Consider the following 55712-nt stretch of genomic DNA (forward strand, 5'->3'; position numbering starts at 1 on the left):
CGGTGAGCGTGCCGCCGCGGGTGACCGGCTGGGGGGTGACCGAGGCCAGGGCCAGGGCGGAGGCGCGCCGGATCAGGATGCCTCCGGCCGGCGCCGGGCCCTGGTACTGGGCGGCGCGGTCGGTGCCCTGGACGAAGACGCCCGCAGACCAGGTGCCCACCAGCTTGTTCAGGCCGAGGCCCGGGCCGCTCACGGTGAATTGGGTGGTGCAGTCGTAGTACGTCGTGGTGGATCGCCGGGTGCAGGAGGCCGGTGCGTGGAGCAGGCCGTCGGGCCGGTCGTAGCCGCCGTGGTGCAGGGTGACCGCGGCGGACTCGATGCCCGTCGCGCTGTTGACGACGAACCGGGCGGGGAAGGTCGCTGTGCCGGTCTGCGGCGCGATGAGCGCCGAGCCGTTGTTGACGGTGACTCCGCTGACCGCGAGGGCGCCGCTGCGCAGCGCGGTCGCGGGCGCCGGGCCGGCGAAGGCGCGCGTCAGGGTCTGGGTGACCCTGCCGCCGTTGTTGTCGGTGCCGGAGACCCGCAGCGAGACGAAGGCCGCGTCGGCCGGTACGTCGACGGTGGCCGTGCCGGAGGCGCCGCCGTCGCCGGAGACCGGCGCGGTGTGCCAGGTCGCCCCGTCGTCGAAGGAGTATTCGACGGAGCCCAGGGTCGCGGTCAAGGAGGCGAGGCGGTTCTTGACGTCGACGTGCACGGCGACCGGTCCGGCGGCGGCGCGGTTGTGGAGGTCGAGCGTGGGAACGCCCACGGTGACGTCGACGACCGGCAGGCCGGTCGAGTCGTACGGGTTCAGGTTGCTCGACGAGATCAGCCAGTCGGTCGTGACGCGCGGCGAGAGCCGGCTGGGGAAACTCTCGCGGGTGACGGTGTGCCGGATGCCGTAGGTGGCGTAGGAATCGACGGGGAGCTGGTAGCTGTCGAAGCTGCTCAGTACCCCGGAGCTGCCGAGGTGCCGGCCCTCGGCGGTCACCTCGAAGGTGTGCCGGGCGTTGTGGTCGGTGCCGTACACACCGCCGGTGCCGTTGATGGGCCCGTGCTCGCGGAGCCGGAAGGTGCCCCGGTTCCAGGAGGAGACGGGGTAGCGGCCGCCGTTGACACCGAAGGGGGCGTGCCCGTAGGTCTCGGCGGGAAGCTCGGTCGGCCCGGAGGTCGCCGCGAGGTCGGGGAGGTGCGCGTCCTGGCCGCCGTGGGCCAGGATGCGACCGTAGGGGAGGCCGGGCGTGATGTAGTGCGTGAAGGTACCGCCGGTGGGGATGGGCCCGGGGACGTACACTCCGGTCCATTCGCCCGTGCGCGGGGTGACGCTGAGCTGCGCCGTGAGACCGGCGCCGGGTGCCCGGACGGTGGTCCGGGTCCGGGCCAGGTCGGCGGTGCGCACCTGGGCCACCGGGTCCGCGGGGGTACCGTTGCGGAAGCGCTGCAGCACGTCGTAGCGATAGGGGCTGGGGCGGTTCTCCGTGCTGCCCTTGCGGCCGATGACCTCGTGCAGGTTCAGGGTGAGGCCGGTGAGGGACAGCGGGGTGACGTAGATCGGGTTGCCGTCGCCGCCGGCGAAGCCGACGAGGTCGCGGTTGTTCGGCAGCGAGTACCAGGCGACCGCCGACTGCCGGGTGGCGGTCGGGTCGTCGACGGCGACCCGGGCGGGCTTCGACAGCCTGGCGTCCAGCGTCACGGTCGTCGCCGTCGCGCCGACGGTGAAGGTCTTCGCCAGCATGTGACTGGGCTGCTGCCAGTTGGAGTAGAGACCGATGACCAGGTAGTCGCCCGCGGGCAGGTCGACCGTGCCGAAGTCGTCGAACTGCTCCTCGCGCACGTCGTGGTACTGCCAGGTATTGCGGTCCCAGACGTGGATGAGGCCGCCGAAGTGGTACGTATTGACCAGGTCGATCTTCACCCGCTGGACGCCCGCGGTGACCGCGCTCGGCGCCGCGCCGGTCGCCGTACCGGTCGTCGCGAGCGGCGTCGTGGACTGCGGGGTGCGGCGGCCGGTCGGGGTGACCTCGGTCCGGCCGCCGACGCGGGCGAAGGAGTACGGCCCCGAGGGCGTGCCGTCCGCTCCGGACACGCGCAGCGCGCCGCGGTCGAGCACGGCGCTCTCGCCACTGCTCAGCCGGCCGGCGCCGCCTGCGTCCCGAGCTCCGGACGCAGGGACCTCGACCGCCGGTCCGCCGGCCGCGGCCGCCGGTCCGTCGCTGTCCTCCGCGCCGGCCGGGGCCGCGAGCGTCGCGGCGGCCACTGCGGCCCCGCAGACCACTCCGGTCACCCGGGTCCACCGTCTCGTCATACGACGCATCCGCGCCCCCCACATGTCTTGTCACCGCTGTTGCACTGACAAGACTCCCCACCGCCCGAAAGGTTGTACGGGCGAAGGGTGCTCTCGACCCCCGACTCGACGGCCTCCTTGCCGGGCCGGGGACCTTCCCGCTACGCCGGGAACCTCCGCCCACCCACCGCCACGCCCCTCCAGCACTCCCGCCCCCGTCGCCGCGATGGCGCCGCCGCCCACGGCGTCGCTGCCTCGGCGAGTGGGTGGCCACGAGACTGCGCTGGGGCCTACCGGCGAACCAGGCCGCGATCGACGCCATCCGCCGGCGGGCCCGTGCGCACCCGGAAGCAGACCTGGTGACGACGCAGCCGCATCTCGCCGACCTGCCGGGCCATGACTGACCCGGCAGCCTGCCGCACGGCGGCGAGGGTGCCGTGATGGTCCGACGGAAGCACAGTCGCCTCCACGCCCGGCTCGCGATGCGAAATCAGCATCACCGCCCGACCGCCCCCCTGCCCCGGCGCCGGCGCGGCCAAGGCCCGCTCGTCGGCAAGCTGCTCGCTCACACGCTCAAGGACACGGGGTTCGGCGCTGCGGGGAAGTGATCTTGGTGCGCCCGATTCGGAGATGCCTCGGGCACGGCCATTCCGGGGCCCCTGTACCGTGGCCCGGGCTCGCTCACGTTTCGTCGGCGTCCGCCTGGTCACCCTGCCGGTCGAGTGCGGCCAGCCCGTCGCTCCAGCGGGCGCGGCGCTCGGGCTCCTGCTGGTCCCACCAGGGCGTGCCGCGTTCGCCGAGGGCGACCTTCGCGGTGTGCACGCGGTCGCGGGCGGTACGTTCGGCAGCCGTGTCCTGGGCGCGGCGGGCCGCGGCCACGGCGCGGCGAGCGGCCATGAGGTGGGACCGCAGCCGGGCGGCCACGTCCTCGGGCACGTCGGGGTCCGTGGCCCGCCAGCGCCGACCGTCGATGATCACATACCGTCCGTCGGGGGTGCGGGCGGGCTTTGGCGCATCAGCCGTCACCTCTCCACCCTGACAGACGCCCACCCTCGCGGACCGTCGGCACGCCGCTTCCACGCCGGGGGCGGGAAAGGCCAGGGAGGCGTCGGCGCGATCCCGGCGGCGCGGCGCAGCATGATGGAGGTATGCGCTCTCGGCCTGTGCTCGTTTACGACGGAGACTGCGGCTTCTGCACCACGGCGGCGAACTTCGCCGAACGGCGTGTGCGGCCGCGCTGCGAGATCGTTCCGTGGCAGTTCACAGACCTCGACGCTCTCGGCGTCACGCCCGAGCGTGCCGCGTACGAGGTGTTGTGGGTGACGCCTTCGGGAGCGGTGGACGGCGGGCCCCGGGCCGTGGCGAAGGCCCTTCTGAGCGCGGGTGGCGTCTGGACACCTCTGGGTGCGGTGCTCCTGTTGCCCGGCATGCGTTGGGCCGCCCGGGGCATCTACCGGCTCATCGCGGCCCACCGCCACCGGCTGCCAGGAGGAACCCCCACCTGCACCGCGCCCCGCCGCCCCGGATGACCGGGCCCGTCATCTCCGCGCACCGAGACGTCGACACCGGCCGGCGAACTCGCCGCCTCACCAGCCCCAGCCGCGCTCCCGCTCAGACCCGCCCGTCACCGCCCCCGACCGCCCTCCATGGCACCGGATCGGCTCCAGCATCCTGAACCGGCCCCTGGCCGAAGGCCGTCTTGCGAGCCTGGGATGGAGCGGATCACGGATGTCGTCATCTGCGCTGCCGCATCGTACGCAGAACGCTTGGGCCTTCATGGTTCTGGTGTTCATCAGGTTCGCGGCATCGTTCCCCCTGCTCCCCTGCAGGGCGGGTTCACGTGGCGGCCCAGGGCGCGGGCGTTCTCCTTGCGTTCCGCTCACGCGTGCCCGGCCGGCTCCCACGGCGGGCGGGCACGTCCCGTCCCGTCACAATGGAAACACCGACCGCCTCCCGGCGTGCTGCGGGCCCTGATGGTGCCGGCGGCGTGCCGGAAGAGCCGGGTGAGGCCGATGGTGTGCGCCGCCTGGACCGGGAGTTCCTGCCGTCTGCCAAGCGTGACCTGCAGGGCGACGCCAGGGCCGGTGAAGTGAGCGTGCGGGAGGTCACCGGCCATCGCGCGGAGCGTGTCGTTCACGTCGTACACCGTCTCCGCGCCGGACAGCTGCACCCGGGCCGCGAGCATGGTGTCGGCCGCCGCGGTGAAGGACAGCAGCCCGGTCGGGCGGGCGAGCTGTCCGACGCGGCCCACGGGGTCGGGATGGGTGTGGTGGAGCTGGGCCAGGGCGTGCCAGAGGTCGCCCGGCGGATCCCCCGCAGGAACGGGAGGGGTGCCGGCAGAACGCCTCGCAGCGTTCGCCGCCCACCGGGAGCAGCGGCGCCGGGATCGCGCCGCCACCTCGTGTCAGGCCGCCATCGTCCTGTCCTGACAGGCGCTTGCGCAAGCAGCGTGCGAGGCCGTGAACGCCGCCGCGGTCAGGTTCCCGTCACCCGACTCGCGCCGTCTGCCGCGAATCACACACGGGGCATCGCGAAGGGGACGTGACCCGTGGCTCGGCCGGTGCTGTCCAGAAGGCGGCCCATGCGTTTACGGGAGTGGAGGAGGACGGTGCGGTCGCTCACCCTCAGCTCGGGGAAGCGCTCGGCGAGCTGTGCCTCGAAGGGGTCGATCCCGTGCAGGCCACGGAGCCACAGCATCACCAGGAGGTTGTCGGAGCCGCTGACAGAGACGGCGAGGCGGACCTCCTCCATCCGAGCCAGTGCCTTGCCCGTGGCCGCGAGGTGGGTGTGAGGGACGGCGGTGCGGTAGAGCACCACCGTCGAGAGCCCCGCGAGGGGATGGGCCAGGTCGCAGCGGAAGGTGATGTCGCCGTCTCGGATCATCCGCTGGAGCCGGCGGCGTGCGGTGTGTTCGCTCATCCCGGCCTTCGCCCCGAGCTCGGTGTAGCCGAGGCGTCCGTCGACGCCGAGGGCCGCGAGCAGGGCCTGGTCCTCCGGTGCTGACGGGCGGTGCGTGCGGGCGCTGTACACGGTCGATCCCGCCGCTCGCGGAGCGGAGAGTTCCGCACGCCCGGCGGGTTCCATGGCCCGCATCCGCCAGTCCCCGCCTTCGCCGTACAGCGTGATTCCGAGGCGGGTCCGGGTAGACCGGACACCCTTCAGCCCGCCGATCAAACCGCGCACGGAGCGGCCGAGGGACGGCAGGTCGGCGGCGACGACGGACGCCAGGAGGTCGAAGTCACCGGCCGCCTCGTCGACGCTGAAGACCCAGGGCATGTCGGCCAGGGCGCGGCTGACCGCGTCGAGATACCGCGGCCGGCACCGTACCTCGACGTAGGCGACAGTGGCGGATTTCGCCGGGTCGTACGCGGTGACCCAGGCCAGACCGTTCAGGCGCAGCCGTTCCCAGCGGCGGGCCACCGTCGTCGCGTCGACCCCGAGCGCCCTGCCGATCTGCGACCACGGCGCCCGGGGGGCGGCCTGCAGGGCGTCGACGAGCGCGAGGTCCAGCTCGGAGAAGCGTACGTTCGCATGAGTGTCGCGGGAATCCGGCGTCAAGGTGTCCTCTCTGATGTTTTCCTGCAATTCTCCGGGGATTGTGGCCACAGGCCGGATCGTAGGGGCACTTCCGGCCGATGCCCAGTTTCGGCCACGGTGATGAGGGGTGCCGCGTGTCTGCTCCGTCCCCGCAGTCCGCCCGGAGAACCGTGCGGACCACGATCGTCCTGCTGTTCGCCGCCTGGCTGGTCGACTATGCCGACCGGCTCGTCATCAATCTGGCCCTGCCCTCCCTCGGCGCCGAGTTCGGCCTCAGCCGGGGTCAGCAGGGCTTGGTCGTCTCCGCGTTCTTCCTCGCCTACGCGCTCGCCCAGATACCCGGCGGGATGCTCGCCGACCGATACGGCGCGCGCCGCGTCACGCTCTGGGCCCTGCTCGCATGGTCCGCGTTCACCGCGCTGACCGGCTTCGCCTGGTCGTTCGCCGTCCTGCTCGTCCTGCGGTTCGCGTTCGGTGCCGCTGAGGGAGTCTTCCCGCCTGCCTCGCTGAAGGTCCTCGTCGAGCGGACCCCACCGGGCGAACGGATGGCCGCCAACGGTTGGATCATGAGTTCCAACGCGGTCGCGGGTGTCCTCACCCCGCTCCTCGCCGCTCCACTGATCGCGGCCTTCGGCTGGCGGTCGGCGTTCTTCTCGACGGCGGCGCTCGGCATCTTCGTCCTCGTGGCAATACGGATGCGGCTCCCCGCCCCGTTGCCCTGTACGGGGCCGACGACGGGCGCCGCCGGCCCCGCCGCGTCCGGAGTCCTGCGACTGGGTGTGGTCTGGCGCTTCAGTGCCCTGATGTTCGGTTACAGCGCGATCGTCTGGGGCTTCAACACCTGGGTGCCCTCCTACCTCGTCGAAGAGCACCACGTCTCCCTCGCCACGGCCGGGACCCTCGTGGCCGTCCCGGCACTGGCCGCGGCCGGCGCGATCGTCGTCGGCGGCCGGATCTCGGACCGGCTCGGTGGCCACCACCGCAAGGTGATCGTCCCCGGCATGACGGTGGCCGCTGGTGCACTGCTCCTGACCGCCTTTTCGTCCTCGCTCACCGGCTTCGCCGTCTTCGGCACGCTCGCCTCGGTCGCCGTGGCCCTCTGCTACATGCCCGTTCTCGCAGTCCCGTTGAGCGGGCTGGCCCCGGAACAGGTCGGTGTGGGCAGCGCGGTGGTCGTCCTCGGCGGGCAGGTGGCCGGCATGGTCGTCCCGCCCGTCGTCGGAGCGCTCGCCGACGCCTTCTCCTACCAGGTGGCCTTCGCCTCCCTGGTCCTGGGCGCCGTCATCGCCGCCGTCATGGCCCTCCTGACCCCTCAGGACGCCGCCTCGTTCCGGACCGCCATCGGCGCGTCCCCCGTTCCCGCGCTCGCTAAGGAGCACCCGTGACCGTCGCCTCCCTCCCCCGCCTCCTGGCCGCGCTCCCCGCCCGGATACCGGATCTGCGGGCCGTCTACGAGGACCTGCACGCCCACCCCGAACTGTCCTTCCAGGAGTTCCGCACCGCGCGGATCGTCGCCGAGCGGCTGCACCGGCAGGGCTGGGACGTCACCGAGGGCGTCGGCGGCACCGGTGTCGTCGGAGTCCTGGCCAACGGCGAGGGCCCCGTGGTCCTGCTCCGTGCTGACATGGACGGGCTCCCGGTCCGGGAGCGGACGGGACTGCCGTACGCCTCCCGGGTGACCGCAGTCGACGGCGACGGCGACGAGGTGCCCGTGATGCACGCCTGCGGCCACGACATGCACGTCACCTGCCTCCTCGGCGCCACCGCCCAGCTGGCCGCGGCCCGGGGGGCGTGGCGCGGCACCGTCGTCGCCGTGTTCCAGCCCGCCGAGGAGGTCGGCGGCGCGCCGGCGATGATCGAGGACGGCTTCGTGGACCGCTTCCCGCGCGCCGACGTCTGCCTCGGCCAGCACGTGGCCCCCGCGCCCGTGGGCTTCGTCGGCACCCGGCCCGGCCCGGTGATGGCCGCCTCCGACAGCCTGCGGGTCCGCCTCTTCGGCCGCGGCGGACACGGCTCGACGCCCGAGACGACCGTCGACCCGGTCGTCATGGCCGCCGCGGTCGTCATGCGGCTCCAGACGATCGTCTCCCGCGAGACCGGATCGGCGCAGACCGCGGTGGTCACCGTCGGATCGCTGCACACGGGCACCAAGGAGAACATCATCCCCGACACCGCCGAGCTGCGGATCAACATCCGCTCCACGACCCCGGTGGTACGGGACCGGGTCCTCGCGGCCGTCGAACGGATCGTCCGCGCCGAGGCCGCTGCCTCGGGCGCCCCGAAGGACCCCGAGATCACCGCCCTCAACTCCTTCCCCGTCACCGTCAACGACGAGCGGGCCACCGACACCGTCCTGACGGCGCTCGCCGGGGCCTTCGGCCGGGAACGCGTCTTCACCCTGCCCCAGACCCTCACCGGTAGCGAGGACTTCGGCGTCTTCGGCACCGCTCTCGGCGTCCCCTCCGTCTTCTGGCACTTCGGCGGCGCCGACCCTGCGCTCTTCCGGGACGCCGACCCGGAGAGACTGCTCCAGGACGGCCTCCCCGCGACCGTCCCCGCGAACCACTCGCCGTACTTCGCCCCCGTACCCGACCCCACGATCGGGATCGGCGTGACCGCCCTGCTCGCGGCGGCCGCCCCGTGGCTGTGCCCCGAGGGCTCCCGGCCCGCCACCGGCGAAGAGGCCTGACGTACCGCCCCGCGGACCGGCCGCCCCCTCCCCCTTCCCGCCCCCGGCCCTCCGGAAAGGCTTCCCCATGAGCAAGCAGAACCCCGGCTCCGATCTCGCCTACCTCAGCGCCACCGACGCCCGACGGCTCTTCGCGGCCCGCGAGCTGTCCCCCGTGGAGCTGATGCGCGCGGTGATCGACCGCGCCGAGCAGACCGAACCGGTCGTCAACGCCTTCGCCGAGCGACTCTTCGACGAGGCGCTCGAACAGGCCCGGCACGCCGAGGACCGGTTTCTCGGCAAAGGCGGCCTGACGCCGCGCCCGCTGGAGGGCATCCCGGTCGCCACCAAAGAGAAGCACGCCATCGCCGGGCGCTCCCTCACCGAGGGCTCGCTGGTCCGCGCCGGCGTCACCGCGACCGAGAACGCGCCGGTGATCGACCGCATCCTGGGGGCCGGCGGCATCATCCACGCCCGCACCACCACCCCCGAGTTCTCCATCGCCACCTTCACCCACAGCCGCCTGTGGGGCGTCACCCGCAACCCCTGGAACCCTGACCTCACCCCCGGCGGCTCATCCGGGGGCGCGGGGGCCTCGCTCGCGGCAGGCTCCACCCTCCTGGCCTCCGCCTCCGACATCGGCGGCTCCACGCGCATCCCCGCCGCCTTCACCGGCACCGTCGGCTTCAAGGCCCCCTACGGCCGGATCCCCGGTGTCGCGCCGCTCTCCGCCGACCACTACCGGGGCGACGGCCCCATGGCCCGGACCGTCGACGACTGCGTCACCTTCGCCAACGTCCTGGTCGGCCCCGACCCGCGCGACCACGTGTCCTTGCGCCCCAAGCTCGTCCTGCCGGCCGAGTACGACACGGTCGAGGGGATGCGCATCGCCCTGTGCCTCCGCCTGGGCGCGTACGACGTCCATCCGGAGATCGAGGACAACACCCAAGCGGTCGCCCGTGCCCTCGCCGACGCGGGCGCGGTCGTCGAGGAGATCGAGCTCCCCTGGACCAAGGACGACCTCCTCCTCAGCCTCGCCGCGCACTTCTCCACGATCTTCGGGGCTCTCGTCTCCGAGGTCGAGGCGAAGCACCGCGACCGGATGTCGGTCTACGCGGCGGCCTTCGCGGACACCATGGCGGAGGCCCGCGAGCGGGTCTCGTACCTCGACGGCCTGCGTGTCGAGACACGACTGCAGCGCGAACTGGCCGAGGCGATGGCACCGTTCGACGCCCTGATCTGCCCGACGACGGCCGTTCCCGGTCTGCCCGCCGGAGACGACCTCCTGGGCCGCCTGGTGGTGAACGGCGAGGACCACGGCGAGCCCCTGTGGGCGGCCATGACCGCCCCCTTCAACATCAACAACCGCTGCCCGGTCCTCAACGTGCCCAGCGGTCGATCCAGTTGGGGCCTCCCGACAGGCGTCCAGATCGTCGGTCACACCTACGACGACCCGACCGTCTTCCGGATCGGCAAGGCCCTGGAGCGGCTCCGGCCCTGGACCTACACCCCGGACCCCCTACCCCGGGTCGGGCCGAGTTCCGCGAGCAGCTCCTGAGTGTGCTCGCCGAGGGCTGGGGCGGCCCGGCGGAAGGTGCCGGGCCGCGCCGAACGTGACGGGGAAGCGTGCCTGTGTGGTGGCCGAGGGCTCGTGTGCGGCTCGTGGAAGAAACCGCGGGCCTGAGCCTGGGGTCGGTGAGGAGATCGGCGGGGCAGGTGTGGACCGGCGCCCAGGGCGAGCCGATCACGTTGAGCCGCTTGTGCCACCAGATGGGTGCCGGTCAGGGGTGGTCGGGGTCGAAGGCGGGAACGGACAGTGTGCCGTCGGGGCCGGCCTCGACGCGGGCGGCCAGGTGGGCAAGGAGCTACTCCAGGGTCAGACCGGCGCCGGCGGCGTGCTGCAGCGGTCCGGCCTGGTCCGTCGTCAGCCAGAACTGGATCATGGTGGCGGCGCGCTCCCGGCGCCGCTGCTCCCGGTGCGCAGCGAAGGCGGCAAGGAGTCCCTGCCGGTGCCCCTGCCGTTCCCGCGCCCAGTCGGTGCCGGTGGCGTGGTCGTCCGGCTCGTAGGCGGTGTGGCCGGTCGTCTGCAGCAGGGTGCGGATGCGCGGGCCGCGATGCTCTCCCCGCCGATCTCCGGCGGCGCGGCGGCCGACCGGATCGCCGACGCGCTCGGCACCCCGACCCAGACCATTCACGGCGAGAAAGCGCATGTGACGGCGTTCGTGGTGCGCCGGTTCGCCGACCGCGGCCTCCTGGTCGACCTGAGCGCGAACCCGGACGGGGCGCTGCACCACCCGGCCAGGTCCCGGAGGTCTGCCGCCGCGCAAACTGGTCGCCGCCGACACCCGCTCGGACCCGAGCAGGCCGCCGCCCGCCTCCGGGTCCGCCGCGCCGACTTCGACCACATGGTCCGGCTCAAGGCGGCGGGCACCGCGACGGTGTGCGGACGGGGACGCGAGCCCAGGCGCTCCGCTCGCCGCGCGGCGCGGACCCGGGCGGCCAGGGCGCCGGCGGCGAGGCGGGCCCGCTCGTACGGGCCGCCGTACGGCTGCGGGTCAGCGGGCGCAGCACGGCCGGCCTGGTCCTCGGTGTCCCTCGGGTACAGGGCACGCAGGTCGGCGGTCATCCTCCGGCCGCACGCCACGGGGCGGGTGTGGTCGTCGCCTGAACGATCCGTTCGTCCAGGCCGGGTTCGTGGCGGCTGCCGCGCAGGACGTAGGAGAGGTGACGCCGGGCTTCGGCAAGCAGGTGGTGGCGCGCGAAGGCGCCGCGTGTATACGTCCTCTGGCGCCGCATCGGCGGACACGACATCCTCGCCGGCCCCTGACCTCATCGGGGGCGGTGGGCACGGCCGGTCACCGGTGGCGGGCTCGGCGCCCTCCCCGAAGTCCGGGACGTCGGGGCGGCGACGTCCGGCCGGAGCCGGGCGAAGCGCACCGGGTGCCTCCACGCCCCGCGCTCCAGCGCCGTGTCCACCGTGATCTCGGCAACCAGCTCCGGTTCGACCAGCACGACGTCGAGCGGCGCCTGCGACCTCCAGGAGGTCGTGAACCGCACGCCCACCGAGGGATGTCCGGGCTCTGCTGATGTCAGCCGGCCGGCCAGGGCGCGCGCAACGTCCCGCAGCAACGGCGTACCGCGGCCGACCGGCCGCAGCGCCCCGGTCTCATCGAGGCGGCCCAGCACGAGCGTCTGCGGCCGGCGCACGGTCACGGTGATGGCGGCGACCACCGCCCCGGTGGTGTCCCGGCGGCGCACCTCGTAGAGCGCACGGGCTCCCGGCACGTACCGCTGGCCGCTCCCCCGGATCACCAGTCCTTCGACGCCGGGCACCTGTGTCCAGGACGTCAGCCTTTCCTTGGCCGTCGCCACGTCGGTCGTCTGCGGACAGAGCGTCCACGGGGCACCCAGGCCGCGATCGGCGAACAGATGCTCCAACTGGGCGCGCCGCTCGCCGTACGGGACATGCAGCAGCTCCTGGCCATCGAGCTGGAGGACCCGTCATGCCGACCTGGCAGCGGATGGAGACCACCAGCCGGGGTCCCGCACGACGCGGGGCCCGGGCCGTCAGCGTGCCTCGTTCGGGGATGGGCGATCCGGTCAGGCAGCGGCCTGGAGCGCGGTCAGGTAAGCGCCGGATTGGCCGGCCGCGTTGGGATGGAAGGACTGGCCGATGGGCCAGTTGAGGGCGTGGAGCCAGGGGCTGCTGTCGCACAGTTGGTGGCCCGTGAAGCGGGCGGCGACGTCTGCGTAGACGAAGCCGCTGTGCTGGGCGACCTCGTCGCGGATCACGCCGTTGAGGATGTCGGCTCCGTTGTTGAGCGCGGTGCGCTTGGTGGCGCTGATGCCGGGGCAGTCGGGAACGGCGAGGTGGTAGAACCTCGGGTAGCCGAGGACCACGACGCGGGCCTGTGGGGCGCGGGTGCGGATGGCGTCGTAGAGGGTGTCGAGCCTGCCGGGGAGCTCGGCGTGCGCGGTGGTCTCGGCGGTGGCGATGGCCTCGAGGCAGGCGGCGTCGCTGCCGAACAGGCAGGTGGTCATGACCGTGCCGAGACCGATGTCGTTGCCGCCGATGGTCATGCTGACCAGGGTGGTGGTGCCGTTCAGGGGGGTCAGCTGTTTGTCGAGGACGTCGGTGCTCTTCGCAGCGCCACACGCCTGGAAGGCGAAGGTGTCGGGGGCGGTGAGCTGCGCGTAGAGGTGCGGGTGGGAGTTGACACTCTGGTTGCAGTCGTTGAGGTAGGTGCTGGAGGAGCCGCCGCCGGCGGAGTACGAGTCGCCGAGAGCCACGTAGTGGACCCCCGCGGTCGGGGCGGCATGTGCGGAGTCGGTGGTGGTGCCGAGGGCCGTGGTCACCAGTGCAGCGAGGACGGCGGCGAGGGCACGGACGCGGATTCTGGGCATGCCGAAGGTACGGCTCTTGCGCATGGTGGTCTCCTGGCGGTGCGTGCGGGACGGGTTCCTCAGGCGTTGCGAGCGCAGCGGAATCCGGCGTGGCCGCTGGTGCTGTCGGGGGTGTTCGCGGTGCGGGCGGCGACGCGGTAGCGGTTGCAGTAGGAGCGGTGGCACAGGTGGGAGCCGCCCCGGATGACCTTCGCGGTACCGGTGGCGGGGCCGGTCGGATCGACCAGGGGGTGCCGGGCGGGATGATCGGTGGTCCACCAGTCGGCGCACCACTCCCACACGTTGCCCGAGGTGTTGTACAGGCCGTATCCGTTCGGTTCGAAGGCGTCGGCCGGCGCGGTGCCGCGGAAGCCGTCGGCGGCGGTGTTCTTCGTGGGGAAGGTGCCCCGCCAGATGTTGCAGCGGTGGGTGCTGTCGGGGTCGAGCTCGTCGCCCCAGGGGTAGCGCTTCTGTTCCAGGCCCCCGCGGGCGGCGTACTCCCACTCGGCCTCGGTGGGGAGGCGCTTGCCGGCCCAGGACGCGTAGGCCGCGGCGTCGTTCCACGACACGTGGACGACGGGGTGGTCTCCGCGACCGTCCAGGGTGCTGCCGGGCCCTTCGGGCCGGTTCCAGGCGGCCCCGGACACCCCGCACCACCACGGCGTGCGCTCAGGGCGGGGGGCGGCGCGGCGTAGGGCCGCGGGCAGGAATCCGGCGAACACGTACGACCAGCCGAAGCGTTCGGCTTCGGTGACGTAGCCGGTGTCGGCGACGTACTGGGCGAAGGCGTCGTTGGTGACGGCGCAGGTGTCGATCAGGAACGGCTTCAGCCGCACTGTCCTGACGGGTCCCTCGCCGTCGCCGGGAAAGCCCTCCGCGTCGTCGGTCCCCATGAGGAACTCCCCGCCGGGCAGCCGCACCATCCCGGCGGCCGACGCGTGGTGGCCGGGCGGTGGTGACGAGAGCAGCCGAAGCGGTGCGGCGGGCCGATGGGGAGAACGGCCGGGCGTGCAGCAGGCGGCGGGCGTGCTGGGGGCGTGTCGCGCCGCCTCGTCGCCCTGTTCCGGCGCGCGGGGCTCCGGTGTCATGAGAGGGCCTGCTCGCGTCGCTTGTCGAGTTCGGTCTGCATGCGGGCGGCGTCACGGGCGTAGGTGCGGTGCAGCAGGGTCAGGAACGCTCCGTTGACGAGCATCAGGATGACCAGGATCCACAGGAAGACGGGGCGCAGGCCGATCGCGTCGCCGAGGAAGCCGGCGCCGAGGCCGAACAGGGCCCAGGCGATGGCCTCGAAGACGGAGATGTAGAGGGTGAAGGCGGCGGGCCGCAGCTCGGGCGGGACGATCGCCATGATCATCGGGCGGTTGATGCCGGGGTTGACGCCTTGCGCGATGCCCATGAGGCCGAAGAACAGCGCGTACAGGCCGATGCCTCCGTAGACGAACTGGGTGCCGAAGAAGGCGAGGACGGCGAAGAGGATCTGGGCCGTCTGCAGGACGGCGGGCAGGCCGTGGCGGGGGCTGATCCGGGCGGCCCAGTCGGCGGTGAGGCCGCCGAGAAGTGTCCCGGCGAAGTAGCCGAGGCCGATGGGCATCAGCACGACCGACGCGACCTGGGTGGTGAAGCCGTACGCCTCGACGAGGAAGACAACGGCGAAGGAGAACACCAGCAGGTGGCCCGAGAGCAGCCGGGAGACCAGCAGGACCACAAAGGTGGGGATCTTCACCAGCGAGACGACCTGGTGGCGGGTGACGAAGGCGCTGACGGCGGCCTCGCGAGCGGCGGGGTCGAGGTCGGCGAGCTGGGTCTCGGCGGCCCCGCTGCCCGGGTCGCGCAGGAACCGCCACATCGCCAGGCCGAAGAGGATGCTGAACGCGCCGATCGCCCAGAGCCCCCACCGCCAGCCGTCCTCGACCCCTGCCAGCTGTCCCTTGAGTGCGGCGAACACGGAGGACGCCAGTGCGGTCGCCCCGAACAGCATGCCCACCGCGCGGCCTCGCGACGAGCTGTCGAAGAGGTCGCCGACGAGCGTGGTGATGATCGGGTGGGCGCCGGCGTAGCCGGCGGCAAGGAGGGTGGAGAAGAGGAGGAGCTGGGTGAAGTTCTGGGCGAAGCCGGCGGCCACGCCCCACACACCCCACAGGCCCGCGCACACGACGAGTACGGTCTTGCGCGACCAGCGGTGGGCTGCCCACACCCACAGGGGTGTGGTGATCACGCCGACGAGTTTACCCGCGGCGGTCAGGACCCCAAGGGCGCCGAGGGAGAGTCCGAGGGCTTGGCGGATGACGGGGAACAGGCCGCCGATCATGCCGGCCTCGGTGTTGTCGACGAGCATCGCGCCGCCGAGCAGCGACAGCTGTCGCCACCGGCCAGGGACGCGCGTGGAGGGGGCCCGGGTCGGTCCGGTTCTGCCGGGTTCGTGGATAAGCTCGGGCATGACGCCTCGCTCTCTGTTCGTGTGTGGTCTCTTCGCGGGAGATGCACGGGGAAATCGGGGTTGTCTCGGCCGGTGACGGGGCGGCCACCCCGTCACCGGCCGTTCCGCTCACGCCGTCAGAGCGCGGCGAGTTCCTGGGCGACCGCCGTCAGGGCGTCGCGGGGCATGGAACCGGCGGCCACCGCGGCGACGTCGATCAGCGGCATCGGTCCGAGCAGCTGCAGGAGTTCGGAGTCGAAGAGAGCGGGCAGGTGTCGGCGCAGGACGACGGCGGTGACCGGGTCGGCCATCAGCGTCCGCATCGGCGTCCGCAGCGACACCCGTCCGACCGGGAACTCCTCCGGGCGCGGCAGCGGCTCCGCTGCCCGCTCGGCCTGCTCCCGCTGCGCGCGCACGAGCAGGTGCTTGTCGGTGACCGGCCCGTCGGCCGGCAGCCCGAGCCGCCCGTACTGGCTCGGCGGCGCCGCGTTCGCTCGCATCGCCTCCACCAGCAGGCTCGCCATCCTCAGCTCGAGCTCGTCGTCGACCAGCGGCGTCAGCTGTTCGGGATCGGTTGCCAGATCGAACAGAAGCGTTCCGTGCAGGTACGGGTTGAGCAGAGCCCGCCCGCGGGTCCGCAGCACGGGGGCGCCCTTGGTGAAGGGGAACGGCTCGGCGAGCTCAGCGCCGGCGAGCTCGGCCGGGCTGAACATCCCCCGCATGTGGGTGGGCATGAGCGTGTGCTCGTACAGGGGCGTGTTGTCGGACGAGACGGGCGCCCGCATGTACACGTACCGGCCGTCGGTGACGTTGACGTGTCCGCCGTGCGCCCCGAACAGCCCCGCCTCACGTACGGGTGTGTCCTCGGCGACGGGCAGCGGGGAGCCCTGCATGTCGGCCGGGCGCTCCACGCCGAAGAAGTCCAGCAGCGTCGGCGCCAGGTCGATCGTCTGCACGAGCGCCTCGCGCCGCCCGCCGGCGGCCTCCGGGTAGCGGGGGTCCCACACGAACAGCGGCAGGTGGACGAGCTCGTTGTACCAGGGTTGCACCCACTTCGCCCACCAGCCCTTCTCACCCAGCAGGAAGCCGTGGTCGGTGTTGACGATCAGGAGCGTGTCGTCCCACAGCTCCAGCTCGTCCATCATGTCCAGGACCCGGCCCAGCGACCGGTCGCACATCGACAACAGCGCCGCGTACTCGTACCGGGCGTGCGCGACCTGGTCCTCGGTCTCGGTCACCCGCTTGTAGTCGGGCCAGTCGAAGTGCGGCCCGTCGTACTCGTGCGGGTAGAGGTCCTTGTACCTCTGGTGGGAGAAGAACGGCTCGTGCGGGTCGAAGGTCTCGATCTGCACGAACCACCGGTCCGCGTCCTTGTTCGTACGGACGAACTCGAGTCCGGCGTCGAAGGTCAGCGTCTGGGGATGCCGGTCCTCCGTCGGTATGTACGAGCGGTTGATCCAGTCCTGCCGGTAGGCGGGCGTACGCATTCGCTTGAGCCCCTCCGGCATCTCCGGGTCCGCGACGTGGCCCTTCCAGGGGTCGCCCTCCTGCCCGCGGAAGAACTCCCACGTGCTGTAGCGGCCGTGGTACGTCGCTCCGCCGTCCTCCCAGTAGTGGAGGTGGTCGCTGGCCAGATGGGTGTAGACCCCGTTCTGCTTCAGCAGTTCGGGCATGGAGTCGTCGAACGGCTCCAGCGGTCCCCAGCTGCGGTGCAGGAAGTTGTACCGGCCGGTGTGCAGCTCACGGCGGGCCGGCATGCACGGCAGCGAGCCCGCGTAGGCGTTGTCGAAGGTGACGGCTCGCTGGGCGAGGCGGGCGAAGTTCGGCGCGTGCGTCCAGTCGGATCCGTACGGCGGCAGCATGCGCCGGTTGAGGCTGTCGAACATGACCATGATGGCCTTCATGCGGAGTGTCCCTCTCTGTCGCGTTCCGGCGGGCGGTCCTGGCCGAGGCGGCGCCGCATGCCCTCCAGCCAGGCCACCCAGGTGTCGACCGCGGCCGCGCCGTACGCGTGCAGCTCGTCGAAGACCTCCTGGGCCAGCTCCTGGTCCATCTCGGGCAGCGGGTCCTCGAAACGCAGCGTGCGGTCGCGATCTCGGTTGCGGGCGATCTGGGCGCGCCGGTAGTCGAGTTCGGTGTCGACCAGCCGGAGCGCGGCCTGCCGGTCGAGCGGCGCGGTGAAGGCGAACCGGGCCAGGAAGTCAGGATCCTGGAACCGGCTGGTCGGCTCGTAGGGCGAGTGCACCCACTCCCACAGCACGTCCCGGCCGATCGGGGTGAGCCGGTAGACCTTCGCGTCGGGACGCCCCTCGCGCGGATCCACCTCGAACGTCACCCAGCCGTCGGTCGTCATCCGCCCCAGCAGCCGGTAGATCTGGCTGTGATGGGCCCGCGACCGCAGGAACTGGCCCTCGGTCTCCACCCAACGGCCCAGGTCGAAGCCGCTCCGGGGACGCCCGGCGAGCAACGCGAGCAGCACGTAATCGAACTTCACCCCACCACACCCCTATGTGCATTCTCATCTATGTGAAGAGTGTTGTAGGGCCTGCGGAGGGGCGGGGTCAATGGATCCGACAGGCACTTATCAAGGCCGTATTACGCCGTTCATGGACGACACGGGACACCTGTGGGACCTGCGGCTGCGCAAGCGTTCTCTTCCCGTGGTGTACGCCCCGCAAGGCCAGGGAACGGTGCAGGACCGGATCAGGCAGTTCCTGATGAGTGACCATGAACCGGAGGTGGACGAACTTGCCGAAGTGGGCACACTGATCCGCGACAGGGGTGCCGATCAGTGGCTCCTTCGCACGGCCTCGGAGTTTGTCGAGGAGGCGAGAGCTGCCTCGATCGGGGCTGCCTCGACTCGCGGGGTGCGTGCGAGCTGGAAACTTTGGCACGTTACGTCGTCAACGGGGCGGTGCCTGGCTTTCCCCGCTCGGACGGACGCGGGCTTGAGTGAACTGGTCGAGTGTGTCGACACCCATGACCGTGAGCTGGGGGTGGTGGACCGGGCCGAGGCGACCCGCGCCACCGCCGCTGGCAGTACCCGGTCCCCGTCCGGCGGCGGCCGGCTCCAGGGCGGCGAGCGAAAACGACGGCTCCCTGGCCCAGTGCGAGCCGCTGGGGCAGTTCACGGCCGAACACCAGCTGGCCCTGGTCTCCATCGGCCCGCTCCCCACCCACCTAGGAGCTGCGCAATCTCCTCCTCCATGACTGTGCTGTAGGTGGCCATCCGGTCGGTTGCGAAGCCCGGCTGCATGAGCCGGCGAGTGCGCCTGTGCTCGCTGTGCGGGCACAGAGGCAGACCGTGGCCGAACAGCCGCCGGGCTCGAGTGAAGAACAGGCCGCCTTTGTCGTACGTGCGGTCATCGGTCAGGACCTGCCAGAGCAACTCGGGATGCCAGGGCACGAAGGCCCGCAGCGGTCCCAGCCGAATCTCCACCAGGTCGCCATGAGTCCCCAGGGACGCGGCGAAATCGAGCGGGCTGAGCAACAACTGCCCCAGGTGGCCGATGACAGGAACCGCACCGGGCGCCCGGCCCGAACGCATGGCGGTGTGAGCGTGCACCAAAGCCCTTCCTTGCATCGTGACACTCGGCAACACGCGGCCCCGCCGCTGCCGGATCAGCCGCGTATCAGTCTTGCTGAGCAGGTCCTGCTGCGCCCGGGTCGCCGACCGCAGCAGCTGCAGAGGCTCGACCTCGCACCAGCCACTCCAGGGCCCGGAGAACCAGCCCTGGCATCCCCACACTCATCTCTGCCGCAACGCCCGGGTCAACGAACGCGGGGCGTCCGAGTCACATACTCAGTGACCGCCGTCGAGGACTGCGCACGAGCGACAGGCGCGCCGGGAGGATCCTGGCCGCGTGGCTCTCCGGGGAGGTTCGTCGTGGCACCTCGCACGCGCCCGCGCGTCAGCATCACCGTCCCCAGTGGCGCCGGCGCTGTTCTGGAGGAAGCCCAAGGGGTGCTGGGGAGCATGAAGGCGTTCTTCAGGGCGAGCGTTCGGACCGGTGGAGCTTCACCCCGGTACTCCGGGGCCGGAGTCCACCACCACGGTCTCGGTCACCCTGCCCGGCGACGTCCGCGACGCGGTCGCAGAGCGGCTCTGGGAGTTGACCGATCTGCACTGTGGGACCGCAGTCTTCGACGACGGCCTCCAGCAGCGCTAGCAGGCTGGGAGAGGGGTGGCGCCGACCCCGCACGGCTCGGTCCCGTACGCGTCGCCCGCGGCCTCCGGGTGCGCCTCGGCGAGGTGGGCACGTGCGGCCTCATGCAGCGGTTCCAGCGGGCCGTCGAGAGCGGCGGCCGGACCGACGCGCAGGCAGGCGTGGCAGCAGGCGATGAGACAGGCCGCGTCGTTCAGGGCGACCAGGAACGGCGTCGACGCCACGCTGCTGCAGGGAGTCATGCCGGGTCCCACGACCCTGCTCCTCCGGGTACGTCACAGGCCCTCGCGGTGGGCCCGGGTTGGGCCGTTGCTGCCGAGGAGGATCAAGCCGGGCCATCCGCAGGTGGCGCGCCGGCCTGCTGAGTGCGTCGGGCGGGGCGGTCGAAACGCCGCGGCTGCCGCCGGGTAACGTACATTTCTTCGGGCGCCGTCGGGGCCTGGAGTCCAAAAGGTGAATGCCCATGACTCTTGGCGAACTGCCTGTCGTGTGGAGCTTGCCCCCTGAGGATGCCCGAGCTGGATGGCGGGCCTTGTGGTGGAGCGTCGGACCGAGCAACGAACTCGCGGTGATGCTGATCCAGGAACGGGACCTGCGCCGTTCCCCGCACATCAAGGGGTGGGTCGGATGGAGCGTGGCGGCTGAGTGTGACGGTGTACTGGTCGTGGTCTCGGGCGGAGTGGAACACCGCACCTCCGTAACCGGCATCACCGCGAGGACCAGCCACCTGGCCCTGCTCTCGTGGTCACGCTTCCTGCTGGCGTCAGGCCGTATACGCCGGGACCGGAACGGGATCTGGGAGAGGAACGCGGTTGTGTACTCCCCCGGGGGATATCCGGTAAGTCACTTCTGTATCGGCGACGACATCGACTTCCTCGTCAGCGACCGCGAGGGCGGGATCTGGGCCTCGTACGGTGACGAGGGCATCTACGGAGACCACCCGCAGACCAGTGCCGGCCTGGCCCGCTGGGACACCGACGGTACCCACACCTGGGGCCCTCGGGGACGGCTCCCCGTATGGCCCCTCGGCGGAAGCGCCGGCGCCACCGAGGACGCCATGGTCTGGCTCGCCTGGTACAGCCACGAGGGTCCTTTCCTGTCCCGAGTCGATCCCGCCACCGGCGACATCACCAGCTACCGCAACCCCGTGAGAGACACCGACGGCATCGCCGTCCGCGGCACCCGGATGCTCCTCACCCACCGCTTCCACAACCGTCCCGGCGTCGAGCTGAACCGCGCGGAGCTCGTCGACGATGCCTGGGTGACCACCAGCCAGGAGAAGCTGCGACTGCCCGGGCCGGTCGTCATGCGCTGCGCCCAGGGCCGCGACGGGGTCCTCTGGCTCCGCGCCGGCGACACCTGGACACAGGTCGAAGCCTGAGCCACCAAGGCTCGACCGCCCCCCTCCCCCCGCTCCCCCGTCCGAGAAGCCGGCTTCGTTTCCAGCCGTTCCTGACTGCACGACAGAAGGCATGGCGGGGACGGGACTGCCTCGTGCTCCCGCCAGGCCCTCCTGGCCTGCCCGACCGGCTGGCCGCCGACATCGCTCGCTACACCACGGTCTCCGTTCGACACGGTCGTCCCCGCCCACCCCGAGGTCGACTGGGAGCAGCTGCGCACCGTGGAGAAGGGCCGACGCTCTCCCCTCGCGGCGCTGAGCCCGGAGCCGACCCCCGTTCCCGGTGCGCCTCGGCGGTCTCGCGCCGCACGCGGGCTACGCGCCGCAGAGGGACCGGTCGTACAGCGTCTTCAGGGCCGTGTCGATGGGGTGGGGCTGCGGGGTTGTCTCCGCGCTGCGGGGGTTCCAGCGCTGGAGGTTGACCGCCATCGACATCTGGCGGCCACCGTCCGCCCGGGTCAGGGAGATCGTGCCGGCTCCCCACACAGTGCCGTCGTGGCCCCAGAAGGTGCCGCAGTCGGGGATGACGACCTTGTGCAGCCCGAGGCCGTACTCGATCATCGTCCCGTCGAGTGCGCGGACCGGGACCGTGCGCTGCATCTGGGCCAGGGACGACCGGCTGACGATCCTGCCGTCGAGCAGCAGCGCGTAGAAGCGGTTGAGGTCGTCCATCGTGGAGATGAGGGCGGCCCCCGTGCCCGTCCACGACATGTTGTAGACGCTGTAGTCGCGTGGCGGTTCGAGCAGGCCCCACAGGGACTCGTACATGCGCGCGTGCGGCCCGTCGATCGACGGTCCGTCCGGGAACCGGGTGTGCCGCAGCCCCGCGCGGTCGATGACGTGTCGGGTGATGTAGCGCTCGGCGGTGGTACCGGTGACCCGTTCCAGGAGTTGGCCGAGCAGCAGCCAGTTGGTGTTGGAGTAGACGCCTGTGGGGCCGCCGGGCTCGCCCGCGGGCGGCGCCGCGAGTCCCAGCGCGATCAGCTCGGCCGGCCGGAACTCGCGGAAGCGGTTGTCGTCCAGGCTGGTGGGTGAGTTCTGCTGGAGGGAGGGGAACGCGTACGGGATGTAGTCGGGGATGCCGCTCGTGTTGTTGAGGAGCATCCGGACGGTGATCCTCCTGCCCCGCTCCCCCGGCATGAGGTCGGGCAGGTAGTTGCCGACGGGCGCGTCGAGCCGGATCCGGCCCCGCTCGACCTGCTGCATGATGGCCGCGGCGGTGAAGGTCTTGGTGATGCTGCCGACGCGTTGGCGCATGTCGGGGCTCACGGGCCGTCCGGTGGCGAGGTCGGCGACCCCGGAGGCCCCGCGCCAGGTCCGGCCGGCGTCCCGCACCTCGCCGAAGACTCCGGGGACGCCCGCCCGGTGGACGGCGTCCAGGGCGGTGCGCAGCCGTGCGGGCTCGACGCGGTTCGGCGTCGCCGCCGCCCCGGACGCCGCCCCGGACGCCGTCCCGGCCGTCGCCGGTTGCGGGGCGGGGGCGGCCGCGACCGTGCCCACGCAGGCGGTGAGCGCGGCCACGCCGGCGATCAGGGAGAGGCGGATCTTCGATCGGAGTTTCACGGCGTACGCCTTCCTTCGGTGGGGTGTGACGGGAGGGTGCGGGTGGCGCGACGGCACGCGAGAGGGTGCGTGCTCGGAGCTCGTCGGGCCGGCCTCATCCGGCAAGGGCCCGGCGCAGGACGGCGCCGAGTTCGGCGTTCTGCCGCTGCGAGACCTCGGCGGAGAGGATCGCCTGCGAACCGTGGAAGGTGCCGGGCCACTGGTGGATCTCGACCGACACCCCTGCCTGGAGCAGGCGCAGCGCGTACGCGATGCCCTCGTCGCGGTTCGGGTCGAACTCGGCGGTGGCAAGGTAGGCCGGAGGCAGGCCGGTCAGGTCCTCGGCGCGGGCCGGGGCGCTGTACGCCGTCGCCGGGCCGCCGCCCAGGTAGTACCGCCATGAGGCGGTGAGCTTCTCCCGGTAGAACCACGGCGTGTCCGTGAAGTTCACCGCCGACCACGAGTCCTGCCGATCGTCGAGACCCGGCTGGTTGAGCAGCTGGAAACGGATCGGCGGCCCCTGCCGGTCGCGGGCCCGCAGGGCCACCGCGGCGGCGAGGTTGGCGCCCGCGCTGTGGCCGCCGATCGCGATGCGGTCGGGCTCGACGCCCAGTTCGGCCGCGTGCGCGACGGCCCACTCCAGCACGGCGTACGCGTCGTGCAGGGCGGCCGGGTAGGGGTGTTCGGGGGCGAGCCGGTAGCCCACCGAGATCACCACAGCGCCGGAGGAGGCCGCGATGCGGGCGGCCCACGGGTGCTCGGTGTCCAGGTCGCCCATGAGGAATCCGCCGCCGTGCAGCCAGACGACGGCGCCTTGGGCCTGGTGCGGGCGGTAGACCCGTACCGGCACAGGCGGATCGGCGGGAACCGTGTGGTCCTCGATCTCCATGTCCGTGGTGTCGGGGACCGGTACGGCGGCGGCCAGTTGGCCGAAGTTCTTCCGCGCGGTGACCGGGTCGGTGAGGTCGGTACGGGGGAAGAACGGTACGAAGGCTTCGAGTTCGGGGTCCATGACGATCATCCTCGGGCAACCGCCCGCCGCGGGTCGTTCGCCGTCCGTCGGGCATCCGAGGCCGATCGCGCGCCGATCGGCGCCCGCACTCCGCCCGCCCGTCCTCCTATCCTGCTGCCATGGAGGCTTTGGCCGTACGGCTGTCCGGACTCGATCCGCACGTCGAAGGCGCGCTCCGCATCGTCGCGTTCTACGACACCCTGATGCGCAGGCGCGTGGACCTTTCCGCGCTCGCCCGGGCCTCGGCCGGTCTCGCCGAGTGCGTCACCGGCGTGGGTCTCCACGGCACCGGGCGGACGATCCGCGTCGCGCCGGACGGCCGCGAGGCCGCCGGCCCGACCGGGCCCGCGTCCGGCACTGCCCCGGTGGTCCTCGACGAGGAGGAGATCGGCAGGGTGTGGCTGGAGCGCTCCGGCCCGGCCGGACCGCTCGACGAGGTGCTGCTCGACCGGCTGGCCCTCGCCGTGGCGGGGGCCGTCGAACGGTACGGTCCGGCCCGTACGACCATGGCGGACCCCGCGCTCGTCGAGCTGGTTGTCAGCGCCGAGACCGACGAGCCAGCCCGTGCGCGGGCGCTGCGGCTCCTCGGGTTCGCCGCCGGGCCGCCGGTCCGGGTGGCCGCCGTACGGTCGCCGCGACTGCCGCTCGACCAGGTGGGCGGAGTCGTCTGCCCCGGCCGGTCCGTGAAGGCGGCGCGGATCGGCGAAGTCGGCGTGATCCTGGCCTCGGCCGTGGACCGGACCCTGTTCCCCGCGGGCGTGCGCGCGGGCATCGGCGCGGCGGACAAGCCGGATCTGGCGTGGCGGGAGGCCCGCACCGCCCTGCGTCTGACCACCGCGCGCGAACCAGTGCTCCTCCACGCGGAGTTGGGCGCGCTGGCGCTGCTCGCGGAGGTGCCGAGGGAGGTACTGCGCGGCAACCCCGACGTCGCGGCGCTCGTCCGGGTGGCCGGAGACCCGGGAAACTCCGAGGAAGAGCCCCTAGACAGCCGGGAGAGCCGGGAGGCCCTGGACACGCTGGAGGCGTACTGCGCGGCGGGGTCGCTACGCCGGGCCGCCGACGTCCTGCACCTGCACCACAGCAGCGTGGCCCGCCGCATCGCCCTGATCGGCAGAGCCCTGTCCGTGGACCTCACCACCCCGACGGGCCTGACCCGAGCGCGTGTGGCCCTGACAGCATGGCGGCTGCTCGGCGACTAGGGCCGTGGCCGGGAAGGTTTGCCGGGTTGGTCGGTCCAGGCGCCGTTCGCTTAGCATCTGCGTCCATGTCCGAATCCGAGCATGTCCTTGACTGGTTGCAGAGCTGGTACACCTCACAGTGCGACGGCGACTGGGAACACGAATGGGGCGTGAAGATCGAGACGCTCGACAACCCGGGCTGGGCCGTCAGAATTGATCTTGAGGAGACGGACTTGGCGGACCGGGAATATCCGCGACAGCGGATCACTCGGGGCGAGCACGACTGGGTGATGGCCTGGACGGCCGAAAGGGAGTTTCGTATCGCGTGTGGACCCGGCAACCTGGCCGAGGCCCTCACGCTGTTCCGGACCTGGGCGACGGTGAGCGTCCCGTAAGTGACGTGGCTGGCGAGGCCGTCACACTGCGAGCGCGGGTCGGCCGCCCCATCGGACGCTCTTCTCGCTGCGCATGCGGGCGCGTGCGCGTCGGTGGGCGGCGAGGACGTCGGGGTGGCGGGCGTTGTCGTTCCGCCGGCGCAGGTAGGCGTGCAGGGCCCCGGGTCTGGGCGGTGAGGTGCGGGTGGGTCGAGTTGGCGAGGGTGAACTGTCGCAGCGGTCCGAAGTGGGCCTCGATGAGGTTCGCCCAGGAGGCGCAGGGCGCTTCCTTCGGATCATCTGATCGCTGGTTGATGCGTGTCGCTGACTGACGCCCAGTGGGGGGCGCGGATCAAGCCGTTGCTGCCGGACCGGACACCCCGGCGGGGTGGGCGGTGACGTGATCACCGGGAGGTGATCGACGCGATCGCGTACAAGTACCGCACCGCCACGCCATGGATTGACCTACCCAGGCGCGTCACTTCGGATCATGGAAAGGCGCCCACAACCGGCTGCGGAAGCGGGCCGCCGACGGAACCTGGGAGCGCGTCTTCACCCCCCTGCTCGCCCAGGCCGACACCGAAGGCGACCTCGACTGGATCGTCGCGGTCGACTCCACCATCGTCCGGGCCCACCAATACGCCGGCCGGGGCCCGTCAACAGGGACCCGGCCGGCCAACCGGACGACCACGCCCTCGGACGGTCCCGCGGCGGACTGACCACCACGATCCACCTCGCCGCGGACAGCCACTGCCGGCCCCCAGCGTTCGTCCTCACCCCAGGACATGACGCACCCGTGTTCCCCGAAGCCATGGCCCGCTCACGGGTGCCGCGGCCGATCGGCCGCCCCAGGACCACCCCGGACGTGGTCCTGGCCGACAAGGCCTCCTCGTCCCGCGCCATCCGAACCAGCCTGCGCCGGCGCGGGATCCGGGCGGTGATCCGGGAGGTTGTGGACGGGTGAGCCAGGTCTCGGCTGAGGGATCTTGAAGGGTGCGACCCAGAGACGCAAGAAACCCGCCAGAACTTGATCTTGGCCTTTGGGCGCCTAACTCTCCTCGCGGCGTCCCATAGCGGCCGCATCGGGTATGAGGAGCAGCTTGCCGGTGGTACGCCGAGCCTCCAGATCGCTGTGGGCCCGGGCGGCCTCGGACAACGCGTAGCGGCCCGTCACGGTGACCTCAAGCGCCTTGGAGCGCACCCACTCGAACACATCGGCGGCCCGTCGGAGCAGTTCGGACCGATCGGCGATGAAGTCCCCGAGGCTGGGCCGGATCAGGGTCAGCGAACCGCCGTGGGCGAGCCGAATCGGATCAAACGGCGGCACGGCACCACTTGCCGCGCCGAAGAGCACGAGATGGCCGCGGCTTCGCAGGCTGGCGAGGCTCGCGTCGAAGGTGTGCGCGCCGACGCCGTCGAAGACAACCGGCAGTCCCCGGCCGCCGTTGAGCCGCCTCACCTCGGCTGCGAGATCGTCGACCGCGGAGGAGAGGATCACCTCGGCGGCCCCGGCACGCTTCGCCAGCTCGGCCTTCGCCGTGGTCGACGTCGTGCCGATCACCCTGCCGCCGAGATGGGTGATGAGCTGGGTCAGAAGCAGCCCCATGCCACCGGCAGCCGCATGCACGAGCACCGTGTCGCCCTCCTGAACCGGGTAGGCGTCCTTGACGAGATAGTGCGCGGTCATGCCTTGGAGGAGCACGGCGGCGGCTGTCTCGAAGCCGATGTCGTCGGGCAGCGGCACCAGCCGGGAGGAGTCCACGACGGCCCGCTCGGCATACGTGCCGGGAATCTCCACCCAACCGACCCGGTCCCCGACCGCGACGTCAGCGACGCCGGGCCCCACTTCGACGACCGTGCCGGCACCCTCAGCACCCGGGATGAAGGGCAGCGGAAGGCTGTACCGGCCTTCGCGGTAGTAGACGTCGAGGAAGTTGATCCCGGATGCGGCAACCTCCACGACCGCCTCGCCCGGACCCGGCCGCGGCTGGTCCACCTCGGCCACCTGCAGCACCTCGGGACCGCCCACTTCGTACACCTGAATCGCTCGCATGACCCTCCCATGATCGGCTTGTCCTCCAGCCAACCCCGTTGATGGCGATCCGATTCCCGGCGAGCAGAATCGCCCGCCGCCCCCGCCGAGAGCTGAGGCGCCTGCTATGCGCCCAGGTCTGGGACAGGAGACCGAGGCGGTGTGTATGGCGGGTGCCTGACCCCGCGGTCCGTCAGGTTGGATGGCACCGTGGCGAGACGACCCAAGACGAAGAAGAAGCGGCCCCCCTTCGGCATACCGAAGGAAATCATCCTGCTGACTGGGCAAGACGTGTGGCCCTACACGTGCATCGCCGACGACTCAAGTGGCGGATGCGGCAAGGTCCCGATGCCCGCCGACACGGCCCCCGAGGAGGTACAGACGGCGATCTTCACACACCTTGCGGACCTCACCCGCATATTCCATGGCGTTGAGATCGACGTTGAATGGTCCTCCCTTACACCGGACTCGTGGGTAGGCCACATCCGGCGTGTCACCGCGGAGGAGCCCTCTCCACCTGGCGCGGTACCTGAAGCCGGCTGACCACGGATCGGCTCAACGGGCACCGAAAGCGTCATGCACCTCGACACCGAATCAGTCGGAACCGAGCCGTACACAGCCGAGGATCGCTGCTCTCGCGCTTCCTGGGCGAACCGAACAGCAGGGACGCTTGATTCGGGGTGGGCTACCCCGCGGTGGCGGCTTGCTCCTTGGCCGAGGGCGCGGCGCGTACCCGGCGGCGATGCCCGGCGCGAAGGTCGCCGGGGGCGCCGGGGAGGGCCGCGGTTGCGGGGCTCTTCGAGGCCGGTCGGGCGCACACCGCGGGGGCACGGTGGCCGCCGCTGCCTGTCAGGAGGCCGGTGGCGGGGATGGGGGGTCCTTGCGGTCGCGGTCGTCGTGCGTCTGCTGTGCGGGGGTCTCGTCGTGTGAGGGGCCGATGCGGATCTCGAAGTCGCCCGCGTACTTCTCGTGGCCCGCGATCACGGCTTCCTCCACGGCCTCTTCGGCGATCTCGTGGCGGACGATCAGCGGGTCCTGGCGCAGGTCGCGCAGCAGGGCCCAGCACATGCCGATCATCACCAGGACGAAGGGGGCGGCGACGAGGATCGTCAGGTGTTGCAGGCCGGCGAGGGCGTCGCCCTTGCCTTCGCCGACGAGGAGCATCACGGCCGCCACGCCGCCGGTCACCACGCCCCAGAAGACGACGATGAACCGGGCGGGCTCGAACGTGCCTTTCTGGGAGAGGGTGCCCATCACGATCGACGCCGCGTCGGCGCCGGAGATGAAGAAGATGCCGACCAGGATCATCACGAGCAGGCTCATCACGCCGGCGGCCGGGAATTCCTGGAGTACGCCGAACAGTTGCGCCTCGGGCGTGGTCGCCCGGCCGAGGCTTCCCTGTTCCTTCAGGCGCATGGCCGTCCCCCCGAAGACGGCGAACCAGACCAGGCTGACGGTGCTGGGCACCAGGATGACGCCGCCGACGAACTGACGGATCGTGCGTCCTCGGCTGATGCGGGCGATGAACATGCCGACGAACGGCGTCCAGGAGATCCACCAGGCCCAGTAGAAGACCGTCCAGCTGCTCAGCCAGTCGGCGACGTCACCGCCGCCGGTGGACGCCTCGGTGCGGCCGATCAGCTGCGGCAGATCGCCGAAGTACGCGGCCAGGGAGGTGGGGATCAGGTCGAGGACCAAAATGGTGGGACCGACGACGAACACGAAGACCGCGAGGATCACGGCCAGCACCATGTTGGTGTTGGAGAGCCACTGAATGCCCCTCTCCACCCCGGAAACGGCCGAGAAGACGAAGCAGACCGTCAGCACGCCGATGATGGCGACGAGCAGCCCCGTCCCGGCCCTGCCCAGCCAGCCCACCTCGTGCATGCCGCTGCCGATCTGCAGCGCGCCGAGCCCCAGCGACGTCGCGGAACCGAAAAGCGTGGCGAAGATCGCCAGGATGTCGATCACCCGGCCGGGTGCCCCCTCGGCACGCTCCTTGCCGATGAGCGGGACGAACACGGCACTGATCGTCTGCCGCCTGCGCCGCCGGAAGGTGCTGTAGGCGATGGCCAGGCCGACCACCGCGTAGATGGCCCACGGATGCAGCGTCCAGTGGAAGAGCGTGGTGGCGAGCGCCGTCTGCATGGCGTCCGCCGAGTCCGCGGGGTCGGTACCCGGCGGTGCGGTGGTGTAGTGCGCGAGGGGTTCACTGACGCCGTAGAACATCAGACCGATGCCCATGCCGGCGCTGAACATCATGGCGACCCAGGAGACCGTGCTGAACTCGGGCTTCTCGTGTTCCTGGCCCAGCTCGATCCGTCCGTACCGGCTGATGGCGAGCCAGAGCGCGAAGACGACGAAACCGGAGGCGGCCAGGACGAACGCCCAGCCGCCGTTGTGCATCAAAGCGTCCAGCAGCGTGTCGGAGACGCTTTCCAGAGTCCCGGTGGCCGTGGCCCCCCAGATCACGAAGCCCAAGGTCAGCACGGCCGTCACCCCGAAGACCAACCGGTCGGTGACGGGCGCTTGGTCCTCGTGCGGGTGACGGCCCGGCAGGGCCGCCTTCACGGGCAGCCGCAGCTTCTGGCCCCGTTTGCGTTGCTCCTCAGACACCGGCGGCACCCTTCGCGATCATGGCCCGAAATCGGCTTCCTGCTATCCCGTACCACGGCGCACACACCTGTCCCGACATCAACAGGCACCTGGGCGCCTTTTTTGCGCAGTGATGGACCGCACGCCTGCCGAGGGAGGGGTCGGCCCGAGCACCCGCAGCCACTCCCCCGCCCCCGCCTTCGCGCAGGAAGATCCCACCGAAACCGCCCGCCCGAGGCCGAGAGCACCCCTCTTGCGGGAGGACACCAAAGAAGGGGGCCGCAACCCATCGGTGAGGGCGGCGTCGTCCCCGGGGCCGGGGGCGACGGCCAGGCTCGCCGGGCTGCGGGGAGGTCATGTGAGGCGGCTGAAGGCCCAGCGCAGCAGATCAGGAGCCGGGCTACCGGGTTCAGCGAGCCAGGAGCGGATCAGCCGGGTTGCGCGGCCGAACGCGGGTCTGAGGTGTTGATACGTTCGGCGAATCGCCGGACCTGGTCCTCGACGGGTTCGTTCCCGGTGACGGCCATGGTGTAACAGCGAAAGGCCATCGCGAGGAGCGAATCCTCGACGCGGAACCGCATCGTGAGGTGGGCCTTCTCGCCACGGTCGCCGACCCAGACGCCGCCCCCAGGACGGGGGCAGGCAGTTCCACCGCCGGTACCAGTCGAGGGCGACCAGTTCCCGGGCCAAGAGACGTGCGGCGGTGTCGACCGGCTCCTCCCAGCTGTGGTCGGCGACGAAGCGGTCCAGCTCGGCGTCGTACTGGTCGGCGTCGAAATGAGAGTCTGGGGGCAGCGGCACCCGGATGTCGTCCGTGTTCTCCCAAGCCCACGCCACCAGACCACCACACCGCTCGATGGTCACGAAGACGCCTCCGCAGCAACCGGTGTCGCAGTAGTTGTTCGACAGCTCAACCCGCCGCGGTCCGCCGTCGGCCCTCAGCGGCCACGTTTCGGGCGGGCCGATCAACATCTCGTGAAAGAGACTCGAATCGCTGTCGGGGTGGATCGTCTCCACGACATCCACCCCGTCGACCATCAAGCGGATCCGCGCCGACGATCGCCATGACCTCGGACCCGCGGGGACATGGCGAAGGGAAAGGACGTTGAACGGCCCGCGTATCTCCACCCTCTCATGATCACACCTTCGGACCGGCAGGCCGGTCAGACGCCATCACGGATGAGCAATCGGACCACCCCTCACACGGCGGACGGGGTCCGTGTCCCCGGCAACCTGGCGCCGCGCGAGCACCTTGACGAGCAGCGTGATCGGTCGGCCTGGACCGAGGTGACGCGCTGAGGTCCCGGACGCCCATGGGCGGGGCAGGAGTCGAGTCAGCGGTCGGCCAGCCGTGGGTGCGGGGCCTGGCCCGTGGATTGCGCGTCGGTGCCGTCGGTGTCGTCGGTGCCGGCGGTGTCGTCGGTGTCGACCGGGCCGCGGGGAAGCATCCCTTCCAGCCACTTCGGCAGCCACCAGTTGGTCCGGCCGAGCAGTGTCATGGTCGCCGGTACCAGCACCATGCGTACGACGGTGGCGTCGATGAAGATCGCGGTGGCCAGGCCGAGCCCGAACATCTTGGTGGAGGGGTCGTCGGCGACGGCGAAGGACAGGAAGACCGCCACCATGATGAGGGCGGCCGAGGTGATGATCCGGGCGGTGCGCGAGACGCCCTCGACGATCGCCGTGCCGTTGTCGCCCGTGCGCAGGTACTCCTCGCGTACGCGGGAGAGGAGGAACACCTCGTAGTCCATCGACAGGCCGAACAGGATGGCGAAGAGGAACATCGGGATGAACGACACGATCGGAACCGTCGCTTCCAGCCCGATGAGTGCGCCTGCCCAGCCCCACTGGAAGACCGCGACCATGATGCCGTAGGCGGCGCCGATGCTCAGCAGATTCAGCAGTACCGCCTTGAGCGGTACGAGTATCGAGCGGAAGACCAGCATCAGCAGCAGGAACGACATCGCCAGCACGGCGGCGACGAACACCGGCAGCCGCTCGCTGGTGCGTTGGCCCACATCGGACAGGCTCGCGGCGGCGCCGCCGACGTGGGCCCTGGACGGGCCGTGCCCGATAGCCGTGGGCAGCACGTCGGCGCGCAGCCGGGCGATGGTGTCGGCCGTGGCCTTGTCCTGCGGGCTGGTGGTCGGGAACACCACGAGGGTCGCGATGCCGGTGGCCCGATCGAGGTGCGTCGGCGCGACGGATGCGATGCCCGGATCCGCCGCGACCGCCTCGACGAGTCGGTCCACCACTCCACGATCGCCGGAGGGGTCCGCGGCGATGACGAGGGGACCGTTGATGCCCGGGCCGAAGCCCTCGGCGACCAGGTCGTAGGCGCGGCGCTCGGTACGGCTCTGCGGCAGTGAGCCGTCGTCGGGCAGGCCGACGCGCAGGCCGAGCACGGGCAGCGTCGCGGTCAGCAGCAGCCCGGCCGCGCCGACCGCGTACGGCACCGGGTGCCGGCTGACGTGCCCGATCCAGCGACGCCACCCGGCGGCGTGGGCGGCGCCCGGCGCCGGTTGGCGCCGGCGTGCGAGTCGGCCCGACCACCCGGCCCGAAGAGCCCGGCCGATCCGGGCGGTCCGGCCGATCCGGGCGATCCGGCCGATCCGGGCGATCCGGCCCGTTCGGCCAGTCCGGGCCAGGCGCGGGCCCGCGGCGCCGAGGAAGGCCGGCAGCAGCGTCACCGACGCGAGCACCATGATCAGGACGACGATCGAGACGGCCATCCCTCCCACCGTCATGAACGGCACGTTCGCGACCGCCAGGCCGAGGATCGACACGACGACGGTGCCGCCGGCGAAGACCACCGGCCGCCCCGCGGTTGCCACCGCCCGCGCCGCCGCCGCCTGCGGATCGAGCCCGCATGAGAGGTACTCCCGGTGCCTGGCGAGCACGAACAGCGCGTAGTCGATGCCCACTCCGAGCCCGACCATGCTGCCCAGGACCGGTGCGAAGGTGGGAACCTGTGTCACCCCCGCCAGCAGCGTCATCGTGGCGACCCCGACGGTCAGCCCGAAGACCGCCATGCCGATCGGAAGCGCCGCGGCGACGAGCGAACCGAACGCCAGGAACAGGATCACGGCCGCGGCGAGCAGACCGATCAGCTCGCTCACGCCGCCGTCGGAGCCGGAGAAGGCGTAGAAGAGGTTCCCGCCCATCTCGATGCGCAGCGGCAGCTCGCCGCGCAGCCGGTCGCCCAGATCGACCAGGGCGTCCAGGTCCTCGGCCGACAGCCGGCTCTGGTCGGGGTACTGCACCCGCACGACCGCGATCCGCCCGTCGGCCGAGACGTGGCCGCCGCGCACGGCGGTGTCCCGGCCCGTGGCGAGTGCCTGCGCCGGGTCGCTCGTGCCGAGCACGTGCGGCAGCCGCAGCACCTCCGCCCGCAGCCGCGCCAGAGCGGTGCGCGCGCCGTCGTCGTCGACGAACGTCGCGCGGTCGTCGAGGGGGGTGAGGACCACGTGGGCGGTCATCCCCTCCTGGCCGGTGCCTGCCCGCTCGATCAGTTCCGCGGCCCGCTGGGAGTCCAGGCCCTGCGCGGTCATCGAGTCCGCGGTACGCCCGCCGAAGGCGACGGCGGCGAGGGCGGCGAGCGTGGCAGCGACCAGCCATGCCGCGATCACCCGCCAGGGATGGCGGGCGGCGCCTGCGCCCAGGCGCAACAGGGCTTTCGAGAGCATCGGGTCCTCCAACCACCTCGTCGGCCGTCGTTGCACGGCCGCCATGCCGAGGCTCGCCGCCACGGCGCTGCGCGGCATCGGCCCGCGGGCCGCCGATCCGTCGGCCCAGGGAAGGAGTGACGTCCCGTCCTTTCGGCCGATGCGCAACGCGCCGCGGTCCCTAGGCTGAGAACCGTGCTCCGAGACGACCTGCGAACCCTGTGGACCGAACCCCGGCCGCCCGACGCGCCCGCCCGGGTACGCAGGGACTGGGCGCTGCTCGCCGCGGGCCTTGCCGGTGTGGCGCTGGAGGCCACCTTGCGCGAGGACGTCGTGTGGCGGCCGGTGGCGGTGGTGTTGACCGTATGGCTGTGTCTGCTGCCGCTGTGGCGCCGGAGCTGCCCGCTGGCGGTGGTGACGCTGGCGTTCGGCTCGGTGAGCCTGCTTGCGGTGGCTTCGCTCGCAGCCGCATCGCGCGAGCCCGTCGGCCTGTACACCGGCGCGGTCGTGCTCGTGCTGGTGTACGCGCTGCCCCGCTGGGGATCGGGACGCGAGATCATGCTGGGCGGCGCGGTGATCGTCGCGACCGGCGCACTGTGTGTCGTCACGGACCAGAGCCCGGTCGTCGAGAAAGTCGTGGGCTTGGTCTTCCTGCTGCTGCCCGGCGTGCTCGGGGCCGCCGTGCGGTTCCGGGTGACCGCCCGCGAGCGGCAGTTGGAGCAGGTGCGCTCCCGCGAACGCGAGCAGCTCGCCCGGGAACTGCACGACACGGTGGCCCACCACGTGTCGGCCATGGTGATCATCGCCCAGGCGGGCCGGGTCCTCGCGAGCACCGACCCGTCCGCCGCCGTCGAGGCGCTGGAGGGCGTCGAGGAGGAAGGGGCGCGCACGCTGGAGGAAATGCGCGCCATGGTCGCCGCCCTGCGCGACCGCGGGGCCGGCGCCGAACTGGCGCCCCCCGCCACAGTCGCGGACCTGGAGCGCCTGGTCCGCACCCCCGCAGGTCGCCTCACAGTCGACCTGCGGCTCGACGGCGAACTCGACGCGCTGCCCGCGGCCGTGGACGCGGCCGTCTACCGGATCGTGCAGGAGTCGGTGACCAACGCGCTGCGCCACGCGGTCGACGCGACCGAACTCACCGTCCGGGTCGCCGCGCACGCGCACACGGTACGGGTCAGCGTGCGCGACAACGGCCGGCGCACCGGCCGGGGGCGCGACGGATACGGACTTACCGGACTACGCGAGCGCGCGACCCTGCTCGGCGGCACACTACGAGCCGGCCCCCGCAGTGACCGGGGCTGGCATGTCGAAGCCGAACTGCCCACAGCCAGGAGCCAGACCGGTGCCCATACGCGTCCTCGTCGCTGACGACCAGACGATCATCCGCACCGGATTGCGGATCATGCTCAACGCCCAGCCCGGCATCGAGGTCGTCGGCGAGGCCGCCGACGGACGGCAAGCGGTACGCCTGGCCCGCGAACTACAGCCCGACGTCTGTCTGTTCGACATCCGCATGCCCGTACTCGACGGGCTCGAGGCCACCCGGCTGCTCGCCGGCCCCGGCGTCGCCGACCCGCTGGCCGTCGTCATCATCACCACCTTCGACCTCGACGAATACGTCTACGGCTCACTGCGTGCCGGCGCCCGCGGATTCCTCCTCAAAGACACCGGACCGGACCTCCTCTCCCAGGCCATACGGTCGGCAGCCGACGGTGAGGCACTCATCGCACCCAGCGTCACCGTCCGTCTGCTCCAGACATTCGCGGACCTGCCCACCGGCCGGCCCGCAGCCCAGCCCCTCTCCCCCGTCACCACCCGCGAGGAACAAGTACTCCTCGCCGTCGCCCGCGGACTGACCAACACCGAGATCGCCGACGCACTCCACATCAGCCTCAGCACCGTCAAAACCCACCTGGCCAGCCTGATGGCCAAACTCGGCGCCCGCAACAGAGTCGAGATCGCGATGTGGGCCTACGAAACACGCCGCGTCCTCCCCACAACCTGAACCAGACACCGAATCACACCCCACGAGCCCCCAGGCATCCCCCTATCCATCGATCGCCCCACCCCTGGAACGTGAAGTAAGGACGCGGGCGGGCAGTCTGAGGCGTCCGCCGGGATCGACCCGCCCCGGGGCCATCCCTGCCGTTGCAGGGAGCAGGAGCTGCTCCCGGGTGGGACACAGCGCCGTACCCGCACTGCCAGTGCGGCGAGGTCCTACCGTCAGTCAGCCGAAGCTACGGTGCCACGACGTCGTTGCACTTCGGGTCGGAGCGCGGGGCGTTCTGGTGGGCGATGGCGTCCTTCCAGTGGGCGCGGACCTGGTCGAGTTCGTCGCCGTCGGCCGGGGCGGACAGACACACGTCCGGTGTCGGATCGGGGTGCTGGTAGATCCCGATCACGTACCGGTGGCCGGGCAGGAGGGGCTCCTTGTGGTCGGCGGCTGCGACGAGCGCGCCGGCACTGGTGCGGTCGACGGTCTGTGTCACGTCCAGGGCGGCGGCCAGCTTGCCCTTCAAGTCCTCGAGGACGCGGATGCGGGAGAGGGATTCGTGGTAGCCGTCGTGGGCGGTGATCTTGAGGGTTTTGTCGACGGTGACGACGGCCAGGTGTGCGGCGAGGCCGGCGCGGTCTCGGTCGTTCTCCTGGACGGGGACGCAGAGGGCGGAGACGGTGACGGTGTCACCCTGGAGGGTGGTGTAGGCGGCGGTCGCCGATCCGGTGAGCACGACGGCTCCGGCGAGCACGAGGAGCATGGTGTGGTTCATCTTCCCCACAGCTTTTCGCAGTTGGCCTGGTCGACGGCGGTGGGGACGTGCTTGGTGCTGACGTTCTTGCGCCGGGCGCTGTTGACGGTGTCGGCCTTGCGGCAAAGGCCGAGCGCGTGTCCGAGTTCGTGGATCATGATGTTTTGCCGCATCCGTGGGTCGTCCTTGTAGCCGCCGTCGAGCAGGTGCTTGTTCAGGTAGATGGAGTCGGTTGCGGCGGTGGCGCCGTGGCGTTCGTAGTAGCCGCCGCGCCCGTCGTTCGCGCTGTAGTGGCAGAACTCCAAGTCGTTGACCGTGATGGAGGTGTCGGCCGCGATGTTGATCGTGCGGAACCGGTTCCACTCGGTGAGGGCGTGCTTGCGCAGGTCGTCGTACTTGGCGGCCTCGGTCCAGCGGATCTCGCCCTCGTCGACCGACGACTTCCCCCGGGTCTCGCTCTCGCCCCGGACGCACGGCGCGGCCGCGGCCGCCGGCGCCGCGTACGGGGCGTTTGCCACCGCGAGCGCGAGCACCACGGACGCACATAAGGCGGCTGCTACCTGCGGAAACGGCATGGTGCTCCTGCACTCGGGGACGGGCGAGCCGACGATAGCGACCGGCCGGCGCCCCGCGCCCGGCACTGACGCGCAGACTAACCTGCACCGGATCCACGAGGCCGCTCCTTGGCTCGCTCAGTGCGATGCTCGCTCGCCTGCCGCCGGCTGGTCCCGAGACCCCTTCCTGCCCCTTCCAGCCTCATTGGCATCGACTTCTTCCGGGACGGAGGAGAGGAGGTTGGGCGGCGACTGAAGTGCACCTTCGGACGGGCAGGGCAGGAGGGTTGAGTCGCTCCACCCCCGGAGAGTCAGCCGCTTCCTGCCCGCGCGCCTCCTCGCCGACGCCGAGAACGCGTGAGTGGAGGGTGATCTACTCCGGAACCTCGTACGAGTGCTTCGCGGTGACCCACGCGGCCAGCTCAGGGAGCCGATCCGCAGTCGTCTTGTGCGAGATGCGCCATTCCGGGGCTGTCTCGATGCTGTCCTTCCAGCGGTACACCGCAGTGAACGCGGAGTCGATGTGTGCGCAGGCGGCCAGGCGCGCTACGACGGCACCCCCAGTGCCACGGCCTTCGCCTTCTCCTCGTCGTCGACAGTCGTCTGCGCGATCACGATCGCAGTCGCCATGCGGCTGCTCTTCCTGGAACGGTATACCTTGACCCCACCCGCGCAGCCAGAGCGCGATCGACGTCAGGCCGAGGTTGCGGACTTCGCCCTGAATGAGTCGCACCTCCGCGCTGAGCCAGACAGGAGGAACACGAGAGCCCGTAGGCGGGCCGTCATTGAACCCAAGGGCCAAGGCCAGCCCAGTTGAATAGGTCGCTACTTCCGCCGCGAACCTTCGCTGCCTCTCACGGGACCGGAGTGCCCTGTGCACCGGAAGGCTGAGCGCCTTCCGGCATAGCAGCGGCATCGTGGACTTCTCCCGTGGTGGCGTCCACGATCGCCGAGAAGGCCGTGCCGTTGTAGTGGGCGGTCAGACGCCAGTGGATGCGCCACTCGTCTTTTCTGCGCTCCACCAGGTAGATCGGCTGTTCACGACGGGCTTGACTGGCCTTGATCTTGTGGCGGCTGTCAAATCGTTGCCAGGCCTGCTGCTCACTGAGCTTGCTCGGTGGCGTCTTGGGGTCAGCAACGTTCCGGGCGATCAGATCGACCATGCGGCCGGAGGGTTCGATGAGAATGTCCAAACGCATGGGCATGAGGAGTTTGCCCTGCCAGCGCCGCCGCTCGACGATCCAGCCGAGGTTCTTATCGCCCGCGTCGACAGGCCACACCTTCACCTGGGAACCGGGCAGCGCCCAGGCCGCATGACGCTGTGTATAGAGGGTGGCGATCTGCTGGGCCTGCTCCGCCGTGCTGACACTGCGGCTGGCACCGGGAATCCAATACGCGTACGTCCCCTCTCCCTGGCTGGTGGGGGTGAAGTGAACGGTGAGCTTCTCCTGGTCCGGCCAGGTCAGTTCGGCGTATCCCCCGGGTAGAGGTGCGTTGATGGTGCTGGGGCCCTCGATGTTGTTGTGAAAGTTCGCCTCGCTGACGACGAGGCCGCCTCCAAGGGCCTTGCCCAGTGCAGAATTGAGGGCTTGCAGCTGCTGCGGGCTGGCTGTGGGTGCCTCAGTGGGCAGGACCGCCCGTACAGGCTCGATCACGACCATCCACACCCCCGCGACGAGCAGTGCGGCAGCAGTGCCGCCGACAACCGTGCGGCGTACCACCGGATGCGAGAGCGGCTTGCCGAAGCGGGTACAGCGGCCGACGATGCATCCCACAGCCGCCCCCGCGAGTACGCCCACGGTGTTGGTCACCAGGTCGTCTGTGTCGCACAAGCGAGAGACGAAAGGCAGGGTGGCTTGTCCCGTCTCCACGATGGCGGTGAACAGGACGCCGACTGCGAAACTGAGAAGGACCCTACGGGTCGCGAGAACGGCGAACAGGCCGAACGGGGCGAACAACAGCACATTCAGCTGGCCCTGCGTGGACGCGAACGCCTCGGTCACGTCGACGTTGATCGTGCACTGGTAGGTGAGGAAGCCACTGCCGCTCCAGGTGGTGAGCGCGACGGGGCCGACGGTGGAGGACGTCCACAGTCCATAGAACGCAGCGTGAACGCGGTCCACCCGGCGCGCTGCCACAACATAGGCGACAGCACCCGCAGTGAGGGTCAGCGCGACGGCGAAGGCAAGAAAGGCCAGATTGTCCTGAAAGACGGCTTTGATCATGTGAGGTGCCTGTTCGTAGGAAGAGCCTCGCGCCTCCACCAGTCGAGAGGGGGACGCGAGGCCCTGACAGCATGCCGAGCCGGCTAGCAGGGATCTGCCGCCGGCGTGGTGTAGGTCGCACCGCCGCTGGTGTAAAGCTTGCCGATGATCGGGCTGCAGCTAGCGGTGAGGCCCTTCTGCTGGGAGTAATGGAAAGGCACCGTGTTCATGTTCTGGAAGGCCCACCAGCTGTTGACGCTGCTGCGCTCGTAGCCCAGCTTCGCTGTCAGGGCACCGCCGCCCGTTCGGTAGTAGTTGACCATCACAGCGTTGCCGTTGCTCGTCGGGTAGATCGACAGAATCCCGTTGGTCATCGTTGAACAGGTCGCCGACCCGGGCAGGTTTCCGTCCCTGGGACAACTGGTGGCCCCCGCGTATGCCGGCATTGCTCCGACGCCCAGCATCGCAGCTGCGGTGGCGCCCACGACAGCCGCACGTATCCCATTACCCATAGGTTCCCCCTTTGTCGATCAAGAAGTGGTCGTGCGGAGCGTAGCGGGATCACGCATGCGCCAAGGACGAAGCCCTCATGGTGTGTCAACTCCGTCGCGTCACGACCTCATCGTCAGGCGAAGGCGCTAGAGGAGCTTGGCTGGCACTCTCGTCATCCCAACTGGTTTGGTCGAGGTCCGAAGCTTCGACGCAACGGGGTGGCTGATTGGCCACTCGGCCGCTTCCTCGACCGTACGCAGGGCGCTAGCTGCTCTGTCCGGGCAACCTCACCTACGGACCTTCGACGCGCCAGTGGCATGACCTCGGACGAGTCACCGAAGGTGGCGCGCCAGTTCCAAGGCGAGGTCACGACTGGCTGGATACGGAAATGAGAGAGACCATGACCGCCCTTGAGCAACTTCGACACGTCATGCAGCCGCCGAGTACGGGAACCCACATCGACTGGGACGACATCACAGCGGCATACGGCACCCAATTCCCCTTCGACTACCGAGACTTCCTGTCCGAGTATGGAACCGGTGAAATCGAGGGAATGATGGCAGTCTTCGCCCCGAGCACGGATCCAGAGCTTCCTTTGCGTCACACCTCAAGGCTTCCGGCGGATGTTCTCGACCAGCCGGAGGTCGACGAGTGGAACGACCCCCGGCACGCCGAGCTCTATGATCCGGCGGACGTCATGGTGTGGGGGGAGACGGTCGAAGCGGACGTCCTGGGCTGGATCACGAGCAGCGACGAACCCAACACATGGCCTGTGGCTGTCTATACGCACGGCGGCGAGTGGAGGGTGTACGGCTGCACTATGACGGAGTTCCTGCTGAAGCTCCTCACCGGAGACTTCGAACGGAACCCGACAGGGTTGACGCGTCTGTTCGGAAGAGGCAGCGCAGAATTCACCGCCAGTTGACAGGGCAGCGCACCGGACCTGGCCACTGTCGCCGGTGCGCCTGAGGGGGCGCCGCTCATTGCGCGGCGCCCGCTCCGCGTCCTCGTCCGGCGCGCCATGAACAACTACAGCCTGTGCGGCCGGTCGGACCCGACGGTCAGCGCCTGCATCGGTGAGGGTCCGACGCTCGGCGGCAGCGCGGACGGGTCGGTGGACTTCGCAGCCGTGGTCTCCACCGACGGCACCGCGACCGGCCCGGTGAACGCCGATGAATACCACTTCACGGGGTCACAGACCGGCGGCCCCGACGCGCGCTGACTCCGGTGGGTGGCGAGTTGGCGCCTCCTGCGGTCTTCCCTCTTCGCCCCCGGGCATCAACAGGCTGACCGACGCCTTCGAAAGGAACCGACATGCACCCTCACCGACGCCACCGGTCCGCCGTCATCATCCTGGGGGCCATCACGGTCGCGGCATGCTTCGCCGCGACCTCCACAGCCGGCAGCCCCGCCGCCGACCCGGCCGCGCGACCACGAGCCGTCGCGGTCAACACCCATACCGTCGTCCTCGACGCGGGCCCAGACGGCATCGAGGCCACAGCCACCTGCCCGGACCGGCGAGCCCAAGCAGTCGGAGGAGGCTTCGACCTCGCCAACGACGGGCACGCTTCCGCATCCCACCCCGAAGGACAGCGAGCCTGGTACGTGAAGGCCACCGAGCCGGGCGTCGTCTACGTGCGCTGTCTGCTGATCACCTGACCCGTACCGTCGCACCATCCGCATGCGGATGTAGTCCTTGACCGTGGGCATGGTGCCGCGTTGCAGATGCCGTGCCACCATCGCCCGCGGACAGACCCCGGTCGCGTGCGGTCACCGCGCGAGGGCGGTGCCGCGGCCCAGAGGGCTGCCCGGCAGAACACCAGGGCGAAACGCCATGGCAAGCCTGGAAGCCCTCCTGTTGGAGGTGGTGGGCGTGACGCGTGAGCCGCTCGGGGGCATCGCCGGCAAGAATCACCAGAGCGCGGACGACCTGTGCCGTCTGCTGTCACTCGTCACTCCCGGTCACGGTTTGCAGCCGGGCCGGAAAGCGAGCTTGCTGCAGCAGGTGCGGGAGAAACCGGCTCGAGGCGGACGCAGCAGTGGCGGGGGCGGGGCGCCGGGCATGCCTGGAAGCCGCCTTCTTCAAGTCCTGCGAGGACGCCACGGAGCAGGTGGAGATTCATGCCGCAGACCGTCTGCGTGTGGTCGCGGGCGAGTGCGTGGAAGGGGCAGTTGCCCAGCACGATGGCGTCATCTTCCTTGCGGGGTTCGAAGCCGTTGCCTTCCAACAGGTCGAACACGCCGGTTTGGCTCTGGGCGGCAAGCTGGGCGCCGAGGCGGTGGGCTTTGCGGTGCAGGACCGAGCGGACGCGTTCGCCGGTGGTTTCGGATTCCTCCAGGGCTTGGGCGAGGAGTCGCCCGGCGAGCTCGTAGTGGCGCTCGGGCAGACTCACGGTGACCTGCTTGGCCGAGCGCTTGTAGAGCTTGGCGGGCCTGCCTGCTCCCGGACCGCTGCGGCCGCTGCGGCGTTCGTAGATGACGTCCAGCAGAGCTTCGCCCGCCAGGCGGTCCAGGTGGAACGCCGCGGTCTTCCGGGCGAGGCCCAGCGCCTCGGCGGCTTCGTCGCGGCTGACCGGCTCCGGCTGGCGCACGACATGGTCGTACTACCTCCGGCGGGTCGGCTCGTCGAGAGCAGCGACGGCGGAGACGTCGGGATCGGGTGCTTCTTCCGGGTGGCCCATGGACACCAGTGTAAAACCCACGACGATTAACTAAAGAACGATTGCGCGCTTCTATTGTCCATATGAGTTGCTGATAGAGAGACAGAAGGAAGGACGCGCCATGTCCTCCACCACCACAGCCCCCATCCCCAGCACCCGGCACGCTGCGCTCGCCGACCCCGGATACCAGGCGTTCCTCGTCCTGCGCACCGGGTTCACCGTGGCGCCGATCCTGTTCGGACTGAACAAGTTCGCCAACCTGCTCGTGGAGTGGCCCGTCTACCTTGCGCCGTGGATCAACGACCTCGTTCCCGGCAGCGCCCAAGCCGCCATGTACGCCGTCGGTGTCATCGAGATCGTCGCGGGCCTCGTCGTCGCCGCTGCCCCGCGCTTCGGAGGCTGGCTGGTCGCCGGCTGGCTGGCCGGCATCATCGTCAACCTGCTGATCATCCCCGGGCACTACATCGCGCTGCGCGACTTGGGGCTCCTGCTCGGCGCGGTGGCCCTGGCCCGGCTGGCCCAGCGCTACCACCGCGCGCGGCAGCCTCGCTGACACGGAGGGCCCTTGGACGGCGCCACCGGCGGGAGAGCGCCTCAGGCTCACCCGCCGGCCACCACGCCCCCCGGGGCGCCACCGATGGCTCTCGCCCGCCTCGCCGGGCCGCACACACGACCTGGCCGCCGCCCGCACCCACCGGATCATCCGGATCTGCGAGCGCCAGGGCTTTCCCATACCGGCCGACCTCGCCTACGAAGGCACCGGGCCGCGGCTGACGACCAGCATCAAACGCAAGCCACGCCAAGAACGCACATCTACTGAAAGGACCCGCAACCGGGCGTTGACTGCAGCACGTGGCTTCGTAGGTGAGAACGGAGAGCGAATGTCGACGAAGCCTGGCGGCGGTTCCTGTTCCGCGGCTCCGGCCAGGCCGACGACCTCGCCTTCTGCACCGTCAGGAACCCGACGCCGCACTTCCGCCGGACAGCACGGTTCGACAGCCGTTGGCGCGCATCACGGCGGATCGCCGCGTACAGATCGACCTTGCATCAAGGTGCTCTCAAAACTCGACGACATCACTCTCCCGTGGAAGAGGCCGCTCTCGCCGCTGAGCTACAGGCACTCTCGTAACTCGTGAACAAAACCGAGCACGAGCGCCCGTTGAACGCGGTGTCGCGATGCCGAAATCCTGGCGGATCCGCCGTAGTTCCCGGTGCAGCCCCAACCGCATGACGCAATCGTCGCGGCCGTCCTCACGTTCGAGCGGCAGCGCTGAAGAAGCTCGTTGAGCGCTTCGTCTGGTGATATCCGCCGTATGAAGCGCTCACGCGGAACCAAACCCCTTGGGGTCAGTCCTGATCTTGGGTGTACTGAGCCGCGTACCAACTGGAGTCGATGGCGGGGTTGCGCAGCGCCCCCCAAAATCGGTCGTCAGCTAGAGGCGGCAGTGGCGGATGCCCCAGGTCCGCATGCAGATCCGCCCGCCAGTCGAGAGTGAAGTGGCTTCGCATGTTTGCGCTCTCGCACACGGACCTGTAAGGGGACCCCCATATCCCGAGCGCTATCTGCTCGGCTGCCCACCTGCGCGTGCGGTCCCGTCCGGTGTCGGCCTGCGCGAGCACCGCGCGGAGTCGCAAGGCGAGCGGGCCGGTCTGGTCCGGCTGTGGCGGGGCCTCACCGCGCTCCCACGCGTTCAGGGCCGCCTTGACCTCTGGGTAGTTGTTCAGGTCTGTGTCGACCGCCAGTCTGCGCACCTGCTTCCGCGCGGCTTCGGCCACCCGCTCATATGGCAGGGTCGCGATCAGTGCACCGAGTTCCTCGTGTCCGTCCAGGTAGCTCACGTGGAGGAGGTCGGTGGGGCTGTAGGACAGGTCCAGCTCTGGCAGCTGCTCATCCGGTGCGGGAAGGGGCTCGTCGGCACTGCACTTCGGCCTGGCAGGCAGAGGGTCATCCCGGAACAGCCGGCCGTTGAACGTGACGATGCCGGCGTCCGGGCCTCGCTCAAGCTGGTCGGCCTCTTTGGCCAGATATTCGCCCAGCGAGTCGGCCTCCCCGAAACTGGTGCCGGTCTCGTCGAAGAACCGCCCGATCACACCGAAGGAGTCCCGCCCACTACGGCAGTCCACCACAAGGCCGTCCGACGTCACGTCGTAGGAACCGAACTTCACGTAGTCGTGAAGCCAGTAGCCCTCGGTCTCCCCGTCGAGGCCTTGGTCGATACCGCGCATGAAGCCGGTGTCCCCAAGGATTCCGCTCACTCCGAGCAGCCGGTCGCCCGAGCTGAACCGGAAAGCCTCAGGTCCCTCCAGCGCCCCGTTGTGCCGGAGGAGTGAAGCGACCAGGTCCGGAGGAAAGGTGACCCCCAGTTCCCGTTGCGCTGCTGTGATCTCCTCGTCTCCTGCAGGCGACCGAAGCGTGGCAAAAGTGCGGGGCGCGTGCTCGCGCAGCCACGCGTCGATGCGAGTCCACGAGTCACGGACCAGGTCTGATGTCATGATTCCGACCTTAGAGCCAGCGACTGACAACAGCGTGATCGTCGCTCACCGGCTTGCTCACGGGACGCCGCCTCGCCCGCCATCGGAGCCGATACGTCACCCGGCCGCCCGCCGCGGCATGAACACCCCGGGACGCTCCTCGGCCAGCCAGCCCCGCTCCACCAGCCGCTTCAACTTCGACCGCACCCCCTCCACCTTTGCCGACACCAACTCCGGCGGGTGGCCGGCCTCCGACTCCGGCCCGGACAGGGCCTCGGCCGGCTCCACACGGGCGATGGCCCACCGCTCCAGCACCGCCTCCGCCTTCGCAAGCTCCGCCAGCACCTGCTCCGCCTCCTCGCGGAGCTCCAGGCTGCTCGTCGGCGAGAAGCACACGACCGAGATCCGGCGGAAGGTCGGCATCGTCTTCCGGGACCCCGACGACCAGCTGTTCATACCGGCCGTCCGCCAGGACGTGGCCTTCGGCACGGCCGCGTCGGGCGTCCGGGGCGCCGAATGTCGGCGTACACGTGAACGTGGCTCTGGTAAGAATTTCGTAGCCGGAGATCATCTCGGTGACACGGGCGACCGGTCCGCAGCGCGGGCAGCCTGTAGTTGTGCTCTATTGAACTGGCCAGGCTGCTGCTGCAGTTGGCCGAGGTGCTGGTCCTGTCGGTTGATGTCTCTGATGCGGACGTGGCGGTTCGTGCTTGTACGAGGTCCGGTATTCCCGCGGCATGTACGGGTTGCGGCCGGCTCAGCGGGTGGTGCCATAGCCGCTACGTACGGTGCCTCGCCGACGTCACTCTCGGGGGTCGGCCGGTGCGTATCGACTTGTCCGTACGCCGTCTTTACTGCGAGAACGCGGCGTGCCCGAAGGTGACCTTCGCCGAACAGGTGGTGGGGCTGACCATGCGCTACCAGCGGCGGACGCCGCAGTTGCAGCGGCTGGTGGAGGACGTCGGTGTGGTGCTGGCGGGCCGGGGCGGTGCCCGGATGCTGCGGATCTTGAACATCAGGCTCTCGCGGTGCACCGTCCTGTCCCAGCTGATGCGGGTACCTCTTCCGCCGCTGGTGACGCCTCGGGTGCTGGGTGTGGACGACTTCGCGCTCTACGGCGACACCTACGGCACCCTCCTGGTCGACGCCACCACCCGACACCCGCTCACCCCCTGGGAAGGCCGCGATGCCGACCAGCTCAGCCGGTGGCTCCGCCAGCACCTGGTGTCGAGATCGCCTGCCGCGACGGTTCCCTCACCTACCGGTAGGGCATTACGGGCGGCGCCCCCGATGCGGTACAGGTCAGCGACCGCTTCCACCTCTGGCAGGGCCTCTCCCGCCGCGTCCAGGACATCGCCTCCGCCCACCGCGGCTGCCTGCCCGCAGCCCTTCCCCCGGCCGGCGAGAGCGGTCCCACACCGGCCGAGGAGACCGCCGGGAAGTCCACGGAGGACAGTCGGGCCGCACGACACGCCCGCCGACTGTTCGATGCCGTTCAGGCCCTGACCGCACCGGACGGAGCCACAGCTCGGCGGCCCGCGAGCTCGGCCTGGACCGCCACACAGTCGGCAATATGTCCGGGCCGGCACCCGGCAGGAGGTTGCGCGGCGCCCGCCCCGCAAGCCTTCCACCCTGGACCCCTACCTCGACTACCTGCAGCAACGCTGGGACGAGGGACAGCACAGCGCGAAGATCCTGCACGAGGAACTCCAGGCCAAGGGCTACCTCGGCCACTACCAGCGCGTGAACGTGTCCGTCGCACCCCTCAGACGGGGCCTGCCCCTGGACGAACCACGCGAGCGGCTGCCCTCACCACGCGAAGCCACCCGCTGGATCACCACCCACCCGCACCGCCGCAACCTCCACATCAACGACCGCCTGCCCCGGCTCCTGAAGCACTGCCCTGAACTCAGGCAAACTCACGATCTGCTCCGCCGGTTCGCCGCCATGCTCGACAACCGCGACGCGACACCCCTCCCGGACTGGCTGGACGACCTCGCCGGCAGCGGCCTGGCGCCTCTGGTCGGTCTCGCCGCAGCCCTTCACGAAGACCGCCATGCCGTCGCACAGGGAATCAGCACCGCCTACAACTCCGGCGTCAACGGAGACCGCATCACCGACGTCAAGCTGCAAAAACGCCTGATGGGCGGCCGCGCCGGCGTCCCTCTCCTCCGCCACCGCGTCGTCCTGATCGCCCACCTCCGCCGCCGCTACGCGGACCGCCTCCCGAGATGATCTCCGGCTAGGAAAATCTAGCCAGCGCTCCTTGGAGTGGGGCATACGCTGCCCTCATGGCTGATTCGAAGACAATCGCAGCCGACTGCGATCGGCTGGTCGGGCTCGTGGTGCCGCCCGCCGAACCTGTGGACGCTCACGGAGACTGGACTGCTGCGGAGATGACGATCGGCACTCGGCTTCCCGGCGATTACAAACGGCTCGTCGAGACCTACGGGTGGGGAGAGTTCTGCGATTTCCTCTACCTCCGAACACCGTTCGGTTCGAGCGAGCACAACGGCATCGAGTGGCAAAGCGCCCGCCTCACGGGATCCCTCGAACGGGATCGCGATCGCTACCCGTATCCGCTGCACCCGGCTCCCGGTGCACTGCTCGTCTGGGGCACCACGATGGATGCCGACCGACTGTGCTGGCTTGCCAGGGGGTCCCCTGACGACTGGCCTGTCGTGGTGTGGAGCAGCGAGGGCTGGTATGAGACTCATCCCATGAGAGCGGCAGCTTTCATCGAAGGCTGGGCCGGCGGGCATATTGGCTCTCGTCTGCTCATGGACATGGAACCGGGCCTGGCGCCATGGTTCAACGCCTTCCGCCCCCGCATCCACCGGTGCCTGCGCCTGTCCGATGGCCCCACTGCCCACCCTGAGCGTCTGCGGCGACTTCGCGAGGCACTGGCTCCCACCACGGACCGGGGGTCGTGGCGCTCCGCGTCCGACGAGTCAAGACAGGACCACTTCGCGACCGTCGACACCGACTGGCTGCTCACCTACGACGCGTCCCGCCCACACCAGATACGGATCGGCTTCCCGCCTGAAGACAGCGAACAGGTCCGGCAACGTCTCTTCGCCGCTGCGCAGCTCATGGGGTGTGAGGTTCTCCAGATCACGACTGCGGCCGGAAGATCCCTACCAACGTGGGACACCGCCACGGACGAAGACGAATAGCCCAGGGCAGTGGCGGCGATTTCGACCACACAAACAGCCGGTCAACTGAGCCGCCCGTTAGCGAACTGACTGCCAAGCCCAACGAGATGATCTCCAGCCACGAAATTCTTGCCAGAGCCACATAGGCGAGTACGCCGACACCGAGCTGGAGGCGGTGGTCCTGCGCGCTCTGGAGAAGGTCGGGATGCCGGACTTCGCCGACCGGCCCCCGCACCACCTCTCCGTCGGGCAGCGCCGCAGGGTCGCCGTCGCCACGGCCCTCGCCATGGGGCCGGAGATCCTCGTCCTCGACAAGCCGTCCTCCAACCTGGACCCGGCCTCGCGCCGCGAGCTCGCCGACATCCTGCGCTCCCTGGACGTCACCGTCCTCATGGTCACCCACGACCTGCCGTACGCCCTGGAGCTCTGCCCGCGCTCGGTCATCCTCGGCGAGGGCGCCATCGCCGCCGACGGGCCGCCGGGCGGGATCGTCCCCGACAGAGTTCTTGGCCCGGCATCGCCTGCAGCTGCCGTTCGCCTTCGTGCCGAGCTCCGCCGCCTGACTTTGGTCCGACCGGCTGGATGTGCCGGTGGTTCATGCCGGGGCGCTCCGCTGTGCGGCAGAGCCGAGGGTATGAAGGTAATTGAACAAAATCGGATGAAAGATCACCATCCGGTCATTCCCGAACATCAACCTCAGGAGTCGCATGATGCGCCCCATCAGAGCTGCCTTCCTCGGCACGGCCACGCTGGTCACCCTCCTCGCCTGCACCCCCCTCGCGGCCGCCGCGACGGACACCGGTACCGCCCAGGCCGGGGACAAGGGCCGGATCATCACAGTCCTGGCCGAGGTGCAGCAGCTGACCCGCTTCCCCGTCACCCCCGGCAGCGTCTCGCAGGGCGATCAAGTCGTCGTCCGCTCGGACCTCTTCGACGAGGCGCACAACAAGGTCGGCGAGACCCACGGCTCCTGCACCACCACCCGGGGCGGCGCTGACGAAGCGGAGCAGTGCCTCGTGACCTACACCCTTCCGGGCGGCCAGCTCACCACGCAGGGGGTGTACTTCAACTACATCGACCAGGGTCCCTTCGACAGCGCGATCACCGGCGGCACCGGGGAGTACAAGAAGGCTCGCGGCTGGGTCCACTCCGAGACGATCGCCACAACCCCCAAGGTCGTGAGGCGCTTCACGATCCACCTCGCCTGACAGACCCCGACGTCCCCCTGACCCCGGAATCCGGCCTTCTCCCCTCGCGTCGCACCGTTGGAGACGGTCGTACGAAAGGAAGTGTGGGTCAAGGGGACGTCCAGGGCGGCTTACCCTTCAGATCGTCAAACGCACCGACAACATGAGCGGGTTCGTGGTGCTTCCACGCAGGTGGGTGGTGGAGAGGACGCTGAGCTGGCTGATGCGCTCGCGGCGCCTTGCCCGGGACTACGAGACCCGGCCGAAAGCAGCGAAGCCGCCGCCCTGTGGTCGATGACCATGCGCACGGGACGCCGCCTCGCCCGCCACCGGACCCGAGACGTCACCCGGCCGCCCGCCGCGGCGTGAACACCCCGGGACGCTCCTCGGCCAGCCAACCCCGCTCCACCAGCCGCTTCACCTTCGAGCGCACCCCCTCGACCTTCGCCGACACCGTTTCCAGGCCCAGCCGTGCGGCCAACTCCCGTGCCCACAGCCCGGACCCGCCCGCCTCCGTCTCCGCCTCCGCCTCCGCCTCCGCCTCCAGCATGCCCACCAGCCGCTGGTAGTCCGGCGCGAGCACCGCCAACGTCATGCCCAACGCCAGTGCGGCACCACCGACCCCGCCACCGGGGCCACGGCAACGGCCGGCGGCGGCTCCGGCGGGTGGTCGGCCTCCGGCTCCGGCCCGGACAGGGCCTCGGCCAGCTCCACGCGGGCGATGGCCCGCCGCTCCAGCACCGCCTCCGCCTTCGCAAGCTCGGCCAGCACCCGCTCCGCCTCCTCGCGGAGCTCTTCGACCCGCACTTGCGCAGCCGTCTCGCGCGCTTCCAACAAGCCCATGACCGAAGCCATCGAGAACGTCCGTGTCATAACCGACAGACGTGACGGCCCGACTCATCCTCGATGCCACGGAGTTCACGCCTGACCAGCGGAAACCCACCGATCAAGTCCGGAAAGACAACGGCTACTCAGCGGAGTCCAGAACCGGCATCCGCCGCACTGCTCGTCGAACCATTCATCCCGGTAGTCGGGGTCTCCCGTGGAGCGATTGAGCAGCCGCAACCAGCGCCCGTGGACGTCGTTGCCGTCTCCCCCTCCGTTGCCGTCCGTCTGCGGCCTGCCCGATGCCATCCGTGCCCCAACCTCTCGCCAAATCAGCAAGGTCAATCTGCACGGCACCAGTAGCCAGCCGCCAGCTGCTTTCCGCGGCCCGCAGGCCATCGGTCCAGCGCGTCACAGGCATCACCCGCAAGGGCCGTTCGGCCGCTCCGCATAGCGGCGGCGGAGGTGGGCGATCAGTACGACGCGATGGCGGAGGCGAGGGACACCAGAGCGGCCGGCCATCAGCCGTTACTGCAGCTTGACGTCGGTGATGGGCCTTCGTGGGCGCCGGAGTTGTAGGGATGGTGATTACAGGCGAACGGGGTGCTGGTCTTCACGCAAGGCTCCGGCGAGGCCGGCGAGAGGGGCCAGGCCGCTGGGCTGCCACGGCTGGGACTTCACCGACGTCCCCGCCGACCGAGGCCGACGTGCGGATCGCCAGAGAGCTCCTGCCGGGACGTCACCGCGAGCCCGGACCGGGCCAAGCCGCCCGTGCCGGGAGATACCCTGCCGCTCGTCACGGCATTTGCAGTGCCTCCTCAGGCTCGCCCAGCTCGTACGAGCACTCCTCGACCGAGCCGCCCCCGGGCAGCTCTGCCCAAAGTTTCAGGGCGCGCCGGAGACGGCCGAGTCGATGTGCGCCGGCTGCGAGGGCCCATTCGCGGAGTTGGAGGACTACCTCCTCGCCCACAGCGCCCGGTGGCCCGACCGCCGAAACTGGAGCAGCAAAGGCTCTCCGTCCCGCCGTCCCCCGTCCCCCGTCCCCGTCCCCGTCCCCGTCCACAGCTACACCGCGTACTCCTTGTCGAGCCGGCTGGTGAGCGCAAGCAGCGCCAGCGGGATCACGACGGCTGCCGTGAGTGCGGCCAGCAACGGCACACGTTCGCCGGGCGTGAGATGGTGCAGCAGCTGGAGGTGGATCACGAGGTGCGGCGCGGCGAACACCAGGTACACGGCGAGCGCCGTACGGGCCATGCTCCGCCGTACGATGAAAAAGCTCACGCCCAGCACCACCGACGTGGCCAGGCTCATCGCGCCGTAGTCCATCATCAGATGCGCGTTGTACGGCATGCGCATCCCCACCCACGGGATGTCGAAGAACGAGCGGGGTGACAACAGAGCCCAACCCCCCACGGCGAACTGCGTCACGGCGAGGAAGGCCAGGCCCGCCCGCAGCCAGGTCCGGGCACTCATGCGGCGAGGAACTGCTCGAAGGTGCTGCGTCCGTCGGCGTGCTCAGGGGTCAGATGTACCCCTTCGCGGTAGCTGCGGATGCCAGCCCCCGGCATCGGCACCACCGGCCGGCGCCTGGAACGCGAGCGAGCGTAGGGGCAGGCCAGATCGGCGGCGGGGCGTACCTCGGGCCCGCCCATCTCCACCATCCGGCCGGTCGGTGGCGCGCCGGCCGGCATGGCCAGGCCGGCGGCCACCTCGCCGGCGTCGACGGGCCGGAAGCCGACCCCGCTGGGCATCACGATCATCGGCAGCCGGCGCCGGCTCGTGCACATCCAGACGCTGAGCTCGTGGAACTGGGTCCTACGCCGGATCGTCCACGGCAGGGCGGAGCGTTCCACCAGCTGCTCGCAGGCCGGCTTCGCCCGGTAGTAAGCCACGTCTACCTGACCGACGCCGACGAGGGACACATAAATCAGGTACGGGCGTCCGGCTCGCACCGCCGTCCGGATGAGGTTGCGCGTGGCAGTGATGTCCGCACGGTCGTTACCGGTCGCGCAGTGGACCATCACACCGACACCGTCGACTGCCTCCTCCAGGCCCACGCCAGTGAGTAGGACACCGCGCCACGTCTGCACATCCGATGGCGGCTTGCGGCTCAGCACGCGGACGGCATGACCGTCCGACAGAAGCTGTGGCCCGAGCGCGCGGCCGAGCCGGCCGACACCGTCCGTCACCGGGATCTGGTTCGTCACGGGGAGAAATCCTTCACTAAGAGCGCAATGCCGGTCCTCCGGCCTCGCGCGGCTGCCAGGTCACCGCCACACGCCGAATCCGGCAATGGGCAGTCACCCGACAAGAACCGGATACGCCCGCCGAATGTGACAGCCGCAGTTCATCGGGGACGGCGATGATGCGAATCCCGCAAACCGGCCGTTCGACGTCTCGGCACCAGCACGCCGACCAGCTCCTCGCCGGCCCAGGCCAGCAGCCCCAGTGCGCCGTTCACCTCCGCAGCCGACAGTCTCACCCCCTCACCGGCGATGCTCAACGATCCCACCCAGTACGCGGCAGGGGTGCTGGACCCAGTCACCGACGCGGCACACTGACCCCGCGCGGTCGGCACGAGGCGCGGATACGCCGTTGTGCGGGCCGTACGTGCGGGTGCCCCGCCCGGGAACACCAGGTGGGGCGAAGGGCGTCACGCCGTGGACAACCGCGTGAGCACGGGGCCGGGGCAGGGCGGGGGCGGGGCGGGGCGAAGGGGTCACCAGCTCCACCTCGTACAAGCAAGGAAGGAATCTCGCTTCCCCGCCGAACAACCCCCGACCTTCTCCTCGACAACGGCAAGCCCCGGGTCGACGGCGCCCGGCCAGGACATACGAAAACACGGATGCGAGCCCCACCTCACAACCTCATAGCCTCACAAGTCACGCCATCCGCCTGCGTAAACAGGGTGTGAAGCTTACATGCCACGCCCCGGCTGGCCACCGAAGCCGCAGGAGCCTGGGTACGGGTTTGCCGAGCGACCGGGCGTAGGCGATCTCGGCTCGGGTGCGGGCCGGGCCTATGAACGGCCGGCGGGCGCTGGACGTCGCTGCCGTCCCCGCGACGAGCGTCGCTTCGACCGCCGGACCGAACCCCACCCCACGCCTCAGCCATGACCTCGATGGCGCTCAGGGCGCCGTCCGCGGCCGCCGCGCTCCAGCCGCCGCCCGCGCTCACCGCGTTCGCGAGCAGACGTGCGCTCTCGGCCGCCTGATCCGCGCGCTGCGACTCCGGACAACGCCCGGTCCACAGCCCCACGAGACTCCTTCACGACGTACCCGGACATACATCAACGGTGAGTCCCACACGGCACCATCCGCAGCGAGCGCGCTCAAAGACACTCGCGAGGCCTCGCTGGGCGGCACGCTCGATCCGCCGCTCCCACCACCACGCGCGGCACACCGACACGGAACACTCCTCGGCGCTCTCACCAGCGGTGGTCAGCACCGTGGTAACCGGCCGAAGAACGTGGTGGAGCGGAGACACATGCCCGAGGGCGGCACGCTCGACGGTGGTCAGCACCGGGGTAAGCGGCCGAAGAGCGTGGTGAGTCCGACACAGCGGCGGCCCTGGCTCACCACGGCAACCAGCCGATCAGCGGGGTGCGCAGCGCACGGCCCCGTTACGTCGAGAAGGCCGATGTCCTGGAAATCGTCCGGCCGATCAGATCAAGCCTCAGGTCGAACGCCACTACGAGTCGACGGCGACTGTCTCACGTCGATGCACCGCCGCATGCGCGAGGCGAACCAGGAAGCCGATCGTCGAGTACAGGCACGCCGCGGTGACCGATCCGAAGACGACCAACGACACGATGTCGCCGAAGCCGCGTCCGTGCCAGTCATCGGCCGCCAGCCACCCCGCAGCCAGCCAGCAACCCCACCCCTTGACGAGCTCCTTCAGCTCCCGCTTCACGTTCACCCCCGGATCCTAGGCAACGCCGAAGATGAGCATGCCGGCGAGCCCACCTCACCACCCGAGACGCCGAAACGGGATGGACGCACGGCACCGGGGCGCGGACGCAGTCCTCGCCGCCTGGGCCGTCTGGTCACCTGTGGTGGCCGCCTGCTGTCCGTTCTCGGGTTCCGGCACAGATGCTGTGTGGGCACTTTCAGAGGGCGGTTCGTGAGCTCGGAGCAAGTTCCTACTCCGGCGCCCTAACCCGTCAGCCGGTGGCGGACTTGGGCTCCGCAGTGTCGCGGACCCGTTCGGCGAGCTGCAGCATAGACCCGTACGTAGCCAGTCGGCCGCGAAGGCGGAGGAAGTAGGACCGGCTGGAGCACTGGAAGATCTCTCGTCGGGTCACCTTCCAAAGGCTGTGCTCGTACGTGCTCGCCGCCTCCAGCAGGGCCGCTTCGGCTTCCTCCGCACTGCCGTCGAATTCCTTGAGCGTTCGAGCGTCCCGATCCGTCTCGCTGACACCGTCGACGGGTATGGCAAGCACAATCCATCTGGACACGCCGAGATCCGTTCCCCCTGCACCGCCGGTCGCGGCGCGCACCACCCGAATGTGGCAGTCCCACCGGAGTGACCCCAGAAACGACGCGCTCCGCGCAGCGACCACGAAGCCAGCCCGGGCCACTCCGCCGGAAATCCAGTCCCGTCTGCCCCACCCCGCCGCATACCGTGAACGCGTTCAACAAGGGGAGGGACCCAGCACGTGAACCACCGCACCATCCGCCGCGCCGCCGCGGCCGCGCTCATCACCGCCACCATCACCACCACGGCCGCCGCCTGCGGCCCCGCCGACACCGACGCCGGCGCGAAGAACACCCCCAGCACCAGCCCGGCCAAGCCGAAGGACGCCTTCGACGGCCTGACCGGCGCCCAGATCAGCGATAAGGCGAAGACCGCCCTCAAGAGCGTCACCTCCCTGCGCGTCACCGGCGACGCACCCGACGGCAGCGGCAGCACCATCACCGTGAACATGGCCATGGACACCAAGGGCTCCTGCCGCGGCACGATCACCCAGCCCGGCGCCGGCGTCATCGACATCATCAAGAACCGCAGCAGCATCTTCATGAAGGGCGACGAGACCTTCTGGCGCGCCTCCCTCGCCTCCGACAAGAAGAAGCTCACCGCCAAGCAGACCGACGCCGTCCTCGAACTTGTCAAGGGCCGCTGGATGAAGGTCGACAAGAAGACCGCCAAGGCCATGACCCGCAAGGACATGTGCGACCTCAGCACGCTCGCCGACGAACTCAAGGGCGACTCACCCGCCGACACCAGCCGCGGCGCCGACATCACCCGCGCCGGCCAGCCCCTCGCCGTCATCTACGACCGCGGCGACGCAGACACAGTCACGACCGTCCACGTCGCCAAGACCGGCAAGCCTTACCCCGTCGAGATCATCAACACCGGCGGCACCGACGCCGGCTCCCTGAAGTTCACCGACTTCAACAAGCCCGTCGACACCACCCCGCCGCCCGCCGACCAGATCCTCGACCCCAAAAAGCTCAGCCGCTGACCCCGCCCCGCCCCCGGCCCCGCCCACACGGCGGGGCCACACGGAGGCGTCCGCGATACAGCAACCCCACCGCGCGGTAGGCCTACGGCATGGACCGGCAGACCACGTCCGGGTCCCGCGGAGGCGCCGAACGCTCAGCCCACCGGTCGGCCGGTCTCACAGCCCTCGGCGGCGCCCTTATCGGCCCCCCACCGGCCTCCTGGGCACCGGACTCGGCTACGTGCAGGGAGAGAAGGCCCAGGTCGCCACCGCGACCGCCCGACGAGCCGACATCAGACGCGCCGCCTACGTCGAGTACGCCGCCAGCTGCCGCTCCTTCGAAAGCACGAGCACGTACCTGCTGCCGCTTCTCAACTCAAAGAGGGACCAGAACAAGAAGCGCCGCGAGTACGAGGAGGGGTACATCGCCCGCCTGGTCGAACGCCTACAACTCCTCCGTAGTTAGTGAGAAGCAGGTGAGACCACCGACCGGGTCCGCCGCATCACGTACCACGTCTTCGCCTCGCTCGCCAGCACCCCCTGGCGGCTTGACGTGCCGCACGACAACACCGGCGAGCGCCTGGACCCCGATCAGTCCTACCAGCTCCTCTAAGTAGCCTCCGTCCGCCGGCCCGTCGGCAACACCGTCGACATCGCCTCCCGGATCCACACCGCCCTCGCCGCTCGTCGTCGCCCGAGTACACGTCTCCCCGACTCCAACCCGACACCGTGGCCTACCTCAT

General features: G+C 70.3%; 55 protein-coding genes and 6 pseudogenes (1 of these 61 only partly in view). 26 read left to right on the top strand and 35 right to left on the bottom strand.

Annotated features, from left to right (window positions below):
- From ACFY7C_RS36245 to ACFY7C_RS36255, 3 genes are all read right to left on the bottom strand, one after another.
- Window positions 1–2284, bottom strand: partial view of a hypothetical protein gene (locus tag ACFY7C_RS36245; protein ID WP_389659744.1) — the 5' portion only. 257 nt of this gene lie to the left of the window's left edge; only the first 2284 of its 2541 coding nucleotides appear in the window; the start codon lies at window positions 2282–2284; its stop codon lies beyond the left edge, outside the window.
- Window positions 2285–2553: 269 nt separating this feature from the next.
- Window positions 2554–2832 carry a hypothetical protein gene (locus tag ACFY7C_RS36250; protein ID WP_389659747.1) on the bottom strand — a complete coding sequence of 93 codons (279 nt, stop codon included), beginning with the start codon at window positions 2830–2832 and terminating at the stop codon, window positions 2554–2556.
- Between the two features lie 112 nt (window positions 2833–2944).
- The gene (locus ACFY7C_RS36255) at window positions 2945–3289 is read right to left on the bottom strand and encodes a hypothetical protein (RefSeq protein WP_389659750.1); all 345 of its coding nucleotides are present in this window, start codon (window positions 3287–3289) and stop codon (window positions 2945–2947) included.
- 122 nt (window positions 3290–3411) lie between these two features.
- Here ACFY7C_RS36255 and ACFY7C_RS36260 point away from each other — a divergent pair, with 122 nt between their 5' ends.
- A complete protein-coding gene (locus ACFY7C_RS36260; RefSeq protein ID WP_389659753.1) occupies window positions 3412–3792 on the top strand; it encodes a thiol-disulfide oxidoreductase DCC family protein in 381 nt (126 codons plus the stop codon).
- Between the two features lie 350 nt (window positions 3793–4142).
- Here the strand turns inward: ACFY7C_RS36260 and ACFY7C_RS36265 are convergent, their stop codons facing one another.
- Entirely contained in the window at window positions 4143–4514 is a 372-nt protein-coding gene (locus ACFY7C_RS36265) for a hypothetical protein (RefSeq protein WP_389659756.1), read from the bottom strand.
- Between the two features lie 263 nt (window positions 4515–4777).
- Entirely contained in the window at window positions 4778–5821 is a 1044-nt protein-coding gene (locus tag ACFY7C_RS36270; RefSeq protein ID WP_389659759.1) for an Lrp/AsnC family transcriptional regulator, read from the bottom strand.
- Window positions 5822–5934: 113 nt separating this feature from the next.
- Here ACFY7C_RS36270 and ACFY7C_RS36275 point away from each other — a divergent pair, with 113 nt between their 5' ends.
- The 3 genes from ACFY7C_RS36275 to ACFY7C_RS36285 all read left to right on the top strand — a co-directional run bounded on the left by ACFY7C_RS36275 (window position 5935) and on the right by ACFY7C_RS36285 (window position 10026).
- Window positions 5935–7185 (top strand): MFS transporter, encoded by a 1251-nt coding sequence (locus tag ACFY7C_RS36275; RefSeq protein ID WP_389659762.1) that lies wholly within the window; start codon window positions 5935–5937, stop codon window positions 7183–7185.
- Window positions 7182–8489, top strand: a complete 1308-nt coding sequence (locus ACFY7C_RS36280; RefSeq protein ID WP_389659765.1) for an amidohydrolase — start codon at window positions 7182–7184, stop codon at window positions 8487–8489. Before ACFY7C_RS36275 ends, ACFY7C_RS36280 begins: the two co-directional genes overlap by 4 nt.
- Before the next feature lie 67 nt (window positions 8490–8556).
- A complete protein-coding gene (locus ACFY7C_RS36285; RefSeq protein WP_389659768.1) occupies window positions 8557–10026 on the top strand; it encodes an amidase in 1470 nt (489 codons plus the stop codon).
- Window positions 10027–10333: 307 nt separating this feature from the next.
- On the opposite strand, the gene ACFY7C_RS36290 is transcribed toward ACFY7C_RS36285, so the two are convergent.
- Window positions 10334–10873: a hypothetical protein gene (locus ACFY7C_RS36290; RefSeq protein WP_389659771.1), complete on the bottom strand. Its 540-nt coding sequence runs from the start codon at window positions 10871–10873 to the stop codon at window positions 10334–10336.
- Between the two features lie 35 nt (window positions 10874–10908).
- On the opposite strand from ACFY7C_RS36290, the gene ACFY7C_RS36295 reads away from it, so the two are divergent.
- Window positions 10909–11136 carry a hypothetical protein gene (locus ACFY7C_RS36295; RefSeq protein WP_389659774.1) on the top strand — a complete coding sequence of 76 codons (228 nt, stop codon included), beginning with the start codon at window positions 10909–10911 and terminating at the stop codon, window positions 11134–11136.
- Window positions 11137–11297: 161 nt separating this feature from the next.
- Here the strand turns inward: ACFY7C_RS36295 and ACFY7C_RS36300 are convergent, their stop codons facing one another.
- The 7 genes from ACFY7C_RS36300 to ACFY7C_RS36330 all read right to left on the bottom strand — a co-directional run bounded on the left by ACFY7C_RS36300 (window position 11298) and on the right by ACFY7C_RS36330 (window position 18832).
- Window positions 11298–11906, bottom strand: coding sequence for a hypothetical protein (locus ACFY7C_RS36300; protein WP_389659777.1), 609 nt, complete (start codon window positions 11904–11906; stop codon window positions 11298–11300).
- Window positions 11907–12068: 162 nt separating this feature from the next.
- Entirely contained in the window at window positions 12069–12896 is an 828-nt protein-coding gene (locus ACFY7C_RS36305; protein ID WP_389659780.1) for an SGNH/GDSL hydrolase family protein, read from the bottom strand.
- 35 nt (window positions 12897–12931) lie between these two features.
- On the bottom strand, window positions 12932–13939 hold the full coding sequence (locus ACFY7C_RS36310) for a formylglycine-generating enzyme family protein (protein ID WP_389659783.1): 1008 nt from the start codon (window positions 13937–13939) through the stop codon (window positions 12932–12934).
- A complete protein-coding gene (locus tag ACFY7C_RS36315; RefSeq protein WP_389659786.1) occupies window positions 13936–15288 on the bottom strand; it encodes an MFS transporter in 1353 nt (450 codons plus the stop codon). The genes ACFY7C_RS36310 and ACFY7C_RS36315 overlap by 4 nt, the downstream gene beginning before the upstream one ends.
- Before the next feature lie 116 nt (window positions 15289–15404).
- Window positions 15405–17171 carry a sulfatase gene (locus ACFY7C_RS36320; protein ID WP_389659789.1) on the bottom strand — a complete coding sequence of 589 codons (1767 nt, stop codon included), beginning with the start codon at window positions 17169–17171 and terminating at the stop codon, window positions 15405–15407.
- Complete coding sequence (locus tag ACFY7C_RS36325) at window positions 17168–17761, bottom strand: PadR family transcriptional regulator (RefSeq protein WP_389659792.1); 594 nt, start codon at window positions 17759–17761, stop codon at window positions 17168–17170. The genes ACFY7C_RS36320 and ACFY7C_RS36325 overlap by 4 nt, the downstream gene beginning before the upstream one ends.
- A gap of 633 nt (window positions 17762–18394) precedes the next feature.
- The gene (locus ACFY7C_RS36330) at window positions 18395–18832 is read right to left on the bottom strand and encodes a hypothetical protein (protein ID WP_389659795.1); all 438 of its coding nucleotides are present in this window, start codon (window positions 18830–18832) and stop codon (window positions 18395–18397) included.
- Between the two features lie 445 nt (window positions 18833–19277).
- Here ACFY7C_RS36330 and ACFY7C_RS36335 point away from each other — a divergent pair, with 445 nt between their 5' ends.
- The gene (locus ACFY7C_RS36335; RefSeq protein WP_389659798.1) at window positions 19278–19436 is read left to right on the top strand and encodes a hypothetical protein; all 159 of its coding nucleotides are present in this window, start codon (window positions 19278–19280) and stop codon (window positions 19434–19436) included.
- Here the strand turns inward: ACFY7C_RS36335 and ACFY7C_RS36340 are convergent.
- Window positions 19433–19675, bottom strand: a complete 243-nt coding sequence (locus ACFY7C_RS36340) for a hypothetical protein (RefSeq protein WP_389659801.1) — start codon at window positions 19673–19675, stop codon at window positions 19433–19435. The two genes, ACFY7C_RS36335 and ACFY7C_RS36340, sit on opposite strands and share 4 nt — an antisense overlap.
- Window positions 19676–20247: 572 nt before the next feature.
- On the opposite strand from ACFY7C_RS36340, the gene ACFY7C_RS36345 reads away from it, so the two are divergent.
- Window positions 20248–20814: a hypothetical protein gene (locus ACFY7C_RS36345; RefSeq protein WP_389659803.1), complete on the top strand. Its 567-nt coding sequence runs from the start codon at window positions 20248–20250 to the stop codon at window positions 20812–20814.
- A 333-nt stretch (window positions 20815–21147) separates the two neighbouring features.
- Here ACFY7C_RS36345 and ACFY7C_RS36350 read toward each other — a convergent pair whose 3' ends face one another.
- Together ACFY7C_RS36350 and ACFY7C_RS36355 are read right to left on the bottom strand one after the other, a co-directional pair.
- Window positions 21148–22395 (bottom strand): serine hydrolase domain-containing protein, encoded by a 1248-nt coding sequence (locus tag ACFY7C_RS36350; RefSeq protein WP_389659806.1) that lies wholly within the window; start codon window positions 22393–22395, stop codon window positions 21148–21150.
- 94 nt (window positions 22396–22489) lie between these two features.
- Window positions 22490–23386, bottom strand: a complete 897-nt coding sequence (locus ACFY7C_RS36355) for an alpha/beta hydrolase (RefSeq protein ID WP_389659809.1) — start codon at window positions 23384–23386, stop codon at window positions 22490–22492.
- 119 nt (window positions 23387–23505) lie between these two features.
- Between ACFY7C_RS36355 and ACFY7C_RS36360 the strand changes: the two genes are divergently transcribed.
- Both ACFY7C_RS36360 and ACFY7C_RS36365 read left to right on the top strand, forming a co-directional pair.
- Complete coding sequence (locus ACFY7C_RS36360; protein WP_389659812.1) at window positions 23506–24585, top strand: helix-turn-helix domain-containing protein; 1080 nt, start codon at window positions 23506–23508, stop codon at window positions 24583–24585.
- A gap of 65 nt (window positions 24586–24650) precedes the next feature.
- A complete protein-coding gene (locus ACFY7C_RS36365) occupies window positions 24651–24959 on the top strand; it encodes an immunity 53 family protein (RefSeq protein WP_389659815.1) in 309 nt (102 codons plus the stop codon).
- Window positions 24960–24980: 21 nt separating this feature from the next.
- Here ACFY7C_RS36365 and ACFY7C_RS36370 read toward each other — a convergent pair.
- Window positions 24981–25215: pseudogene (locus ACFY7C_RS36370) on the bottom strand (IS630 family transposase); the annotation flags it as partial.
- 519 nt (window positions 25216–25734) lie between these two features.
- On the opposite strand from ACFY7C_RS36370, the gene ACFY7C_RS36375 reads away from it, so the two are divergent.
- Window positions 25735–25902, top strand: a complete 168-nt coding sequence (locus tag ACFY7C_RS36375; protein WP_389659818.1) for a hypothetical protein — start codon at window positions 25735–25737, stop codon at window positions 25900–25902.
- Window positions 25903–25986: 84 nt separating this feature from the next.
- On the opposite strand, the gene ACFY7C_RS36380 is transcribed toward ACFY7C_RS36375, so the two are convergent.
- A complete protein-coding gene (locus ACFY7C_RS36380) occupies window positions 25987–26991 on the bottom strand; it encodes a quinone oxidoreductase family protein (RefSeq protein WP_389659821.1) in 1005 nt (334 codons plus the stop codon).
- A 189-nt stretch (window positions 26992–27180) separates the two neighbouring features.
- On the opposite strand from ACFY7C_RS36380, the gene ACFY7C_RS36385 reads away from it, so the two are divergent.
- A complete protein-coding gene (locus tag ACFY7C_RS36385) occupies window positions 27181–27513 on the top strand; it encodes a hypothetical protein (RefSeq protein WP_389659824.1) in 333 nt (110 codons plus the stop codon).
- Between the two features lie 306 nt (window positions 27514–27819).
- Here the strand turns inward: ACFY7C_RS36385 and ACFY7C_RS36390 are convergent, their stop codons facing one another.
- The 3 genes from ACFY7C_RS36390 to ACFY7C_RS36400 all read right to left on the bottom strand — a co-directional run bounded on the left by ACFY7C_RS36390 (window position 27820) and on the right by ACFY7C_RS36400 (window position 33251).
- Window positions 27820–29547 (bottom strand): BCCT family transporter, encoded by a 1728-nt coding sequence (locus ACFY7C_RS36390; protein ID WP_389659940.1) that lies wholly within the window; start codon window positions 29545–29547, stop codon window positions 27820–27822.
- A gap of 372 nt (window positions 29548–29919) precedes the next feature.
- Window positions 29920–30582: a hypothetical protein gene (locus ACFY7C_RS36395; RefSeq protein WP_389659827.1), complete on the bottom strand. Its 663-nt coding sequence runs from the start codon at window positions 30580–30582 to the stop codon at window positions 29920–29922.
- Between the two features lie 317 nt (window positions 30583–30899).
- On the bottom strand, window positions 30900–33251 hold the full coding sequence (locus ACFY7C_RS36400) for an MMPL family transporter (protein ID WP_389659830.1): 2352 nt from the start codon (window positions 33249–33251) through the stop codon (window positions 30900–30902).
- 174 nt (window positions 33252–33425) lie between these two features.
- On the opposite strand from ACFY7C_RS36400, the gene ACFY7C_RS36405 reads away from it, so the two are divergent.
- Together ACFY7C_RS36405 and ACFY7C_RS36410 are read left to right on the top strand one after the other, a co-directional pair.
- The gene (locus tag ACFY7C_RS36405; RefSeq protein ID WP_389659833.1) at window positions 33426–34598 is read left to right on the top strand and encodes a sensor histidine kinase; all 1173 of its coding nucleotides are present in this window, start codon (window positions 33426–33428) and stop codon (window positions 34596–34598) included.
- Window positions 34573–35235, top strand: coding sequence for a response regulator (locus ACFY7C_RS36410; protein WP_389659836.1), 663 nt, complete (start codon window positions 34573–34575; stop codon window positions 35233–35235). The genes ACFY7C_RS36405 and ACFY7C_RS36410 overlap by 26 nt, the downstream gene beginning before the upstream one ends.
- 232 nt (window positions 35236–35467) lie before the next feature.
- On the opposite strand, the gene ACFY7C_RS36415 is transcribed toward ACFY7C_RS36410, so the two are convergent.
- The 5 genes from ACFY7C_RS36415 to ACFY7C_RS36435 form a co-directional block, all read right to left on the bottom strand.
- Entirely contained in the window at window positions 35468–35998 is a 531-nt protein-coding gene (locus ACFY7C_RS36415) for a hypothetical protein (RefSeq protein WP_389659839.1), read from the bottom strand.
- Window positions 35995–36552 carry a hypothetical protein gene (locus ACFY7C_RS36420; RefSeq protein ID WP_389659842.1) on the bottom strand — a complete coding sequence of 186 codons (558 nt, stop codon included), beginning with the start codon at window positions 36550–36552 and terminating at the stop codon, window positions 35995–35997. The genes ACFY7C_RS36415 and ACFY7C_RS36420 overlap by 4 nt, the downstream gene beginning before the upstream one ends.
- 352 nt (window positions 36553–36904) lie before the next feature.
- Window positions 36905–37447: a divalent cation tolerance protein CutA gene (gene cutA / locus ACFY7C_RS36425; protein ID WP_389659845.1), complete on the bottom strand. Its 543-nt coding sequence runs from the start codon at window positions 37445–37447 to the stop codon at window positions 36905–36907.
- A complete protein-coding gene (locus ACFY7C_RS36430; RefSeq protein WP_389659848.1) occupies window positions 37386–38756 on the bottom strand; it encodes a VanZ family protein in 1371 nt (456 codons plus the stop codon). Before ACFY7C_RS36430 ends, cutA begins: the two co-directional genes overlap by 62 nt.
- An 83-nt stretch (window positions 38757–38839) precedes the next feature.
- Entirely contained in the window at window positions 38840–39109 is a 270-nt protein-coding gene (locus ACFY7C_RS36435; RefSeq protein WP_389659851.1) for a hypothetical protein, read from the bottom strand.
- A 518-nt stretch (window positions 39110–39627) separates the two neighbouring features.
- On the opposite strand from ACFY7C_RS36435, the gene ACFY7C_RS36440 reads away from it, so the two are divergent.
- From ACFY7C_RS36440 to ACFY7C_RS36450, 3 genes are all read left to right on the top strand, one after another.
- Entirely contained in the window at window positions 39628–40152 is a 525-nt protein-coding gene (locus ACFY7C_RS36440) for a hypothetical protein (protein WP_389659854.1), read from the top strand.
- A gap of 96 nt (window positions 40153–40248) precedes the next feature.
- Complete coding sequence (locus ACFY7C_RS36445; RefSeq protein ID WP_389659860.1) at window positions 40249–40449, top strand: hypothetical protein; 201 nt, start codon at window positions 40249–40251, stop codon at window positions 40447–40449.
- Between the two features lie 92 nt (window positions 40450–40541).
- A complete protein-coding gene (locus ACFY7C_RS36450) occupies window positions 40542–40886 on the top strand; it encodes a hypothetical protein (RefSeq protein WP_389659863.1) in 345 nt (114 codons plus the stop codon).
- A 293-nt stretch (window positions 40887–41179) separates the two neighbouring features.
- Here ACFY7C_RS36450 and ACFY7C_RS36455 read toward each other — a convergent pair.
- Window positions 41180–41908 (bottom strand): annotated as a pseudogene (locus tag ACFY7C_RS36455) (helix-turn-helix transcriptional regulator).
- A gap of 100 nt (window positions 41909–42008) precedes the next feature.
- Between ACFY7C_RS36455 and ACFY7C_RS36460 the strand changes: the two are divergent.
- The 3 genes and pseudogenes from ACFY7C_RS36460 to ACFY7C_RS36470 all read left to right on the top strand — a co-directional run.
- Window positions 42009–42440, top strand: coding sequence for a hypothetical protein (locus ACFY7C_RS36460; protein ID WP_389659866.1), 432 nt, complete (start codon window positions 42009–42011; stop codon window positions 42438–42440).
- A gap of 67 nt (window positions 42441–42507) precedes the next feature.
- A pseudogene (locus tag ACFY7C_RS36465) lies at window positions 42508–42777 on the top strand (transposase family protein); the annotation flags it as partial.
- Between the two features lie 256 nt (window positions 42778–43033).
- Window positions 43034–43161, top strand: a pseudogene (locus tag ACFY7C_RS36470) (IS5/IS1182 family transposase); the annotation flags it as partial.
- A gap of 73 nt (window positions 43162–43234) precedes the next feature.
- Here the strand turns inward: ACFY7C_RS36470 and ACFY7C_RS36475 are convergent.
- Complete coding sequence (locus ACFY7C_RS36475) at window positions 43235–44380, bottom strand: SMI1/KNR4 family protein (protein WP_389659869.1); 1146 nt, start codon at window positions 44378–44380, stop codon at window positions 43235–43237.
- A 96-nt stretch (window positions 44381–44476) separates the two neighbouring features.
- On the bottom strand, window positions 44477–44815 hold the full coding sequence (locus ACFY7C_RS36480) for a hypothetical protein (protein ID WP_389659872.1): 339 nt from the start codon (window positions 44813–44815) through the stop codon (window positions 44477–44479).
- Window positions 44816–46108: 1293 nt separating this feature from the next.
- Between ACFY7C_RS36480 and ACFY7C_RS36485 the strand changes: the two genes are divergently transcribed.
- The 5 genes and pseudogenes from ACFY7C_RS36485 to ACFY7C_RS36505 form a co-directional block, all read left to right on the top strand.
- Entirely contained in the window at window positions 46109–46594 is a 486-nt protein-coding gene (locus tag ACFY7C_RS36485) for a hypothetical protein (RefSeq protein WP_389659875.1), read from the top strand.
- A gap of 56 nt (window positions 46595–46650) precedes the next feature.
- The gene (locus ACFY7C_RS36490) at window positions 46651–47535 is read left to right on the top strand and encodes an SMI1/KNR4 family protein (protein WP_389659878.1); all 885 of its coding nucleotides are present in this window, start codon (window positions 46651–46653) and stop codon (window positions 47533–47535) included.
- 139 nt (window positions 47536–47674) lie between these two features.
- Window positions 47675–48077: pseudogene (locus tag ACFY7C_RS36495) on the top strand (energy-coupling factor ABC transporter ATP-binding protein); the annotation flags it as partial.
- 147 nt (window positions 48078–48224) lie between these two features.
- Entirely contained in the window at window positions 48225–48722 is a 498-nt protein-coding gene (locus tag ACFY7C_RS36500; protein WP_389659881.1) for a hypothetical protein, read from the top strand.
- A gap of 103 nt (window positions 48723–48825) precedes the next feature.
- Window positions 48826–48999 (top strand): annotated as a pseudogene (locus ACFY7C_RS36505) (transposase); the annotation flags it as partial.
- A 45-nt stretch (window positions 49000–49044) separates the two neighbouring features.
- Here ACFY7C_RS36505 and ACFY7C_RS36510 read toward each other — a convergent pair.
- The 6 genes from ACFY7C_RS36510 to ACFY7C_RS36535 form a co-directional block, all read right to left on the bottom strand.
- Entirely contained in the window at window positions 49045–49296 is a 252-nt protein-coding gene (locus ACFY7C_RS36510; RefSeq protein ID WP_389659884.1) for a hypothetical protein, read from the bottom strand.
- Window positions 49293–49544: a hypothetical protein gene (locus tag ACFY7C_RS36515; protein ID WP_389659886.1), complete on the bottom strand. Its 252-nt coding sequence runs from the start codon at window positions 49542–49544 to the stop codon at window positions 49293–49295. Before ACFY7C_RS36515 ends, ACFY7C_RS36510 begins: the two co-directional genes overlap by 4 nt.
- 1047 nt (window positions 49545–50591) lie before the next feature.
- Entirely contained in the window at window positions 50592–50999 is a 408-nt protein-coding gene (locus tag ACFY7C_RS36520) for a hypothetical protein (protein ID WP_389659889.1), read from the bottom strand.
- Window positions 50996–51733 carry an SDR family oxidoreductase gene (locus ACFY7C_RS36525; protein WP_389659892.1) on the bottom strand — a complete coding sequence of 246 codons (738 nt, stop codon included), beginning with the start codon at window positions 51731–51733 and terminating at the stop codon, window positions 50996–50998. Before ACFY7C_RS36525 ends, ACFY7C_RS36520 begins: the two co-directional genes overlap by 4 nt.
- A gap of 1483 nt (window positions 51734–53216) precedes the next feature.
- Window positions 53217–53444: a hypothetical protein gene (locus tag ACFY7C_RS36530; protein WP_389659894.1), complete on the bottom strand. Its 228-nt coding sequence runs from the start codon at window positions 53442–53444 to the stop codon at window positions 53217–53219.
- Between the two features lie 244 nt (window positions 53445–53688).
- Window positions 53689–54024: a hypothetical protein gene (locus ACFY7C_RS36535; protein ID WP_389659897.1), complete on the bottom strand. Its 336-nt coding sequence runs from the start codon at window positions 54022–54024 to the stop codon at window positions 53689–53691.
- 159 nt (window positions 54025–54183) lie between these two features.
- On the opposite strand from ACFY7C_RS36535, the gene ACFY7C_RS36540 reads away from it, so the two are divergent.
- Window positions 54184–54990, top strand: a complete 807-nt coding sequence (locus tag ACFY7C_RS36540; RefSeq protein ID WP_389659899.1) for a hypothetical protein — start codon at window positions 54184–54186, stop codon at window positions 54988–54990.
- A 220-nt stretch (window positions 54991–55210) separates the two neighbouring features.
- The gene (locus ACFY7C_RS36545) at window positions 55211–55435 is read left to right on the top strand and encodes a hypothetical protein (protein WP_389659902.1); all 225 of its coding nucleotides are present in this window, start codon (window positions 55211–55213) and stop codon (window positions 55433–55435) included.
- Window positions 55436–55712: the final 277 nt, after the last annotated feature.

This window comes from Streptomyces sp. NPDC012769 (assembly GCF_042901205.1).
Taxonomy (GTDB): Bacteria; Actinomycetota; Actinomycetes; order Streptomycetales; family Streptomycetaceae; genus Streptomyces.

Bases quoted from the DNA above. Each gene is read 5' to 3' on its own strand.
- ACFY7C_RS36260 (WP_389659753.1), top strand. From the start codon at position 3,412: ATGCGCTCTCGGCCTGTGCTCGTTTACGACGGAGACTGCGGCTTCTGC.
- ACFY7C_RS36285 (WP_389659768.1), top strand. From the start codon at position 8,557: ATGAGCAAGCAGAACCCCGGCTCCGATCTCGCCTACCTCAGCGCCACC.
- ACFY7C_RS36305 (WP_389659780.1), bottom strand. From the start codon at position 12,896: ATGCGCAAGAGCCGTACCTTCGGCATGCCCAGAATCCGCGTCCGTGCC.
- ACFY7C_RS36310 (WP_389659783.1), bottom strand. From the start codon at position 13,939: ATGACACCGGAGCCCCGCGCGCCGGAACAGGGCGACGAGGCGGCGCGA.
- ACFY7C_RS36315 (WP_389659786.1), bottom strand. From the start codon at position 15,288: ATGCCCGAGCTTATCCACGAACCCGGCAGAACCGGACCGACCCGGGCC.
- ACFY7C_RS36320 (WP_389659789.1), bottom strand. From the start codon at position 17,171: ATGAAGGCCATCATGGTCATGTTCGACAGCCTCAACCGGCGCATGCTG.
- ACFY7C_RS36340 (WP_389659801.1), bottom strand. From the start codon at position 19,675: ATGACTCCCTGCAGCAGCGTGGCGTCGACGCCGTTCCTGGTCGCCCTG.
- ACFY7C_RS36355 (WP_389659809.1), bottom strand. From the start codon at position 23,386: ATGGACCCCGAACTCGAAGCCTTCGTACCGTTCTTCCCCCGTACCGAC.
- ACFY7C_RS36360 (WP_389659812.1), top strand. From the start codon at position 23,506: ATGGAGGCTTTGGCCGTACGGCTGTCCGGACTCGATCCGCACGTCGAA.
- ACFY7C_RS36365 (WP_389659815.1), top strand. From the start codon at position 24,651: ATGTCCGAATCCGAGCATGTCCTTGACTGGTTGCAGAGCTGGTACACC.
- ACFY7C_RS36380 (WP_389659821.1), bottom strand. From the start codon at position 26,991: ATGCGAGCGATTCAGGTGTACGAAGTGGGCGGTCCCGAGGTGCTGCAG.
- ACFY7C_RS36400 (WP_389659830.1), bottom strand. From the start codon at position 33,251: ATGCTCTCGAAAGCCCTGTTGCGCCTGGGCGCAGGCGCCGCCCGCCAT.
- ACFY7C_RS36415 (WP_389659839.1), bottom strand. From the start codon at position 35,998: ATGAACCACACCATGCTCCTCGTGCTCGCCGGAGCCGTCGTGCTCACC.
- ACFY7C_RS36420 (WP_389659842.1), bottom strand. From the start codon at position 36,552: ATGCCGTTTCCGCAGGTAGCAGCCGCCTTATGTGCGTCCGTGGTGCTC.
- cutA (WP_389659845.1), bottom strand. From the start codon at position 37,447: ATGCCGCTGCTATGCCGGAAGGCGCTCAGCCTTCCGGTGCACAGGGCA.
- ACFY7C_RS36430 (WP_389659848.1), bottom strand. From the start codon at position 38,756: ATGATCAAAGCCGTCTTTCAGGACAATCTGGCCTTTCTTGCCTTCGCC.
- ACFY7C_RS36435 (WP_389659851.1), bottom strand. From the start codon at position 39,109: ATGACCAACGGGATTCTGTCGATCTACCCGACGAGCAACGGCAACGCT.
- ACFY7C_RS36440 (WP_389659854.1), top strand. From the start codon at position 39,628: ATGACCGCCCTTGAGCAACTTCGACACGTCATGCAGCCGCCGAGTACG.
- ACFY7C_RS36445 (WP_389659860.1), top strand. From the start codon at position 40,249: ATGAACAACTACAGCCTGTGCGGCCGGTCGGACCCGACGGTCAGCGCC.
- ACFY7C_RS36450 (WP_389659863.1), top strand. From the start codon at position 40,542: ATGCACCCTCACCGACGCCACCGGTCCGCCGTCATCATCCTGGGGGCC.
- ACFY7C_RS36460 (WP_389659866.1), top strand. From the start codon at position 42,009: ATGTCCTCCACCACCACAGCCCCCATCCCCAGCACCCGGCACGCTGCG.
- ACFY7C_RS36475 (WP_389659869.1), bottom strand. From the start codon at position 44,380: ATGACATCAGACCTGGTCCGTGACTCGTGGACTCGCATCGACGCGTGG.
- ACFY7C_RS36480 (WP_389659872.1), bottom strand. From the start codon at position 44,815: ATGAACAGCTGGTCGTCGGGGTCCCGGAAGACGATGCCGACCTTCCGC.
- ACFY7C_RS36490 (WP_389659878.1), top strand. From the start codon at position 46,651: ATGGCTGATTCGAAGACAATCGCAGCCGACTGCGATCGGCTGGTCGGG.
- ACFY7C_RS36500 (WP_389659881.1), top strand. From the start codon at position 48,225: ATGCGCCCCATCAGAGCTGCCTTCCTCGGCACGGCCACGCTGGTCACC.
- ACFY7C_RS36510 (WP_389659884.1), bottom strand. From the start codon at position 49,296: ATGACGTTGGCGGTGCTCGCGCCGGACTACCAGCGGCTGGTGGGCATG.
- ACFY7C_RS36515 (WP_389659886.1), bottom strand. From the start codon at position 49,544: ATGGGCTTGTTGGAAGCGCGCGAGACGGCTGCGCAAGTGCGGGTCGAA.
- ACFY7C_RS36520 (WP_389659889.1), bottom strand. From the start codon at position 50,999: ATGAGTGCCCGGACCTGGCTGCGGGCGGGCCTGGCCTTCCTCGCCGTG.